We start from the raw sequence: 50,911 nt of genomic DNA, 5'->3' as shown, positions 1-50,911 counted from the left end.
CGAACAATTCAAGAAAAGGCCAACACCGCAAGCCGCCCACACAAGCTGCGCCCCAAATATCCCACTAACAATTAAAAAAAACCAAAACCAACCACAAAAAAAAATTCACTCCCCCGCCGGCCAAGGCAACCCCACCACCGACCAATCCAACTCCACCCCAATAACAGACCGCTCAGCAGCAAACTGCACAGCCAACGTAACCGCCACACACGGCCGCCCACTAGCCAAAGAAAGATAAGGATTACTAGCCACAGCCACCCCAGGCAACAAAACCGCATTACGAAAATAAGGCCGATGATCCCACCGCGCATCCCGCGGATTCGCCACCGGCTGCAGCGAAGCCCCATCACCACGCCACGCCGGCCCCCGCACCTCATGCCCGATCTGCCGCCCCGAATCATCGAGAATAAAACAGCTGATAGCGCGATCAAACGTAGCCAGAAAAGCAAACGCCTCACCCATCGAAACACCGGCCAGCAAAGCATCCGCAGCCAGCCTCAAAGCAGCCCGGTAAGGCTCCACCTCCGACTCGAACAACGCATACTGATGCGCCCTCCCCTGGGCAATCACATCAAACGCATCATCGATCCGCCGATGCACCGACTCAGGCGGCGCAATCTCGGCCGCCGGCCGCCCGAGCAAAAAACCCTGCGCAAAATCCACATTCGATTCCACAGCGAGAATCAGCTCCTCCGTGGTCTCCACACCTTCAACCACCACCAGCATCCCCGCCTGATGCAGCAGCGAAACCAGCTTCGGCAAGATCGGCTGCTCGGTGCCATGACTGGTCGCACGAATCAGCTCGCCGTCGAGTTTCACGAGATCCGGGCGAATCCGGAGCAACCGGTCGAGGTTCGATTGACCCGCGCCGAAATCGTCGACGGCAATCAGAAAACCATGCTCGCGGTACAAAGCCGCCGCCCGCGACATGTCGTCGACGCTGCCGCCATGCGATTCCAGAATCTCGAGAATCACCCGCTCAGGTTCGAGCCCGACCGCCCGCACGGTCATGGCGAGCTGATCCGCGTAACCCTCGGCGATAAACGTGGCCGGCAGAATATTGAGGAACAGCCACGCATCGCCAGGCAGCGATTTGCGCGCATTGCACAAATGCACGGCATGACTCGCGCGATCGAGCGCGCCTTCGTCACTGGAGGGCTTCGGCGCGAACAGCACCACGGGCGGCACCAGCGTGCCGTCGGCCTGCTCGCCGCGCAGCAACGCCTCGAATCCCACCTGCTTCTGATGCGACAAACTGTAGAGCGGCTGGAAGTGCGAGGTCAGGTAGTAGTCCTCCCAGCGGTGCCGCCGCGCCAGCGCCCCGTCTTCCGCCAACCCGTCGCCGGCGAGCATCTGCAGCGGCTCGATCGGCAGCGCGCGTTCAGCGCATACGCGGTTTCTGCCTGAATGTTTGGCGCGCAGCAAGGCTTCGTCGGCGCGATCGAGCAGCACCATGATGCTTTCGCCGCTCCGGTGTTCAGCCACGCCGAAGCTCGCCGTCAGATAGCCGTCCGGCCGTTCGATCGCGGCAATCGCGCCGCGCAGGCGCTCGGCCAGCGCCAGCGCACCCGCCAGCCCGTCGCGCAGCAGCACGGCGAACTCCTCGCCGCCGATCCGGCTCACGCTGTCGTCCGCGGAGGTTTCCTCCATCAGCACCTGAGCGACCTGGTACAGCGCATGATCGCCGATCGCATGGCCGAAGCGGTCGTTCAGCGATTTGAAACTGTCGATGTCGAGAAAAATCGCGCTGACCCGCGCCCCGGGCATCGTCGTCTCAAGGCGGCGCTCGCCCTGCTTCACGAACGCGCGGCGATTTTGCAAGCCGGTCAGCGGATCGGTCGCGGCGAGCTGCGCCAGTTGGCTCTCGAGCAGAAAGTGATTGCGCCGGAACCGGTAGAAGCCGAAGTGAAACACCGCGGAGGTCGGCATGCCAATCGCCACGATCCACATCCACACGACGACATCGACGTCATGCGTGCGCAGATCGCCGAACAGAAAGGCAAGCGCAGTCCCATAGAAGAGCGTACTGCCGACGAAGAAATGCAGCGGCGTGAGCCAGAGCGGCGCGGCGCAGACCGGGATCACCACCATGGCGGGCAGCATCCACAACAACGGTTGTTCGACGCCGGAGACGTTCAGCGCAAGGCCCGCCACCAGCACCAGGGAGTACGCGACGCCGATGGCACCGAAGGTGCTGGTCGAGCCGGCGCGCGGAATCGCCATCACCAGCAGGGCAAGCACCAGCGCACAGGCGAGCCGGTAAGCAAGCGGCGTCGCCGGACCGCTGACCATATTGCGCGCGCCCACCAGACACAGGAACGCGACAACTGTAAACGCCATCGTGACCGTCGACAGTGGACGCTGATGTTCCAGCGAGCGTCGATGAAAACGATCGCGCAAACCGGGATCGGACAGTTGCTTCGTTGAGGTGGAAAGCATATTGATAGCTATCAGGCTGGCTCCGGTTACTCCACCAATGGATAACGGCAACCGTCTGATAAATATTTATGCCCTGCCCGCAAATAGTATTGCGCTCCGCTTCTTAAAGATTACGCCGCCATTACACGATCGCGGCCCGAGGCCTTGGCGGCGTACAACGCGCCGTCGGCCCGCGCCATCAGCTGGGCGAGCGATTCATCCTGCCGATGCTGGTCCACGCCGACGCTGAAGGTGTACTTCAGTTCACGCGGCAACTCGGCTGGCGCAGCCGCCGCGAGCCGGACCCGCAGACGCTCCATCAGGCGCACTGCTTCGGCCGTGGTGGTTGCCGGGCACAGCACGCCGAACTCTTCGCCGCCCAGCCGCCCGAATACGTCGCCGCCCCGCAGATTACGGGTGACAAAGCCCGCGAAGTGGCGCAACACCCGGTCGCCGGCGGCATGGCCATGGCCGTCGTTGACCACCTTGAACGAATCGATATCGATAATCGCCATCGCCACCGGCGAGGCGGTGCGCGACGACGCCTTCAGCAGCGCGTCGCCGACCGCGAGAAACGCCCGGCGCGACAACGCGCCCGTCAGGTCGTCGATATTGGCCAGCCGCTCGAGCCGCTCGGCGAGACGATCGTGCGCCAGCAACACCACGCCGATCGAAATGGAAGGCGGCGCGAGAATACCGAGTGCGAGAAAAGCGACATTGCTCGGCGTCACCTGCATCAAGCCGGTCTGCATCAGCGTGCCGAAGCCGTACATGATGCCGCGCGAGGCATGTCCTGCGCATAACAGCACGGCCGCTACCGCAAGAAAATAGTAGCTATAGCGTGGCCGGTTCGAGGGGCGGTCGCGCAGCATTGTCACGGCGAGCATGGCGTAGAGGCCCGCATGAAACGCCGAGGTCACCGTCACCCGCGCGTTGAAGTCCGGCGTGATGAAGGTCCAGTAGATAACACCGATCAGCACAAGAAGCGCACCGGCATAGGCAGCCCAAGGTCGCGTGCGACGCCCCAGAAAACGGTAGCAGCCTTCCAGGACCAACAGCAGCGAAATGGCCAGCAGTTCGTTGGCCGCCACGAAAGTCAGCCAGCGCGACGCATGTCCTTGCGACGCAAAGGCAAGGAGCGCCACGATCGCGATGGTATTGGCCGAGATCCAGTAGCCGACACCCGGTATCGCCGCCCGCCATAGCGAGCCGAGCACGGCGATTCCCATGGCGCCGGACAGAATCGTGACGGCCAGGATAGTGAGTGGATTGAGCATTGTTGTTTTAAATCAAACGGCATCGTCATAGCGCATCACGCCCCTGCGTGTGCCTGTGCGCGCTTGTGTTCCGCGCCGTGTGGGCCGGTGCGCGCAGAGCCAGGCGGCGCCAATCCATAAGCTTACTGGTCCAGATGACAGTTGGGGGCGCAGCGAGCCGGAAAGATTCAACAAGCGCTTCCGGCTGCGGCAAATGTCCGGCGCAACCCGCGTAACCCGACTCAAATCGTTGCATTTAGCATGAAACCGGAAAGCGAAAACATCGGCGCCATCTGCCGTTAATCAATCAATCGAAAAACACATTCGCGCCGGGCATCCACGATGGAAAAGCGGGCAGCCAATTCATGCGGCAAAAATTACGCCGCGAAAGGCATCTGCCGCAACCGTTTGCGCGTATAAAGCAGACGAATGTAAAGTGGCTAAAAGTTAATGTCTTAAGTAGACTTCTGCGAAGTGTGGCGGATAGAGCAGACCAACTCGGTAAAAATAACCTAGGACGCGTGCAATGCGCGCCTTCCCGTAACACTTTCAATTGTTCGGCCGTCAGCGCCCGTTTTGTTCGCGGTTTGAAGCAGCGGCTATTTCCCGGAAAATATGGTCCCAATTCTCGATTACCTGCTGGAACGCCAAGTCTCGCCACAATGGCGCGGCATGCTGACTGCACTCGCGACCGAGTTCGAAGCGCAGATCGGTCCGGACGAACTGCGTCAACTGATGTATCGCGTCGGCTGCCGGTTTGCCGAGGCGCATCAATTGCCTGCGTGCGGATCGACGGCCGAGCTCGCTCAGGTGTTGAATCTGCGCTGGCATGACATGGATTGGGGCTACGTCGAACTGTCCGACGAGCCGGAGTCTCTGCGCATCGTTCATTACTGCGCGCCGCTGCAGGCATTCGGCAACGCGGCGCTCGCATGGACCCCGGCGTTTCTCGAAGGCGTCTATCAGACGTGGTTGAGCGCGTTGGGTGCAGAGGGCCTGTCGGTGGCGCAAACGAGCGCGTACGGCGCAGACACCGCGATCGAGTTCCGGCTGGGGCGGCACCCTGTATGAGCGGGCCGCGCAAGCGGACTGGCCAGGACAACGCAAGTCTTTAGAAAAGACGGTGGCACTATGACTTCATCGAGCGACATCGAAAAACTATTCGAGCATTTTGGCGGCGACGCCAGCGCGTACCAGGAAATCGGCCGCGAAAACGAAGCGCGTTCGGCGCGCACACGTTGGCCGCTCCTGGTGACACTGGATCTGACCCAGCCGACGATTCCCGCGATCAGGCAACGTCGCGAGGTTGCGGGCGAGACATCGGCGCAAAACCCGGCGCCCGCTGCCGATCGTCAGGACACGGCGCCCAAGGACACCGCTTCGGTCACGCGCGCGAAGGCGCCGCTGTTCACGCGCTCGCATCGGCGGGATATTCCGCCGGTCGTCGTCACCGCTCAGCCGGCTTCGTCGCGCGGCGCTTCGCGTTTCGGCGCGCTCGAAACAAAAAGCGACGCCACGTCAACCGCGCCGGCTGCGCCGGTCGCGACGCAGATCGATGCGGCACCCATCGTGGCCACGCAGGCTGCGGCTGCCGTTGCACCAATCACGCCCGCCGTACCGCAACCCACAGCGAGCATGCCGCCAGTCGCGGTGACGCCGCGCGCCGACATCCCGGCTCTCACACCGCGCGCGCCCGTACCGGCGCCGGTCTTCGCGCCGACGCGGATGCAAGCACCGGCGCCTGTCCCGGCATGGACGCAAGCCCCCGCCCAGACACACACCCTGACATGGGCGCAAGCGCCCGCCCGTCCCTACTCGACGGCGCCCGCGGCACCGAAGCCACCTGCTTCGATCCTCGGCAAACTGTTCGCTCCGCAACCCGAACAGGCGCAACAACACGCCGCCGCCTCGCCAGCCGAATCCGCCCCGCTGCAATCGGTCTTCGATCGCCTGCGCGGCACCCCCGCCCAAACGGCCGCCGCGCCAGCCCGTGCGCCGCGCGCCGCCACGCCCGCCGCCGCTTCCAATTCGTGGCTGGTCAACGGCCCGCGTCGCTCATGAAAGTCATTGCGGTCGTGTCCGCCAAAGGCGGGGTGGGGAAAACCACCCTCGCCGCCAATCTCGCTTCCGTGCTGGCCGCAAGCGGCCGGCGCGTGATTGCCCTCGACCTCGATCCGCAGAACGCGCTGCGTCTGCATTTCGGCGTGCCGCTGGACAGCATCGACGGTTTGTCGCGCGCGACCTTGACAGGCGATCCGTGGCAATCGGTGATGTTCGACGGCGTGGACGGTGTGACCGTGCTGCCCTACGGCGCGGTGCTCGAAGAGGATCGCCGCCGCTTCGAAGCGCATATCGACCAGGATCCGAGGTGGCTCGCGCAGGCGCTGCAAACGCTGCAACTCGACGCGTCCGACATCGTCATCGTCGATACCCCGCCGGGTTCGTCCGTGTATGTACGCGCGGCGTTATGCGCGGCCACCTTCACGCTGAACGTGGTGCTCGCCGACGCGGCTTCATACGCGGCCATTCCGTTAATGGAACGGCTGATTGAAACGTATGCGGCGCCGCGCCCCGAGTTCGGAGGCGAAGCTTATGTGGTCAATCAGATCGACCAGTCACGCCAGTTGACCAAAGACGTTCTCAAAGTCTTGCGCCAGATGCTCGGCGACAAGCTCTTCCCGGGCGTGATCCATCTGGACGAAGGCGTGAGCGAAGCGCTCGCCTGCGACACCACGCTGATTCACTACGATCCACTCAGCCAGGCGGCCGCCGACTTTCGCTCGTGCGGCAACTGGCTGATGGCGGCGGTCGATGCGATCGCCGTCTCGCCGAGGAACGTCGCATGAGTACGTCTCAGTCGCAGGACATCGAGGCCGGCGAACCGTCGCGGCTCGAACGCTTCGTGGACGCGCGCTTCTGGAACAGCCGGATCGTGACGGGTCTGGTCACGCTGTTCGCGCTGATGACGCTGTACTTCGTCTTCACGGTGCCACTCGCGTTCTACGAGCAACTGACGTTCGCGACCTGCTGCTTCGTCACGGCGCTGCTGTTCCGCCGCCTGCCCGGCCGTTACGCGACGATGGTGATGATCATGCTCTCGGTGGTCACGTCGGGCCGCTACATGTACTGGCGGCTCACGTCGACGACATACTGGGAACATCCGCTCGACGCCATATGGGGCTTGCTGCTGGTGTCGGCCGAAGTCTATTCGACCCTCGTGCTGATGCTCGGCTACTTCCAGACCGCCTGGCCGCTCAAGCGCACGCCGATGCCGTTGCCCGCCTCGCGCGACCTGTGGCCGACCGTCGACGTATTCATTCCGACCTACAACGAGCCGCTCTCGGTGGTGAAGCCGACCATCTACGCCGCGCTCGCGCTCGACTATCCGGCCGACAAGATCGCGATCCACGTGCTCGACGACGGCCGCCGTCCCGAGTTCAAGGCGTTCTGCGAGGAAGTCGGCGTCAACTGGACGATCCGCACGCACAACCGCCACGCGAAAGCCGGCAACATCAATGAAGCCCTGAAGATCACCCAGGGCGAGTACCTCGCGATCTTCGACTGCGATCACATCCCCACCCGCTCGTTCCTGCAGATCGGCCTCGGCTGGTTCCTGCGCGACAAGCTGCTGTCGATGCTGCAAACGCCGCACCACTTCTTCTCCGCCGATCCGTTCGAACGCAATCTGGGCACCTTCCGCAAGGTGCCGAACGAAGGCGAGCTGTTTTACGGCCTCGTGCAGGACGGCAACGATCTGTGGAACGCCACCTTCTTCTGCGGCTCGTGCGCGCTGCTGCGCCGGACCATGGTCGAAGAGATCGGCGGCATCGCGGTGGAAACGGTGACCGAAGACGCGCACACCGCGTTGAAGCTGCACCGCCTCGGCTACACCACCGCCTATCTGGCGATCCCGCAGGCGGCCGGTCTCGCCACCGAAAGTCTCTCCGGCCACATCGGCCAGCGGATTCGCTGGGCGCGCGGCATGACGCAGATTTTCCGGATCGACAATCCGCTGACCGGCAAGGGTCTGAAAATCGGCCAGCGGCTGTGTTATCTGAACGCGATGATGCACTTCTTCTACGGCATCCCGCGTCTGGTGTTTCTCACGGCGCCGCTGTCGTATCTGTTCTTTGGCGCGCACGTGATCGAAGCCGCGGCCAGCACGATCGCGATCTACGCATTGCCGCACATGTTCCACGCGAGCATCACCAACTCGCGCATGCAGCGCTCGTTCCGCCATTCGTTCTGGGCCGAAGTGTACGAATCGGTGCTGGCGTCGTACATTACCGCGCCGACCTTGCTCGCACTGATCAACCCTAAGCTCGGCAAGTTCAACGTAACGGCCAAGGGCGGCCAGATCGAGAAGAACTACTTCGACTGGGCGATCTCGCGGCCCTATCTGTTCCTGCTGTTGCTGAACCTGATCGGCTTCGTGGTCGGCATCGTGCATATCTATCTGAACTGGCACATCCGCAGTGTGGTGAACACGACCATCCTGAACCTCGGCTGGACCACCTACAACATGCTGATTCTCGGCGCGAGCGTGGCCGCGGCCAGCGAGCGCCGGCAGATTCGCGCGGTGCACCGCGTGGCGATGACGATGCCGGTGATGCTGAAGTTCTCGACCGGCCGCACGCTCGCCTGCGAGACCATCGACTACTCGGAAGGCGGCGTCGGCGTGGCGCTGCCCGCGAAGATCGAAGTGCCGATGCACGAACGCGTGACCGTGTCGCTGTTTCGCGGCGACGAGGAATACGCCTTCCCCGCCACCGTCGGTTTCACGGAGCCGGGCCGGGTGGGCCTGCGCTTCTCGGCAATGACACGCGAACAGGAGTACGAGTTCGTCAAGACGACCTTTGCGCGCGCCGACGCCTGGACCGGCTGGGCCGAAGGGCGTCAGCAGGACACGCCGTTGCGCGGTCTGTCGCATGTGCTGTCGGTCGGCGCGCGCGGCATCGTGGGGCTCTTCGAGCATCTTTATGCCGACCTTCGAAGCTCGATGAAAAGCCGTCCGGTGGACGTCAAGAAGCTAAAAACCAAAGACTGATCTATGGGCAACAGGATGGCGAAGGGAAACATCGAACGCTCGAATCACGAGCGCAATGGGATGGAAGCACAGGCGCGTCTGCCGGGACGCCCCCGTTCGCAACGGCTGATGCGCGGGATTGCCTGCTGGCTCGCGTTGCAGACCGCGTTGGCGGCGCCGCTGGCCTCGGCGGCCGAAGTGGCTGCGGCGGCCATGAGCGGCGCCAGTGCGTCGCAAGCGTCACCGGCGGCAGGCGCCGCTGGTGCGCCCGCTGTGCGCGTCGCCACTGGCGTCGGCAGCGTGCCCGCGCCGAGCGCCGCCGTCCCCTACGATCCGAACGCGCTCGCACAAGCGCAGTTGGCCACGCCTACGCCGGCGCTCGCCGCGTCGTCGGTGAAAGCCTTGGGTATCAGAACGCCGACCACCGCCGAACCGGGCACGCTGGTGCCGGGCGGCCGTCGTCAAACGCTCACGTTCGCCGACCTCGGCGCGCGCGATCCGCTGCAACTGCGCGGCACCGACGGCCAGAACGGCGTCGCGTTCTCCGTGCGCGGCGACGAAGTGGTGACCGGCGCGGTCCTGCATCTGGTCTATAGCTACTCGCCCGCGCTGCTCGCGAATATTTCCCAGCTGAAGGTGCTGGTGAACGGCGAAGTCGCCGCGACGCTGCCGGTGCCGCACGAACAGGCCGGCATGCTGGTGGCGCGCGACGTTTCGATCGATCCGCGTTTCATCACCGAATTCAACCACCTGAACGTGCAGTTGATCGGTCACTACACGACGAGTTGCGAAGACCCGGCGAATTCGTCGCTGTGGGCTACCGTCAGCAATGCGAGTTCGCTCGACCTGACGTATGCGTCGCTCGCCAGCAAGCCGGATCTCGCCGCCCTGCCGCAGCCGTTCTTCGACCGCCGCGATGTGCGCCGTCTCGAACTGCCGTTCGTGTTCCCGCAAAAACCCGGCGCCGCGACACTCGAAGCGGGCGGCATCGTCGCGTCCTGGTTCGGCGCGCTCGCCGGCTATCGCGGTGCGGTGTTTCCGGCGCAACTGGATAACGCGCCGCTGTCGGGCAACGCGGTCGTGTTCGCGACTACCGACCAACGGCCCGCCGGCGTGACGATTCCGGCGATTTCCGGCCCGACGATCGCGGTGGTGGATCGCGAAGCGCCGGCGCGCGGCAAGCTGCTGCTCGTGCTCGGCCGCACCGAGGCCGAACTGAAAACCGCCGCCAAATCACTCGGCATCGGCCAGAACACGCTCACCGGCCCGAGCGCGACGATCACGCAATTGAACGAACTCATGCCGCGTGCGCCCTACGACGCGCCCAACTGGCTGCCGACCAACCGTCCGGTGCGGTTCGGCGAACTCGCCGACCCGCGCGACCTGACCGTGTCCGGCTACGACGCCGACGCCGTGCGCGTCAATCTGCGCGTGCCGCCCGATCTGTTCATGTGGCACACCTTGGGCGCCCCGATCGATCTGCGCTACCGCTATACGGTGCGTCCGCTGCGGGACCGTTCGTCGCTGAACGTCAGCATCAACGACGGCTTCGTGCAGGCACTGCCGATTCCCGCAGAGTCGGCCTCCGTGTTCGAACTGAGCCATTACTTCGCACGTGTCTTGCCGGACAAGACCGCCGAAGCGCGTCACACGATCCATATTCCGCCGCTGCTGCTGACGCCGCGCGCGCAGGTGCGCCTGCATTTCTTCTACGACATTCCGAACACGGGTGAATGCCACGGCCGTCTGCTGGAAAACGTGGTCGGCGCGATCGATCCGAATTCGACCATCGACCTGTCGTCGTTCCCGCATTACATGGCGCTGCCCGATCTGGCGGCATTCGCCAACAGCGGCTTCCCGTTCACGCGGATGGCCGACCTCTCCGAGACCGCGGTGATCCTGCCGAACGAGGCCGATTCGAGCGACTACAGCCTGTATCTGCTGACCATGGGCCGCATGGGCGCATCGACGGGTTATCCGGTGAATGGCGTCACCGTCGGCACGGCCGACGACGTCGACAAGTATGCCAACAAGGACCTGCTGATTTTCGGCGCACCGGGCAAGCAACCGCTGCTGCAGCGCTGGGCCAAATCGATGCCGTTCTCCAGCGACGGCGATTCGCGCACCTTCGCGCTCTCGGACGTGGTCTTCAAGCTCGAGGACTGGTGGCATGGCGAGCGCGGCGTCGAACGCGCGCCGGCGCGCGCCGACCTGACGCTCGTGAGCGCGAACGGCGATGCACTCCTGACCGGTTTCGAATCGCCGCTGCAGAAGAACCGCAGCGCTGTCGCGCTGGTGAGCGCGGCCGGCCAGTCGGACGCCGATCTGTCCGCCGCCCTGCTCGATGCCGACGTGCTGCCGGAGATTCAAGGCGCGATGGCCGTGATCCACGACCGCACCGTCACCATCACGTCGAACGGCGAAGCGTACTATGTCGGCCATTTGTCGCCGCAGGAGTATCTGCGCTGGGCGCTGTCGTCGCATCCGCTGTTGCTGATGCTGGGCGGCGTGCTTGCCGCGCTGATCATCGCGGGCCTCTTCTACCGGACGCTGCGCTCGATCGCCGCGCGCCGCCTAAAAGACTGACAGGACGGGTATGCGGTATCGAACCAACAAGACACGCGTGGCGCTGACGCTCGGACTCGGCTTTGGCCTGGTCCTCGCGGCGGCCACGAGTTTTGCCAGTATCACCAAGGTGGCGCAGACCACGTCGACGCCCGGCCAAACGGGTCCGTGCAATACGGACTGGCCGGCGTACCGCATTTTCGTCGAGCACTTCGTGCAGGCCGATGGCCGCGTGATCGACTACTCTTCGCCGCAGTTGAAGACCACCTCCGAAGGCCAGTCATACGGCCTGTTCTTCGCGCTGGTCGCGAACGACCGCGCAACCTTTGACCGGCTCCTGAACTGGACCCGCACCAATCTCGCCGGCAATCAGTTCGATCCGCAAAACGTGCGGCTGCCGTCGTGGCTCTGGGGCAAGAAGCCGGACGGCTCGTTCGGGGTGCTCGATCCGAATTCCGCATCCGACTCCGACCTGTGGATCGCCTACGATCTGCTGCAAGCCGGCCGCCTGTGGCATGAAGCGAGTTATACGCAACTCGGCGAGGCGCTCGCCGCACAGATCGCGCGCCAGGAAATGACCACGCTGCCGGGCGTCGGCCCGATGCTGCTGCCCGGTCCGCAGGGCTTCAAAAATGGTGGCGTGACGCGTCTGAATCCGAGCTACCTGCCCTTGCCGGTACTGCGCGCGCTCGCCAAAGACCTGCCGAACGGCCCATGGGCCAAGCTCGCCGACAGCGCCTACAAGCTGATCAAGACCACCGCGCCGCAAGGCTTCGCACCCGACTGGGCGGCATGGCAGAACGGCCAGTTCGTGGTCGATCCGAAAGAAGGCGACACCGGCAGCTATGACGCGATCCGCGTCTATCTGTGGGCCGGACTGACCTCACCCGCCGATCCGCTCGCGAAACCGTGGCTTGCGGCGCTCGGCGGCATGCGCGCGAAGGTGGCGCAGACCGGCATTCCGCCCGAGAAGGTATCGTCGACCACCGGTACGGCGAGCGGCGAAGGACCGTTGAGCTACTGGGGTGCGCTCGCGCCGTACTTCAAGGCGCTCGACGACGAGCGCGGCCTCGGCCTCGCGCGTACGCATCTCGCCGTGCTCGACACCCATGTGCCGGGCCGCGAACCTGTTTACTACGATCGTGTGCTGGGTCTGTTCGGCACCGGATTTATCGACGGCCGCTATCGTTTCGACGAAGCCGGCCGTCTCGTGCCGAGTTGGAGAAATGCATGCGATTGAGCGCCCTCGCGTTTTCATTGCGGTTCGCGCTGAGCCTCACGGCCGTCTGCTGCGTGGCGGCGGCTTCGCCCGACGCGTTGGCGCAGGCATCCAAAGATCCGCTGAACGTGCTGATCGATCAGGGCAAGTACTGGCAATCGCATCACCGCGGCGACCTTGCCGAGCAGGCGTGGCAAAAAGTGTTGCGCATCGATCCGAAGCAGCCTGATGCGCTCTACGGCATGGGCATGGTGCTCGCCGACCGCAAGGACGGCGCAGGCGCGCAGCAATATCTCGCGCGCCTGAAAGCGGTCGCGCCGACTTACCCGAATCTGGATGAACTGGGCCGGCGTCTCGGTGAATCGAGTCTGCGCGACCAGACCGTCAACGACGCGCGGCGGCTCGCGCAAAGCGGTCAGAGCGCGAGCGCGGTACAGGAGTATCAGCGCGCGCTGAACGGCAAGCCCGCCACGCCCGAACTGCAACTCGAGTATTACCAGGCGCTCTCCGCCACGCCGCAAGGCTGGGACCAGGCGCGCCGCGGGCTGGAACAGCTCGCGCGCGACAACCCCGACGACCCGCGCTACGCCCTCGCCTACGCACAGCATCTGACCTATCGCGATACGACGCGCCGTGACGGCATCGCGCGGCTGCAGAAGCTCGCGGGCGACAGCACGGTCGGCGCGTCGGCGAAAAAGAGCTGGCGGCAGGCGCTGTTGTGGCTCGACGCACGGCCCTCCGATGCCGCGACGTACGAAGCCTATCTGCAAGGCGCACCCGACGACGCCGCAGTCAAGGCACGCTTCGATTCGATGGTCGAGCAGGACAAGACGGCCCGCGATCGCGCCCAGGAAAATGCCGCCAGCGACGCGCGCGGCCGCACCATCGCCGACGGTTTCGCCGCGCTCGATCGCGGCGACCTCGGCACGGCGCGATCGAAGTTTTCGTCAGTACTGGCGAATAGTCCGAACGACACCGACGCGCTCGGCGGCATGGGTATCGCCGCCTTGAAGCAGGAAAAATTCGCCGAAGCCCGTAACTATCTGGAACGCGCCTCGCGCAGCGGCAATCCGGCGCGCTGGAAAACCGCGCTCGATAGCGCGACCTACTGGACCTATACCAGCGACGCCATCGGCGCGCGTAGCAACGGTGAATTCGCGAAGGCGAAGTCGCTGTTCGAACGCGCGATCGCGCTGAATCCCTCCGACGTCACCGCGCAGGTGCTGCTCGGTGAAATGCTGCTTTCGAACGGCGACCCGGTCGGCGCGGAACAGGCCTACCGGATGGCGCTGCGCCGCCAGGCCGACAATCCCGATGCGATTCGCGGCCTAGTCGGTTCGCTCGCTGCGCAAGGCCGTGGCGACGAAGCGCTGCAGTTCGCCAATCAGTTGAACAGCGAACAACAATCGAAGGCCGGCGGCATCAACCGTCTGCGCGGCGAAGCACAAGCGGCGCAGGCACGCGCTGCCGAAGCGCGCGGCGATCTCGGCAGCGCGCGCAGCCTGTTCGAAGACGCGCTGCTCAACGATCCCGACGATCCCTGGCTGCGTCTGGACCTCGCGCGCATTTACGTGCGCCAGGGCGCGGTTGCGAATGCGCGCAGCATGATGGACGGATTGCTCGCCGCCCATCCCGACATGACCGACGCGTTGTATGCGAGCGCGTTGCTGTCGGCGGAAACACAGGACTGGGCCGCCGGTCTCGCGCAGCTCGAGCGGATTCCGGCCGCGCAACGCACCGACGCAATGACGACCTTGCAGCACCGCCTGTGGGTGCATCAACAGGCCGACCTCGCAACACGGATGGCGCGCAACGGCCAGTCACAGCAAGCGCAGGCTACGTTGCGCGCGGCCGAACCCGTCGCCGGCACCAGCCCCGAACTGATCGGCGTGATCGCTGCCGCGTATCAGCAGGCGGGCGACCCGAATCGCGCGTTGGGCCTCGTGCGCAGCGCGATGAACGCGGCGCCTGGCAACACCGATTTGCTGCTGCAATACGCGGGCATTCTGTCCGCCACGCAGCAGGAAGCCGAACTCGGCATGGTGATGCGACGCCTCGCGTCGATGCAATTGACGCCCCAGCAGCGCACGGATTTTGGCAATCTGAATCTGGGGATCGTCATCAAGCAATGCGACGCGGTGCGTCAGCGCGGCGATCTCGCCAGCGCCTACGACGTGATCGCGCCGTGGCTCGCGGCGATGCCCGACAATCCCGATCTGCAAGCCGCCCTTGGCCGCCTCTATTCGAGCGCCGGCGACGACCACAATGCGCTCGCCAGTTACCGCGTCGCGCTGCAACGCAAACCCGACGACCTGAACCTGCTGCAAGCGACGATCTCCGCGGCAGCCGGGGCGAAACAGTTCAGCTACGCCGAATCGCTCGCCAATCAGGCGCTTGCCGCAGCGCCGAGCGACCCTGGCGTGCTGGCGACGGTCGGCCGCATGTATCGCGCCGAAGGCAAGCTGTCGCTCGCGTCGACCTATCTGCAACGCTCGCTGGTCGCCGCCAATACGCCGCTGATGGCCAACGCGCCGCGCGCCAATGGGCCGAGTAACGTGCCGCGTGGCTGGGAAGTCGCGATGCGCCGGATCGGCGCGACGCCGCTGCCGGGCACCAATCCCTTCGAAGGCAAAACCGCAACGATCTCGCCAACCGACGCCGACAATGCCGCGTTTGCCGGCGGCGGCTCCAATGCCGCGCGTGCGTCGCTTCCGTACTCGCAGTCCTCCTTGCCGTCACAGACCGTGCCGAACTATCCGCCACCCTCGCAGCCCGCGCCGTACGTCGCGCCTTATACGGCGCCTGCGCAGCAGTATGTGCCCAACGCGGCGCCTACTGCCGTGCCCTATAACGCGCCACGTCCCGGCGCCAGCCCGGGTGGCTACGGCCAGGAGACCAGCGGGTCGAGTCAGTCGGGCGCGCCGTTGCAGCCTTATCCGGGTCAAGGGCAGGCGCAGATGCAAACGCAAATGCCGCCGATGCCGCAGGCGCCGCAACAGCAGTACAACGGTGGGTATTCGCAGCAGCCGGGCTACCCGCAGCAAGGTGGGTATCCTCAGCAGGCCGGTTACCCGCAGCAAGGTGGATATCCTCAACAGGCGCAATACCAGCAACAGCCGGACGGCTATGCAACCACGCCTTGGCCAATGTCGCCCGCGGCACGCGAAGCGCAAGCCAATGCCGGTTCGATGCAACAGCCGCGTTACGCGGGTTCGACCACGGGTACCAAACATTCGACCGGCAAAAAGCAAAGCACGTCGAAGAACAGCCGCAACACACAACAAGCCTATGCGCAGGCGCCGTATGGGCAGCAGCAAGGCTATCCGCAGCAGCAACAGCCTTATTACGGCCAGCAACCGTATCCTCAGCTGCAACAGGGTTACGCGCAGCAGCCTTACCAACCGCTTCCGCCGCAACAGGCCTACGGTCAGCAGCCTTATCAGCCGTATCCGAATCAAGGTTCAGGCTATTACGCGCAGCAACAGCAACCGTACATTCCGCAACCGCCGACCGGTTATGCGCAGCCGTATTACCCGCAACAACCCGGCGCGAATGGCAACGGCGGCAGCTACCCGCAGCCGAACGTGGCTAATACGCAAACACTCGGCGTGGCCGAAGAACTGGCGCAGGTCAATCGCGAGCAGTCGAGCACCGTGTCGGGCGGGATCGTGTTCCGCAATCGTGAGGGCGAAGACGGCCTGTCGACGTTGACGGATATCGAAGCGCCCATTCAAGGGCGCATCAAGGCGGGCAACGGTCACATTGTCGTGACAGCGACCCCGGTTACGCTGGATGCTGGCACGGCATCGGGCAGTCTATCGACGCTCGCGCGATTCGGTGCGGGGCTGTCCAATAGCTCGTCTGCGGCCGCCGCGGTTGCGGGTACCAACAACTATGGCAGCCAGACAGCGAGTGGCGTGGGGCTGTCGCTCGGCTATGAAGGCCGCAGCCTTAATGGTGATATCGGCGTGACGCCGCTCGGTTTCCCCGAGAAGAACATCGTGGGCGGCTTGCAATATAACGGTGGCATTACCGACAAGGTGTCGTACTCGTTGGCCGTCGCCCGTCGCGCGGTGACTGACAGCTTGCTGTCGTATGCCGGCGCGCGTGACTCGGGCTCCGGCCTCGAGTGGGGCGGTGTCACCTCCTTCGGCGGCCTCGCCAGCCTTGCATGGGATGACGGCACCAGCGGCCTGTATGCGAACGCCGCGTACCAGAACTACCATGGCGATCACGTCGCGAACAATAACGCGGTCAAAGGCGGCGGCGGCATCTACACGCGCCTGTTGAAGGATGCCGATCAGACGCTGACCATCGGTGTGAACACGACACTGATGACCTATAACAAAAACCTGTCGTACTTCACGTATGGTCAGGGCGGGTACTTCAGTCCGCAGCAGTACATGATCCTGAATCTGCCGGTGGAGTGGACTGGGCGCAACGGCCAGTTTACTTACGACGTGAAGGGGTCGATCGGCGTGCAGCATTATCGGCAGGATGCGTCGAATTACTTCCCGCTCGACGATAACCTTCAAAATAATGCGGCGGCGCAAGCCAGGACACTCAATAGCCAGGGTTCGAGTGTGGATAGTGGCGCGCAGTACCCGGGCCAAAGCAAGACCGGCGTGTCGTATTCGCTTAGCGCGGTGGGGGAATATCAACTGGCGCCGCAACTGGCGTTTGGGGCGACTGCCTCGCTCGGCAATGCTTATGAATATCGTGAGTGGCTTGCGGCTGTTTATGTGCGGTATAGCTTTAGCAAGCAGACGGGGTTGCAGCCGTTCCCGCCTACGCCTCTCAGCTCGCCTTATTTGTCGTTGTCGAATTGATTGGTTGCGGTCTGCGGGGGTAGCCTCTTCGTGTAGGCAGCCGCTGCAGTCACTGATACGACATCGTGAAGGTCGCAAGCGCCTTGACGGTACCCGCAGAGACAGCGCCCGTGCGCACATAGCGGGCGGTGAGCGGCACCTGCAATGTGCCGTTCGGCGAGTTTCCGATCAGCCATTGGTTCGTGTTGCCGGGCGCCGCCGAATCCGGACCGAAGGACACCGGCGTGCCGCTGCTGTTCAAAATTTGTACGCCGATACCACGCGCGGTCGAATCCGGCGACAGTTGCAGTGCAGTGCTTCGATTCGAAGGATTCACGTTGTCCGTCAACGTGATCGAGACTTTTGCTCCCGTCGCGCAGGAGAATGCCAGGGAAAACGGCTGCGGGGCAGCGACCGCGCCGACTGACGAAAAAACGCGGGTGTCCGCGGTCGGCATCAGCACCGCGACGTTCGTTTGATTGACGGAGCAGGTGGCTCGAGTAAGAACGCCGGTTGCACTTCCCGTGTAGAGCGATCCTTTGTTCCAGTAGCTGCTGCCGCCATCCGAAGTTGAATAGATGATTGTCACGGAAGGCACCGTGGATAGAGTCGACGCCCCTGCCGCTATCGTGTCTGTCACGACGAGACTGGATGTCACTGTGACGTTGGCCGTCATGATGGGTCCATTCAGCGGTCCCGAAAACGGACAGCTAATCCGAACCGTTCCATGGGAAAGAACGAGGTTATTCGCATTGCACTGCGGCGAATTGAACATGTAGCGAACCCCGAGGCCTGGTATTCCTGTCTTGTAGACGTCGGTGAAACCAGGTGCCAACCCTCCTGTCGTTGTGAAGTCGGAGAAAAGCGTTGCCGACGTGTCGGATAGACCGTCTGCGAGGAACTTACAGGTCAGTTGGAAGGCATCAGGTGCAAGCGTGCTAACCGTCGCACCCACGGCGGTATTCATGGGAACCGAGATCACACCGGCGACGAACGCTTTGTTGATGGAAGCGACCTCGCAGGTCAGATTGGCATGCGCTGAAACGGAAATCGCGCCAATGCATAACGCGAGAGCAAGACGCAACAAGACCGTGTTAGCTATGCGATGCACATTTCGAGGGGCGCTTTGAACGCGTCCAAGGATCTGTCGTCCTGCGTCGATAAAACGGCTTTCAGAATAGTTCAGAAAGGCCATTTATTTGCCCCAGTTATTTACCCCAGTTGAAAACCGGTCCGCTGAGCACTTCGGCGTTGCCGACAGCCGTTTAATTGCCTTCGACGCAATGCCCCTCAACAGACGCAAAAGCCGCCTCTTCCTTATCGCCCTTCACCGGCAACGAATACTGAATCCGGCACACGTCCCCTTCCTTCTCGCCGATCTTGACCACGAGCGTACCGTTGTCGTCGATACCACGCGCGAAAATCCGGCTATCCTGCGCGACCACGCCAACGTGATTGCCCTTCGCATCCAGCACGTCCGCGCCGAACGGCAGCGCCTCACCGCCGAGTTGCGGCGCGCGGATCAACGCCGCGCGGCCTGTCACCGTCTTGTACTTGAGCATCACGACGGAGCCGGCGCGCGGCACCGCATGCTCTAACGTCGAGGCAAACTCGACGTCGCTGGACGTCCCCTTAGGATCGATGTCGACGGTGTTCATGCTGTACGGCGTCAAGTATGGCACCACTGCATAGCCGCGGCTATCCAGCTTCACGCCCGTTGCGCTCGATATCGTCGCACCCGCCGCGCCCGGTGCTTCGACTATGCCGAATGTATCGCCAACCGTCTGCGAAAACGTCACACCGCCCGGATGCGCGACGATCGAGCCGCTCACGCCCGCCGATATTTGCGTCGAGTTCGTGCCCGCGCTCGCCGACGCGGTGACCTGCGCATGCGGCGCGCGATAGACGCCGCTCACGCCGGCGTTCGCATTAGCCGCCGACGACGAACCCTGCCCAACCGTGCCGTACGCGTTATACGAATACTGATTCTGGTCACCGGCCGAGCCGCTGATGCTCGCCTGCATCGTCGCCGCGCCGCTACCCGCATTCAGGTTCGTCGACAACGTCGGCGCATGTTGCGTATGACCGAGCGGAATCGTCGTGCTGAGCATGATCTCGTTCGACAGCGTACCGTCCGCGCTACGCGTACGGCCCGCCGTGATGCTATACGTGCCGAACTTGTAACTGTTCGAATAGCCGGCCTGATAAAACACGTCGTTGCCCGGACGATTCCAGTAATGCTGCGACGATGCTGTCAAAAACACCGAGCCGCCGTTCTTCAGACTCTGGTTCACCGTCAGTTGCAGACGGCCGCGCTGACGGTCCGCCGCGTTGACGTCGCCGCCGTGCAGCGCTGCGTCACGCACGGTGGCGGCATCGGCGAAGTTAAGGTAGCCGGCGTCGGAAAAGCGGTAAGCGCCCACGGCAATGTTAGTGCCGGTGGGATCGATAAACTTGCTGTAACCGATATGCAGGCTGTTGCCATGCAGCGATTCGTGACCCGGCACTTCGGTGCGCGCGGTCGTGATGTCGGCTGCGAACGCACCGAACTTCGTGTTCAGCGCCGCGCCGGCATTTGCCGCCACATATCCAGTAGCCGCGATCGCGCCGCCATACATCGTCACGAGATTCGTCAGGCCGCGCTGAACGGTGACCTGCATGAAGCCAGGCTTGGTCTGCAATGAATCGTTGCGCAACTGGCCGGCCGTGACAGCGAAGCGCGTTGTGCCCGGGCGCAGCGATTGCGCCACCGAAGCATACGGCACGGTGAAGCTCTTCGTGCGGCCGTCGGCTTCCGTGATCATCACGTCGAGATTGCCGCCGACACCCGCTGCGTAGAGGTCCTTGATTTCGAAAGGTCCTGGCGACACGCTCGTTTCATAGATCACCTGACCGTTCTGACGCACCGTGACGCGCGCATTCGAATCGGCCGTGCCGCGTACGACGGGCGCATAGCCACGCAGCGATTCGGGCAGCATGCGGTCGTCGGTGGCAATCTGCGCGCCGCGAAATGAAACGCTGTCGAACACGTCGCCCGTGGTCTGCGCGTCGCCGAGCGTGACCTGCGAGCGCAGCTTCGCCACGTCGTGTTGCACGTAGGTGGCGATGTTGTCGAACTGCGTCGCTTGACCCGTCGATGCCGTCACCGACGACTGATGACGGAAATGCCACCCGCCGATGTTCACGCCGGCGTTCAGGCCAAGATACTCCTGCGACGAATGCACACCGCCGCTATCCGAACGATATGCGCTCGCGTTGTAGCTCACGAAGCCGGCATTCACACCGTTGTCCCACAACTCCGGCGGCACATAACCGCGCGCGGAATTGCGCATGAATTTCTGCGGCACAGTGATGACGAGCTTCTGCTCGGAGAAATCGAACTGGACGTTTGCTTCGGGCACCAGGGCGGCCACGTCGATGCAGTCGTCCATAGCGGCCGTCGCCGCGCTTTGCCTGACTTCGGCTTCGACCTTGGCGAAGTCGACACCGAAGCCTTCGAGCATCTTGCGGTCGAAGCAGGCGCGCGCGCTTTCGCCGTCGCGCGTCGCGATGAAGCGGATGCTGTCGCGTGTGACGCGCGCATCGTTGACCCACACGTCGACGGTATAGACACCCGGGGACACGATATTGCCGCGTGCGAAGCGTGCAACGTCCACGGTCTGTTTCGGATCGGTTTGCAGGAAGGTGGTATCGAAGGTGACGGCTTCGGCGGTCTGGCCGGCGTCCGCTGCGCTTGCATTGTCCGGCGTCATGTAACCCAGCATCGCGAATACGGACAGCACGAGCGCCGTAACCGGCTTCAAACCGAAGACAACGGCATCGGTACTGCTGTATGCATCCGACTGTGTTTGGCGTGAGGGTTTCATGATCCAGATAACATCGCTTGTGAAATGTTTCGCTCTTGATGAGGCACAAGTCGATGTTATGGATTTACGAGATAGGAGTACCTAGGACGAGTCTGAATATTGGGATAGCGAACCAGGACGCGCGCGCAAACGCGTATCGCGGCTTATGCGATACGTGCTGAACGAGGTAGAGAAGAAACTGGGAACGAGCGGAAGGCTACCGCCCTGAAATAAGAGACGCTTGGCCTGCTTTATTGAGTCAGCGTTGCATCACCTTCGATCGCGCCGCCGAAGTCGTTGATTGCCGTGTAATGGACCTTGCCGCCAGCCTGCACGCCGGTCATCTGCGAAATCGGAATGATCCCGGTACCGCGAGGCGCCACCATGCCGCCGCTGTCGTTCTTATAGGTGCGGCCGTTGGCCGCGACGTCGATCGCGCTGAACGACACGTGATACGCAGTCGGGTTGGTGACTGCCAACGCCTGACCCTTGCCGTTCGGCGCCGGAACGACTTTCCAGTCGAGTTGACGCGGTGCGTCTTCCGGTCGGCCAGAGAGCTTGGGCGGCCGGACGAACACCTTGATACGTGTGCGAAACGCAAACTGCAGTGTGTTGCTGTCCGTCGTATTGGCCGCTTTTGGCGGGATATCCAGCACGTTCAACCAATATACGGATTCGCGGTCTTGCGGCAGCGCCTCGCCGGTATACATCACGCGCAGCGTCTGTGCTTTTTGTGGATCCATCCGGAAAATCGGCGGCGTAATCACGAACGGCACCTTGCTTGCGCCGGGCTTCGAGTCCGCGTTGCCGTTATCCATCCACACTTGCACGAGCGATGGATTGCGGCTGTCGTTATCGAGCTTGACCGTGACTTCCCGCTGGTCGAGCGGATACACCACTCGCGTTCCGCCCACCGTAACGCTCGCTTGCGCCGCGCCGGCCAACAACGCACCCGCCAGACCCAGCACCGCCATCCATCGACTCATCGGTTTCATCACCCACTCCTTTATTGCCAAGCTTAATCAATTAATCTCGAAACTGCTTGAAGAAAGGTGCTCGCCGGGACGAACACCTTCCACGTCACACCATTATTGATATTGCATGGTGTATTGCACCGAAGTCGCCACCGAACCGGCTTGCGCCTTGCCAGTCGCGTAATACTGCGCAAAGTAATTCACCACCGCATTACCGCCGACAATAGTCGCCGCATTGGTGCTGATGTCGTTATTCGTGCCGGCGACGATGTTGATCGGCTGCATATTAGCGTTCAGAAGACGGACTTCGACGTACTTCGCCGGGGTGCCCGTTGCCTGGTTTTGCAGATAGCCGTTGGCCTGATCGACGGTGGAGCCGTTTTCGAAACGGGCGATGGCCTTTGTCGCCGTGCCGCTACAACCGCTCAGGACCATCTGGATATTGCCTGCGCCCGAGATGCCGGCAACCGAGCCCGAGGTTGCGAGTGCGCCAGCCGGAACAGTTGGCAGCGTCACGGCGATGTCGGCCGGGCTGCCCGAGGTGACGCCATTGATCGAGCAGGTTGTGTCCGACACAGTGCCGGTGAGCGTGATGGTGCCGTCCGCGGCCTGAGCATCAATCGACATGACGGCGACAGAGACCAGTGCAACAGCGACAAGTGCGGGAATCTTGCGTTTCATTTGGACACTCCAGAAATTCAGTTAATTAGAAAAAATAGCTTCAATAAACTTAGCGGTTGATTCGTGTCATCACGTGGGCCGCTCGGGGCGATCGCTGCTTTACCGGTGCTTCGTTTTATTAACCGCTGAAGCGCTGATCACCATGAACACAATCTTAAAAAAAACGGATGCCAACGTCGCTCGGACGATTCTTAAAATAATGAGATGGATTTAGGATCAGCAATTTGGCGCTGTGGCTTGCCTGGAAAGGCTTTGCAGGCAAATTCAAATAATATTGTGATGCAGCACCCGACTCGGACTAAGAAAAATCCTAGTCTTACCGTGCCGCAAATAGAACAATTGCGATACTGCTTCGTCTGCCTGACCATAATATGGATAACTGGGCATAAGACGAAAAGCAATGAACGCGTAGAGGCAGTTTGAGCAGTGCATTGAGCACTTGGGTGGTGGTTGGGTTATCCAGATCCACTCAGCCCGTCAGCGATGCTGACCCGCTGAAATACTATCTCCCCAACCTGCCGGCCCATACTGCGCTTGGCCGCAAAGGCAAAAAAAACACTTAGCTATCCTACCCCCCAGTAGCATACCGCCGACAATGCTCCAAATACCCAGCCGCATGGCTACTAACCAGCTCCACAATACTTTTCCAAAGCCACCCCGGCGCATCGAGGGTCTTCGACCGATTCCTCCGCAATTCAGCAAGCCACGCCCTGCACTCAAGCGCATCCATCTGCCGCGCATGCGCCTTCCCCACCACTAACGCAAGGAAGCGCGCAGCTTTCATCGCTTCGTCCTGAGTCAACTGCTCAATAGTCAGCTTCATATCCTGTGGCAGCAGTTCCCGCATAACAACAGCGCGATCCGACAAGCGCGCCGCCCGCATCCGCTCGCCCAAGGACGGCGACAAATGCCGCGCCCCCTTCACGACCCGCTCGGCGTTATCCCGCGGCATGCGCACGCCGGGATAGCGTGGCGCGGCCGCCTGCGCGGCTTCCTTGATGTCGATCAGGCACAGATCGTCGCCCTCCACCGCGGCGCCGTCGATGTCCAGCAGCACCGCATACCGCAACCGCCCCAGCGAACTGCATCCCTTCACCCAGTAGGCCGCATCGAGCACCTCGACATCGGCGTCGTCGTCGCCGCCGCGCAAAACCGTCGCGAGCCGTGTCAGCGAGCCCTTCTCGAACAGCGCCTCAATCTCGCGCCGCTCGCTCTTCGCCAACGGCCAGAATCGTGGGCCAAGCGGAATGCTCGGTTCGAGATCCTCAATCCGCTCTTCCGCCAGATGACGCCATGAGCGGCGCACCGCTTCCTTCATCACCACTCTCACCGCCTCCGGCTTCTCGGCTCGGATGTCGGCATCGCCAGCCGCCTCGTCAAACGCGCGTTCGTAGCCGTCCGCCAACGCTTCCATCATGTGCACCGTAGTCAGGCCAGGCAGATCCGAACCGCGCGCGGCCGTCGCCAGTGACAACCCAAGACGGATCAGGTCATGCGCGGGATTGCCGATCACCGTCTGGTCGAGATCGCGAATCAGGATCTCGACGCGCCCTTGCGCATCGGCGACCGGTCCGAGATTGCCGGTATGGCAATCGCCGCAAATCCAGATCGCAGGACCTTCCGGCAATGCGTGGCTCTCCATCCCGTCGAGCCATTCGTAGAACTTGCTCGTGTTGCCGCGTACATAAGCATGCGCCGAACGCGCCATTCTGGCGTTGCGGCGAGTGGTGAGCAGCGCCTGCCGTGCGTCCGGTTCGGGCAGCTTGTTTCGTGTGATATTTTTCTTGGGCATCGTGTGATCCGCGTTTATTGAAATCCGAATCCGGCGTGGCGCTTCCTCCACCCTGCGCCTATTGGCGTAAGCGAACAAGAGCGCAGAGCACGAAATACGCCTGAAACTCTCCTGTCGCCCTGCAACACCTTTCAACTCACTAAACGCGGTAGATATGCAGTCAAGACCGGCAGCACTCGCGCTTCTTTCCGATCCCACACCCTGACCTGAACAAAGCAGGTAAAACTTGCGAGCCAATCCCGCCGCTTGCCCGGCTAAACCCGCACAGCCTCTTCTGTTACGTCATCGGGCACCCGTTGTGACCTACAATTACTGCTGCCCCGTGGCCGCTTCGCGCCCGCTGTGCACGGCAGAAGATTCATTCCGCCGCCTGCTGAACATTCGCGCGCGCCATACGCGCCGGCAGAGTGGGGACACACTCATTGACGTGATCTCTGTGGAGCGCAGCAATGCCATTCCCGGCACAAGACCATGGCTGCCCCGGCTGGCGCGGGGACATGGCGCGACGCATCAGCGAATTCGACTGGGCGGCGACCGACCTCGGCGCGATAGAAAACTGGCAGCGCAGTCTAACCGCCACCGTTCAAATGCTGCTCGCCTCGCCCGTACCCCTCGTGCTTCTATGGGGCAAACCGGGCTACATGATCTACAACGACGCCTACGCGATATTCGCGGGCGGACGGCATCCGTATCTGCTCGGCTGTCCGGTCGAACAGGGCTGGCCGGAAGTCGCCGATTTCAACCGTCACGTGATGACGACCTGTCTTGCCGGCGGCACCCTGTCGTATCGCGACAAGGAACTGGTGCTGCTGCGCGACGGCAAGCCCGAAGACGTCTGGATGGACCTCTACTACAGCCCAGTCGCCGACGACAGCGGCGCACCCGCGGGCGTCCTCGCGATGGTCGTCGAAACCACCGCGCGCGTACTAACTGAGCGCTGGCGGCAACGCGCCGAGGCGGAACTGCGCGAAACCAACGAACGGCTGCAACTCGCGCTCAATACCGGCGCGGTGCTCGGCACATGGGTGCTCGACGTACGCACCGGCATCGTCACCGGTGACGAGCGCTTCGCGCGCACCTTTTCGTTTCCACTGGAAGAAGCCACGAAAGGGCTCGAACGCAATGCCGCGACGCAGGTGATCCACCCCGACGACCAGCCGCTCAACGACCGCCTGACGGTCGAAGCGATACGCACCGGCCAGCCGTTTCGCGCCGAGTACCGGATTCGCCGCCCGGATGGCGACTATATATGGGTGCAGGCGAACGGCCAGTGTGAGTTCGACGAACAGGGTGAGCCGACCCGCTTTCCCGGCGTGCTGATCGACATCCACGAACGCAAGATCGCCGAACAATCGCTACGTCAGCTGACGGAAACGCTCGAACAACGCGTCGCCGATGAAGTCGCGGCGCGCGCGCTCGCCGAAGAGCAGTTGCGTCAGGCCCAGAAGATGGAAGCGATCGGCAGCCTCACAGGCGGTGTCGCACACGACTTCAACAATGTACTGCAAGTGATCAACGGCAACCTGCAGATGCTGGCCGCCGATGCCGGCGACAGTCCGACCGCGCTGCGGCGTTTGTCCGCCGCGACGGATGCCGTCAAGCGCGGCGCGAAGCTGGCCGCGCATCTGCTCGCCTTCGCGCGCCGCCAGCCGCTCTCGCCTACCGTGCTGAATCCGCGCCGCCTGCTGGCCGGCATGAGCGAAATGCTGCATCGCGCGCTCGGCGAAACCGTCAAGATCGAAACGGTGTTGAGCGACGACCTGTGGCACGTGCAGGCGGATCGCAATCAACTCGAGAATGCGCTGCTCAATCTTGCGATCAATGCGCGTGACGCGATGCAGACCGACGGCACGCTCACCGTTCGCGCGACCAACCGCGTGCTGGACCCTGCGTTTTGCCGCGGCAAGCCGGAGTTCTCGCCAGGAGAATACGTGGTGTTCTCGGTGGCCGACACGGGCACCGGCATGAAGCCCGAGATCCTGGAGCACGTGTTCGAGCCGTTCTTCACGACCAAGCCCGACGGCCATGGCACCGGATTGGGCCTGAGCATGGTGTTCGGCTTCGTCAGGCAAAGCGGCGGCAATACGGTGATCGACAGCGAAGTGGGACGCGGCACCACCGTTTCGCTGTTTTTCCCGCGCTGCTATGAGCCCGAAACAGTCGAAGCCGCCGATCAGACCTCGGCGCCGGTAGGCGGCGGCGAAACGATTCTGGTCGTCGAAGACGATGCAGATGTGCGTCTCACCGCCGTCGAAATGCTCGCGCAACTCGGCTACAAAGTGTTGACTGCATCGAGTGGCGACGCGGCGCTCGAACTCCTCGAAAGCGACGTGCCGATCGATCTGTTGTTTACCGATGTGGTGATGCCCGGCCAGGTGAAAAGCGTGGAACTGGCGCAGCGTGCGGCAGCGCGCTCGCCCACGGTGCCGACGCTCTTCACCTCGGGCTATACGCGCGACGAAATCGTCCATCACGGCAAGCTCGACGCCGGCATCACGCTGCTGTCCAAGCCTTACCGGCGCGACGATCTCGCGCGCAAGCTGCGCAGTGTACTGCGTGCCGGAGCCGCCAGCGTGGACGGTGAACAGATCGCCCCGTGCGTGCCACGCACGGTCTACGATCCGGCCTATGCATCCGAAGCGTCCGGGCCACGCGAAGGCCTGCCTGAGTCCATCCGTTCGAGTGAACATGCGCACGCGAACGCCCAGGTGAATTCGTCAGCCGACGCCCTCGCAAATCAGCCGTCACGCCAACCCGGCGCGCCGGCTCGCATCCTGCTGGTCGAAGACGATGCCGACTCGCGCGACGCACTGTGCGACCTGCTCGGCGCGCTAGGTCTCGACTGCACCGCCGTCGCGAGCGCCGAAGAAGCGCTGCCGCTCGTGCCCGCGCATCGTTTCGACGTGCTGTTCACGGACCTGACGTTGCCCGGCATGTCCGGCGACAACCTGGCGCGCGCGGTGCTGGGTCTGCAGCCGGACATCCGCGTGCTGCTGGTATCGGGCTATGGCAAGAACGCCGAGATCGGCGATGCTATTCCGGGCGCACGGCTGCTCGGCAAACCGCTCGATATCTCGCAGTTGCGGCGCGAGCTCGCGGAGTGGCTCGATCATACGGAGGCGGCGTCCTAGGCCTGGGCTCGCCTGCGCGCGGCAATCAGCGCGCCCTTGCCGATAAATATCGGCTGCGGCACCTAGCGTGACCGTTGGCCTCGCACTTTTTATGCCACTGCCGATAATGCGGCTTATATTGATGTTAGGGATGTTCCTGCAGCGACTCGACTGCCGCTTCAGCGCAATTGCCGCCGCCCGGGTGCTGGCGATCCGTTCGTCTGCAGCAGCATCACCAGCCGGGGCAGCTCAATGTGCGCGGCACCCACGCCCCCTGGTATGATGCCAATCGCGCGCCGACCGGCGTTCGATTCATCGCCACGTTTTATCACAGCTTTTGTAAGTGCATTTCCAGCCGCGTGTTGTGCGGCACCTTTTCCAGCCACGAGAACCATCATGCCTGCCCAACACGACGAAGTCCCCACTGCCAGCACCACGCCGGGCAAGGCAAAGCGCAAGGATCTGCCCATCGTGGCGCGCAACCTTCTGATGGTGGCGGTCGGCGTCATCGTCTTCGCGATCGTTGCCACGGTCGTGCTCTACGGTCCGATCACTTACGGCGACGAGATTCCCAACTTCGGCATCATTCTCATGCTGACCGTGCCGGTCATCGCGGGCGTGGCCTTCCGGGTGGGACTGGATGCGTGGCTGGACCGGAAGTGAGCGGCAGCACCACCCACACCTCCAACCCGCCCCCCTCGCGCGCATGAAACTGCAGGCTGCCGCCGTGCAGCCGCGCGATCCGTTCGACAATCGCCAGCCCCAACCCCGTGCCGCCGCTATGCGCGCGAGCATTGCGGCCGCGCTGAAACGGCGCTTTTAGCTGCTCCAGCTCCTCCGCCGAAAGCCCTTTGCCGCGATCGCCGATCGCGACATACACGGCTTCGCCCGTGGCCCAACTCCGCACCGCGAGACCAGTGCCGCCGTAGACGATCGCGTTCTGCATGAGGTTCATCAGGAGCCGCATCATGCTGATGGGCCGATACGCAATCGCGGGCAAAACCGCGAGCGACAGCGCAAATTCATGGCCCAGCCCCGCGAAATCGCCGGCGAGCCGCTCGATCAGCGCATTGAGATCGCCGGGCGCCGCCGCTTCACGCTCGCCGCTGCCCGCGTAGTCCATGAATTGCTGCAAGATCGTCTCGATCTGATCCAGATAGGACTCGGCGGCGACCACGAAGCTGCTGTCGCTGCCATCCGGCATCGCCATTGCCATTGAGAGCCGGAGCTTGGTGAGCGGCGTGCGGATATCGTGCGAGATGCCTGCCAGCATCAGCGCGCGCGTCGCCTCGGCTTGCTGCAACGCATGCGTCATCTGATTGAAAGCCGTGCTCACCGCGGCGATTTCGGTAGGACCGTCGGTCGGCAGCGGCGCGGGCGTTTCGCCGGCGCTCACGCGGCGCGCCGCTCGCGTCAACGCCTGGAGGGGCTGGTTGAGGTGGCGCTGGATCACGTAGCCGGTTAGCGCCGCCAGTGCGCCCAAACCGAGCGACAACAGAATTGCGGCGTCGAGCCCCTCGCCTTGCGCGTCTTCGGGAATCGGCAGCGCAATCCAGTACGGCGATTCCGGCGCATTGGCCGGTGCGTTGGCCGGCGCATGCATGCGAATCCACAACCGTTGACCGCCTTCGGACTGCCAGCGCGCGGGCATATCGGCAGGCAGATGCGCACGCAGGCTGTCGAGAAATACGTCGCGCTGATACGTGCGATAGGCGCGCATCAGACTGGGCGGCGGCTCGACGGCCGCTTCGGCTGGAAGTTGCGCGCGAGCGCCGAGACGCGTCGTCAATTCGGCGCGCGCACCCGGCGGCGTGGCCTGAAGCAGGCTATCGAGCGTCGTCACGTAAGTGGCGAACACCGTGGCCGCCCGTTCCACGCGAGGCCGCTGCACGTAGTGCAGCAATACGCCAAGCGCGCATGCCTGGCTCAGCATCACCAGCACGATCAGCAAGGCGATATTGCGCGCCAATAGCGTTTTCGGAAGCGCCCGCTGAAACCACGCGCGCGTCATGAGTCGACGTCCGCGACCAGCATGTAGCCGACGCCCCACACGGTCTTGATGAAACGCGGCTTCGACGGGTCGTCTTCGATGATCTGCCGCAGCCGCAGCACCTGCACGTCGATGCTGCGATCGAGCGCATCGTGGTCACGCCCGCGGGCACGCGCCAGCAGATTGTCACGGCTCACCGGCCGGTTCGGCGACGAAGCCAACGCGACCAGCAGCAGCATCTGCGCCGAATGAATCTCCAGCAGTTCCCCGGCACGCGACAACTGCTGCTTGCCGACATCGAGACTGAAATCGCCGAAACGCACACTCTGCGAGGTCACGGTGACGTCGCCCGAGGCGATCTTCTGGCGGCGCAGCAATGCATTGATCCGCGCCACCAGTTCACGCGGCAGGAAGGGTTTGGCGAGGTAGTCGTCGGCGCCGGTTTCGAGGCCGGCCACCTTGTCGAGCGGATCGCCCTTCGCGGTCAGCATCAGGATCGGCAACGTCTGCCCTTGCGCACGCAACCGGGCGCAAATGGCGAGGCCATCCTCTTCGCCGATCATCAGGTCGAGCACCAGCAGGTCGAACGGTTCGCGCTCCAGATAACGGTCGAGCCGCTTGCCGTCTTCTGCGACGCGGACGTCGAAGCCATGTCCGCGCAGAAACCGCTGCAGCATGTTGCGCAGTTCGGCTTCGTCGTCGAGCACGATGATTTTGGCGGGGCGATCCATACGAAAGCTCCTCGATTCAGGCGTCGGGCGGTGCATGTCGCGCCGCGTGCCGTTCGGCCTCGCGCTACGACAGCACATGGAACGATGAAACTCAGTGCGCTGCCCCGCGTTCCTGCATGAATGCCGCGATCTGCGGCAACGTGATGTACCCCGCTTTCTGCGTGTCGATTTCGTCGAAATGCCTGGCGACCATCGGCATGCCCGCAGCGGCCTGATCCCGGGTGAGCTTGCCGTCGTGCGTGGTGTTGGCATTGGCAAAGCGCGTTTGCAACTGCTGCGCCATGCGTTCCATGCGCTGGGGATTGCCGCCCTGCGGCGCGGTGGTTTGGGCAAACGTGACGGTGGATGCGCAGCACAGCAGCACAACGGCGAACAACTTTTTCATGACTGACTCCTTCGATCGGGTCATCGTGCGTCGCCTGCAAACCGCCGCGATCCGTTCGATGACAGGCCGAATTCTTGAGGAAGCGCGGCCTGAAGGCAATTTGAGAATCATGTCGCCTTATGTCATGGCTTTTCGTGGCAATGGCCTCGCGGAAAACGTGCGTTGCCGACACCGCACAGAAAGCGCTTCCAACCCCTACGCCCGTGTCATCGCTCATTATCGCGCGACATGAAATGAAATAAGTTTGCGCTGCCGTTACAAGGTGATTTGCAAGAACACCTGGTCAATTCCCCTTGGATGGGCTCGATTTTTTTGCGTTCCGCGGCGTATTACAGGGATTAAAACAGAAGAAAAAGCGGTCTTCCTCAGAGGTATCCCCGATTGGGCGGCGCCGATACATCAGGCAAATACCCGACACCTGAAAGCAGGATGTCAGCTCGGCATCGCGGACGCGGGGTACGGCGCTTGCTGCATTCTCCATCACCGTCGGGCGCGCCGATTAGTCGGACCTATCGATCCCGTTACCGGCGTCCCGCTCGCATCCGTTTCATCGCCCATCCACCTCTTCTTCTGGAACGTTAGATGAGCTACTACGACATAGACAAAGAAATCGCCCATCTCGAGTTCGTCTTCGGGAAAATTTCCAGCAACGATCGCATTCCGCTGTCGTATTGGCGCAATCGGCTGAGCATGTTTCCCAAGGCGTCGCTGATGGCGACCCAGCGTGTTCGCCTCGCGCGGCTCGAAGCCGCGCTGCGCTCGCTCGAGCGAGCCGCGCAGACGCTGGCAACCGCGCCGCCCATGCGAGCGACGGGCACCCGGTCCTAATGCGTTGCCCCTAACCGATCAGGATCCGCGCGGCGAGCGCCAGCGCGAGGGCGGGCAGCATCACCACCACGCCTACTTTCAAAAACTTCAGGAAACTCACGTCTTCGCCTTCGCGGCGAATGGCATTCAGCCACAGGATCGTTGCGAGCGAGCCGGTGATCGACAGATTCGGCCCCAGATCGACGCCGATCAGAAGCGCATCGATCACGCGCTCAGGACTATGCGCCTGCATCACGGTCGAACTGGCGATCAGACCCGCCGGCAGGTTGTTCATCAGATTGCTGCCGATCGCGATGATGCTGCCCGCCCAGCCCGCTGTCGTGACTTCGTTGTGCTGCGTCGCGCCTTGCAGCAGATTGACAAAGGTCCTGATGACGCCAGTGTGATCGAGCATTTCGACCAGCACGAACAACGCGGCGACGAGCGGCAGCACGCTCCACGATATTTCCTGGATCATCGGCAGCGGCGATTTGCGCTCCTGGATCAGCACGACGGCGGCGGTCAGCGCGCCGAGTATCGCGGTGGGCAAGCCGAGCGGGACATCGAACGCGGACACCGTCAGCAGCACGACGGCCGTCACTGCGATGCCCGCAAGCGCAACGCGCCCACTCGACGACAATTCGAGCGGCTCGAGGTCGGCCTCGCAGGTGCCGGCGAGTGCTTCACGCTGAGTCCAGCGCAACAACACGTAAGTTGCGACGATCGACAACAGCGAAGGCAGGGTGAAGCGCATCAGCCAGGCGCCGAGCGCGGGCGTGTGATTGCCGTACAGCACGATATTGGCGGGATTCGAGATCGGCAGCACGAAGCTCGCGGCATTCGCAATGAACGCGCAGACGAAGAGCAAGGGCAGCGGAGGCGTCTTCGCTTTTCTGGCGGCGGCAAAGACGGCCGGCGTCAGGACGACCGCGGTGGCGTCGTTGGAAAGAAAGGCGGTAATGACCACGCCGACCAGATAGACCAGTAGAAAGAGTTTTCTCGGCGAGCCTTTGGCGTGATTGACCGCAAAGACGGCGACCCAATCGAACAGACCTTCGCGGCGCCCGACTTCCGATAACAGCATCATGCCGAACAGAAAGAGATAGACGTCCGTGCCTTTGCCGATTGCCTCGATGGCCAGATCGACGGGAAGCAGGCCGAGTGACACGAGTAACAGCGCGCCGGCAACGGCCCACACGGCCTCGGGCCATTTGAACGGGCGCGTGATGACACCAGCCGTGGCGGCTATGGCGATACCCCAAGACAGGAAGACGGAATTCACCAAGTGGATCCTGGATTCTGATTGTGCGCGAGCGCGGAATTGAAACGCAGCATAACTCATGAGCGAGGCGCTGCAGGCGGTCGAAGCGCAAGTTGTGTGCCACGCAGCGCCACGTTTTTTTGTCAATTCAAGCGACCGCGCGGATTTATTCCATCCACATTAGCGTCACGGCCAGAACAATCTGTTCTCTTCTGCCCGCCTATTCAGTTTTCATTGGCATCCCTATTATCCGCATTCACACGCGACATACCGCACGCGGCAAGCGGCACGCAACACGAACAGCGAGCATGAGCCAATGAATCCCCGTCCTTCAGATGTCGAGCACTACAGCGGCCCTGCCGTCGCATTGCACTGGTTAATCGCATTGCTGATCATCTGCGGCTTTTACATCGGCTGGATCATGACCGATATCCCGGGCTTCACGCCCACCAAGCTGAAGTACTTCTCGTGGCACAAATGGATCGGCGTGACGGTCTTCGTGCTGGCCGTGGTGCGCGTGCTGTGGCGCGCCACTCACCGCGCGCCGTCGCTCGACAGTGCGACACCCGCCTGGCAGAAGGCGGCAGCGCATCTCGTGCACGGCGTGCTCTACGTGCTGATGCTGGCGATTCCGCTGTCCGGCTACTTCTATAGTTCGGCCGCGGGCATTCAGGTGGTGTACCTCGGCATCGTGCCGCTGCCCACCTTCATCGGTCCGGATCAGGCGTTAAAGGCAAGCCTGCGCACGGTCCACGTGCTGCTCAATTACACGTTGCTGGCACTCGTTGCGATGCACGTGCTCGCGGCGCTCAAGCATCAATTCGTCGACCGTGACGGATTACTCGCACGGATGATTCCGTTCCTCAAATAACACTCGTATCAAGCGCGTATCAGGCGATTGGCTACGGGTTGTTGGCAATCTAATTCCCAACGGTGCGCAATGAGCGCGCGTGGGTTCGATAGGATGCGTACCACGATGAAATCAAACTTTTACCACTCCGTTCTGGCCGGCGTCGCCGCCCTTTCTTTCTTCGGCTCAGGCCTCGCGCATGCCGACGTCGACACGAGCAAAAGCAGCGTCATCGCCACGACGAAACAGATGAACGTGCCGGTGGACGGCAAATTCAGGAAGTTCTCGGCGCAACTCAATTTCGATCAGGCCAAGCCGACCGCCGGCAGCGCCAATGTATCGATCGACACCGGCAGCTACGACCTCGGCGCGGACGACTACAACAAGCAGGCCCAAGGCAAGGAATGGTTCGATAGCGCGACCTATCCGGCCGCGACGTTCGTCTCGAGCGCGATCGCGCCGGCCGGCGGCAATCAGTACAAGATCACCGGCAAGCTCACCATCAAGGGCAAATCGCAGACCGTCGTGGTGCCGGTCACCATCGCCAGCCAGGGCAATACGCAAACCTTCGACGGCACACTGCCGATCAAGCGTTCGCAGTTCGATGTCGGGACGGGCGAATGGAAAGACACGTCGGTGGTCGCCGACGAAGTCGTCATCAAATTTCACATCGTCGCTTCGAAGAAATAACTGGATACACCGAAGCGTCGCGTCACTTTCTGAAACCTGGAGAATCACTTGAAGAAACAACTTTTGCTCGCCGCAGGCGCGCTGGCTGCAGCCATGTCGTTCAACGCGATGGCCGCCGATACGTATCAACTCGACCCGACGCATACCTACCCGAGCTTCGAAACCGACCACTTCGGCGGCCTGTCGATCTGGCGCGGCAAGTTCAAGAAGAGCAGCGGTACGGTCGTGCTGGATCGCGCAGCGAAGACCGGCACGGTGGACGTGACGATCGATATGAGCTCGGTGGATATCGGTAACGACAAACTCGACGCGGAACTGGTCACGGACAAGTTCTTCGACGCCGCCAAGTACCCGACCGCGACCTACAAGGGCACGCAGATCCGCTTCGACGGCGACAAGCCGGTGGAAGTGATCGGCACGCTGACTCTGCATGGCGTGACCAAGCCGGTCAACCTGAAGATCGAGTCGTTCAAGTGCTTCATCAACCCGATGCTCAAGCGCGAAGTGTGCGGCACCGAATCGACCGCGACGTTCAATCGCGACGATTTCGGCGTCGACTTCGGCAAGACGTATGGCTTCAAGATGCAGACCACGCTGCATATTCAGGCTGAAGGTATCAAGCAATAATAGCGGGTCCCCTGCGGCTTGCGGCAGGTGGCGGAATAACGCGCCGCCTGCCCATTCGACGTCACCGCCATGCTGACTGTCGATTCATCCGAACAATTTGCACGGCGTGGCGCCGAATGCGCCAGACAACAAGGTCGAGCAGGTCGAGCGCTACAAGCTGTATCCGGTGGTGCAGATCGGCGTGAGCCATCGCTTCTAACCGGCACTTTTCCTGATTTCTCTGCAACGAGCCTTTAGCCCTTTGGGTTAAAGGCTTTTTCGTATTGCCGATGCGAGTTCAAAGACTTAAACAGGCTCGCCGCGCAGACGACCTCTTGTTATAATTCTCTCATCAACGCGAACAAAACATAACGCGCCTCTACACTGCGCTCCACACTGCGCGACAGGACCTCCATGCTGAAACCCGACCGCCTCCGCGCCCTCGCCGATGCGCTGGCCAAGCAGAACGTGATGCGCCTGCGCGACGCCGCCAGCCTGCTGGACGTGTCGGAGATGACCGTCCGGCGCGATATCGCAGGCAGTCCGGAACGATTCACGTATCTCGGCGGCTACATCGTCAGCGCGACCGACGTGCCCAACAACGCCGGCTATTCACTCGAAGAAGAGAAGGATCACTTCGCGCAGGCCAAGGCGGAAGCCTCCGCGCTTGCGGCAAAACTCGTCGTCGACCACGAAACGATCTTCATTGACTGCGGTACGACGCTCACCACGCTTGCGCGCCTGATTCCGCTCGACCGTCACGTCACCGTGGTTTGCTATTCGCTGAATGTGGCGGAGATTCTGCGGCGCAAGCCGAATGTACGGATGATTCTGCTGGGCGGCGTCTACGTGCCTTCTTCAGACTCGTTTGCGGGTGAAGAGAGTCTGGAGATGCTGCGCCGCATGGGCATCAACAAGGCGTTCATTTCCGCGGGCGGTGTGGATAGCGCGCGCGGCGTCACGTGCTGGAACTTTCACGAAGTCGCGCTCAAGCAGGCGGCCATGGCAAGTGCCGTCGAACGGCATCTGGTTGTGGATCAGAGCAAGTTCGGCGTCGTCAAGGCGGTACGTTTCTCGCAAATCGACGATTTCGATTCCATCATCACCGAGAAAGGCCAGGAGCACCGCAAGCGCAAATGAATGCGCTAGCGGCGCACGGTGCGCCGTGGCGCGGCCATGCGCCACAAGCGCGGTTCGCGTTCAGTCTTCAGCTTTTGCGTTGCAATGCGAACAGCGTCCCGGCAATCAGAATAAATGCGCCGATGATCACCTTCTGCCAGGTGCTCGGCACGCCGACCAGAATCAGCACGCTGTTGATCAGCGTAACCAGCGCCACGCCGAGCAAGGTGCCGGCCACCGTACCCGTCCCCCCTGTAATGCGCGCGCCGCCCAGAATCACCGCGGCGATCACGTCGAGTTCCGAGCCCACGAGATCGAACGGATTCGCGAGCCGGTTGTTCGATACATGCAGGATGCCCGCTATGCCGGCGAGCATGCCGGTATAGCCGAACACGAACAGATGGATCGCGCGCAGGTTGTAGCCGAGCCGCTCGGCAATGGCGAGGCTGCCGCCCATCGCATAGACGCCGCGCCCCATCATGGTCCGGTTCAACAGCCACCACGTGACACCGGCGGCCGCTACCAGCGCCAGCACCGAAACAGGCAGCACCGCGCGCAGACCGTCGTTGGTGTGATAGAAAAACAGCGGAATCCGGCCGAAGTGATCCATGCTGTGCGGAATGTTCATGAAGAACGTGGTGCCGATGAACGTCAGCAACAGGCCGCGATACAGATACTGCGTGCCGATCGTGACGATCAGCGAAGGCGCTTTCAACCGATGCACCAGCAGGCCGTTGATAAGCCCAAGCAGTACACCGCCCAGCGCGCCGGTGATCAGGATCAGCGCGAATGGCGCGTCCGGCCACCAGGCGAACACTGCCTTCGTGATGCCGTACATCGTCAGCGCGGCGATGGCCGTGAACGAGACGTCGATGCCGCCGGAGGCCAGCACGACGAGCGTGCCCAGCGCGAAAAGCGACATCGTGGTGGCCGAATGCAGCAGATCGAATAGCGTCGCGAGTTGAAAGAAGCGCGGATTGATCGCACCAACAATCAGGCACGTCGCCGCGATCAACGCGACGGTGAACCATTCGGGGTTGCGCGAGAGCCTGGCCCGCAAGGTGGGCGGCTTAACCTCGGGTGCGACTTCGACAACGGTCGGGGTAGTCATGGTCTGGTTCATGCGCGAAGGGATCCGCGAGTTCATGGGTATCGGCGTCCTTTATGCGGCTTCCGAAAGCAGCGCGTGATACAGATCGGCTTCGCTCAACGTGTCGGCCTGATATTCGCTGGCCACACGCCCCTTCTTCATCATCAGGATGCGGTCGCAGTTCTGCAACAGCTCGGGCAGGTCGTCGCTGATCAGAATGATGCCGATGCCGCGTTGCGACAGGCGCTGCATGATGCGGTAGATGATGTCCTTCGATCCGACGTCGACGCCGACCGTCGGTCCATGCAGAATCAGCACGCGCGGATCGATAGCGAGCCAGCGGCCGATCAGCACGCGCTGTTGATTGCCGCCCGAGAGCGACTGCACGGGTTTGTCCACGCCGGGCGTCGCGATCTGCAAATCTTTTACCGTCTGTTCCGCGAGCGCCTGCGCGCGCGTGCGATCGATCTGGCCGAAGCGATCCCGCAGGCTGGAGATCATCGCGGTGATCACGTTGTCGCGGATCGACTTGTCGAGAAACAGCCCTTCGTTGAGGCGATCTTCGGGCACGTAGCCGATACGATGATGTTTCGCGTCCGACGGTGTACGCAACGAAATCGCCTTGCCGTCGAGCAAGACCTGCCCCGCTTGCGCCGCCGCAACGCCCGCGAGCGCGCGCGCGAGTTCGTTGCGCCCCGAATCGAGCAAGCCGGTGACGCCGAGAATTTCGCCTCGATGCAGCATGAACGACACGTCGCTGAACTGGCCCGCGCGCGTGAAGCCCCGCACGTCGAGCACGACTTGCTGGTCAAACGCACCTTCACGATAGCGCTCGTTCGACAGATGGCGTCCCGTCATCAATTCGCTGATCTGCGCTTTGGTGAATTGTGCAATCGGTCCTTGCGCCATCTTCTGGCCGTCGCGCAGCACGATGACTTCGCCGCCGATCGCGTAACACTCGTCGAGCTTGTGGCTGACGAACAGCACCGTCACGCCTTGTGCGCGCAGATTGGCGAGCACGGCGATCAAGTTGTCGACTTCTTTCTGCGTGAGCGACGTGGTGGGCTCGTCCATGATGACGAACTTTGCCTCGCTGGCAATCGCGCGCGCAATGGCAACGAGCTGACGCGTCGCGAGCGGCAATTGCTCGATGAGGGTCGCCTGAAATTCGGCGTCGCCTGGCAGGCCGACCGATTCCAGCGCGCGCGCTGCCGTGCGTGCGAGCGCGCGCCGGTCGAACGTACGCGCTAGCCGGCCTTCGTGCGTGGCCAGTTCGGCGGTAAGCGCGACGTTTTCCGCCACGTTCATGTTTGGCAGCAACGAGAGATCCTGATAGACGGTTTCGATTCCTGCCGCCAGCGATTCCAGTGCGGACAGCCGTGCATGCCGAACGCCTTCGATCACGAGCTCGCCCTCGTCGGGCGGTTGCGCGCCGGAGATGATCTTGATCAGCGTGCTCTTGCCGCAGCCGTTTTCGCCGAGCAGGTGATAGATCTGTCCACGTTCGAACGACAGGCTCACCCCGCGCAATGCATGGACGCCGGTGAAACGCTTATGCACGCCGACCACTTGCAGGAACGGTTGCGAGGCGCCGGACTGAGGCTGCGGAGACGATACGTCTTGATTCATGATGGCGAGTCGCAAGTTAAGGCGTGCCCACACGGGCACGCCTTGAAGGAAGTCCCCCGGGAGGGACGCCGTGACACCTGAAGCAAAAAACCCGATCAGAACGGATACTGCTTGTAGTTCGACTTGTCGACGTTCACCCAGCCCTGGCCGCGCACGATGATCCCTTTACCCGGCCCTTTCGCGACAGTCACTTTCGTGTAACCCGGAATGCCAAGATCCGCGCCGTTCTCGACCGTCTTGCCGTCGATCAGCATCTGCGCAATCTTATTCATGGCGATACCCGCGAGCTTCGGATCCCAGAACGCAATGCCGTTGATCGCGCCGCTCTCGAGGAACTTGCCGGCTTCCGTCGGCAAGCCCGTGCCGTAGACGCAGATCTTGCCCTGCATGCCGGCTTCTTCGACCGCACGGCCAATGCCGATCACGTCGAGCGAGGACGAGCCCTGGAAGCCCTTCAGGTCAGGATGCTTGCGCAGCACTTCCTTGGCGACTTCATAGGCGCGCTCGCCGTCGTTATTGGTTTCGAGTTTCGGTTCGACCAGATCCATCTTCGGATATTTGGCCTTGGCGTTGCCGATCCCGCCGTCGGCCCATTGCACCTGCGAGCGGCTGCCCAGCGAACCGACCAGCGCCACCCACTTGCCGTCGCCGTGCATGCACGAGGCGAGACGCTCGTTCAGGCCGGCGCCATAGGCCGTGTTGTCGAATGCTTCGATATCGACCATCGTGTTCTTCGCGTTGTCGGCCTCATGGGTCACCACCTTGATGCCGCGATCCATGGCCTTCTTCAATGCCGGTTCGAGCGTCGGCGGATCGTAGGGCACCACGGCGATCGCGGTGACCTTTTTCGCAATCAGGTCTTCGATGATCTTCAGTTGCTGCGCCGCGTCCGCGCGGCCCGGACCGGTCTGATACGCGGTCACGCCCGGGTTGTCCTTCGCGAATTGCTTGACGCCGTCGTCCATCCGGTTGAACCAGTTGATGCCGGTCACTTTGACGACCGTGACGATCGTCTCGTTGGTTGCAGCTTGTGCAGCGGCGATCACGCCCACCGTCAGCGCGCCTGCTGCGAGCGCGGCACCCAGTCGAGTCAATTTCATGCGATGTCTCCTTTTCGTTCGATGTAGTTCGATGTAGTTCGATGTCGCCCCACTTCACCATCACGGACAGTCAGGGCCCGTTGTCCGCCGCGTACTGAAACCTGGGTTGCGTCTTTTAAGTCTGAGCGTCGCGCTAACGTTTCGGCGCCGTGCCGGAACTCGCTGCCTGCCCGCCACCACCACCGCCGCTAAAACCAAAGATCGCGCGCACCCGCTCGCCGCCCGCGAACGCGAGCGACAACAGCAACAGAAAACCCCACGCGCAATCGCCGAAAAACTGCGACACGCCCAGCAGATTGAACAGACTCGAGAGAAACTGCAGCACGGTTGCGGCAAAGAAGACGCAGATGATGCGGCCATGCCCGCCGGCGGGATTCACGCCGCCCATCACCGCGATCAGAATGGCGATCAGCAGATAGGAGTTGCCGTAATCCCATTTCGCACTGGAGGTATGCGTCGCGCTGATCAGCCCGGCCAGCGATGCAAGCACGCCGCACATGGCATACGTCGTGATCAGCATCCGCGCGCGCGGAATGCCGGCATAGAAGGCAGCCTTGGGGTTGGTGCCCATCAGATAGAGACGCAGGCCGAACGGGCTGCGTTTGAGCAACCAGCCCAGCACGATCACGGCCGCGATAAAGATGCAGAACGCGATCGGCACCTGAAACACCGTACCGTTGCCGATATTCGACAACGGGTCGACATAGTCGACATGCACCGAGGCGCCGTTGCTCAGCACCACGGCAAAACCCGTGAACAGCAATTGTGTGCCGAGCGTGCAGAGAATCGGCGTGAGGCGCAGACGCGCGATCACCACGCCGTTCAGAAGGCCGCCGAGCAGCCCCATCACCACTACGATCGCGCAGAAGAGCGAGGTATAGAGCGCGGGCGAATCGTCGCCGTTGACAAAGCGCGGCACGACGAGCGCCGCGACCATCCCGGACAGGTTCGCGAGCCCGACGCCGGACAGGTCGATCCCGCCGTTGCCCGACACCATCGACAGCATGATGCCAAGCGCGAGCAGACCGAGTTCGGGCAACTGTCCGCCCATCGATTGCAGGTTGTCGATATCGACGAATTGCCCATGCGAGAGCCACGTCGCGACCAGCACGACGAGGACGTTGACGATCAGCAGAAAATTCAGTTGCCGGTCGCCGAACATCTTTCCAGCGGTGAACGAGGACTTCATGGTAGGCACGATCTCCTTCAGCCTTCGCTAACAGTCAGGACAATGGCGAGGAGGCCTCGGCCGGCTGGTTCAACACGCGATTCACTTCGTCGAGTGTCGGCATGGAAGGCGCCGTGCCCGGACGCGTCACGGAAATGCCCGCGAGCGCGCAGCCGAAACGCAGCGCCGAGACGGGGTCGTCGCCGCGGGCGAGCGCTGCGGCGAAACCGCCCGTGAAGCCGTCGCCGGCGCCGGCGGTCTCCACCACGCGGCCGCAGTGATAGGCCGGTACGAGCACCGATTGGCTTGCCGAGTGCAGCAGCGCGCCGCCCTCTCCCAACGTGACGATGACCGCGCCGACACCTTTGGCGAGCAGCACATCAGCGGCGCGGCGAGCGTCGTCGGCGCTCGCGATCGGCACGCCGGTGAGCGCGGTGGCTTCGGTTTCGTTCGGGGTGAGGTAGTCGCACAACGGAAAGATGTCGTCGTCGAGCGGCAAGGCGGGCGCCGGGTTGAACACGGTGATGACACCGTGCCGGCGCGCCACTTCGAGCCCGCGGCGCGCGGCAGCAAGCGGCTGTTCGAGTTGCGTGACGAAGACGCGCGCAGCGGCGATATCGGCCTCGATTGCGTCGACGTCGGCTGCCTCCATCGTGCCGGCCGCACCGGAGGCGACGATGATCGCGTTCATGCCCGTGTTGTCGTCGACGAAGATATGCGCGGCGCCCGTGGATACGCCTTCGACCACCGAAGCACGCGCCGTGATGCCCTCAGCAGCCCATGTGGCGCGTGCAATCTCGCCGAACGCGTCGCGGCCGATGCGGGTGCAGAACACCACCTCGGCGCCGGCGCGCGCCGCCGCCACGGCCTGATTCGAGCCCTTGCCGCCCGGCCCCATCGCGAACGCCGTGCCCGCAATCGTCTCGCCGATCAGCGGCATACGCCCGGCACGAAACGTCAGGTCGGTGACATAGATGCCGAGAATGACGACACGCCCGTTTCGTTGCAAAGACGTGTTCATTCGCGTTCCCCTCGAAGCGCGTTCGTCGGGAAGCCTGCGTGCGGGGCACACGTTGCGCGCAGCCCCGCCGTATTCAATTGCAGATCCAGATGCTTCAGCACGTTGTCTCCTCCATTTTCTGGTTGGCGTGCAAGATGTTCAGGTGTGAGCGCCGGCGCCCGGTCAGTCTCCGTACGGTATCCAGATGTTCTTGACCTGGACAGCCTGACGCAGAAACGGCCGGCCTTCGCTCGAACGGTCGAACCAGTCGAACTGGCGGCCGTGATCGACGAACGTACGCTTCAGATTGCCGATCGACTCACGCTCGACCAGCGTCGAATCCGCCGCGTTGCCGAAACACCAGACGGCGTCGACGTCGTCGTGTTTGGCGAGCGCGGGAAGCAACGCACCGCGTTCACCCGTGACGATATTCAGCACGCCGGCCGGCACATCCGACGTTTCGGCAACCTGATAAAAATCGGTCACCGTGAGCGGACACGCCTCGCTCGGCAACACCACGACACGATTGCCCATGGCCAGCGCGGGCGCCGCCAGCGACACGAAGCCAAGCAACGGTGCTTCGTCCGGACAGGCGATGCCGATCACGCCGAGCGGCTCGTGCATGGCCAGCGCGACGCCGCGCAACGGCGGCGTATGCACGGCGCCGTCGAACTTGTCGGCCCACGCCGCGTAGGTGAAGAGACGCGCGATCGCGGCCTCGACCTCCGCGTGCGCCGCCGCGTCCGTCACGCCGGTTCTGATCACGAGTTGCCGCGCGAACTCGTCCGCGCGAATGGCCAGATTCTCGGCCAGATAGAACAGCACCTGGGCACGGTTATGCGTACTCGCCTGCGACCATTTCTGCGCCGCGCGCGCCGCTTCGACCGCGTTGCGAATGTCCTTGCGGTTACCCTCGCCGACTTCACCGAGCAACGTCCCATCCGGCGCATGAACCGGCAACGAATAACCGCTGTCCGGCCGCACCTGCTTGCCGCCGATGAAGAGCTTCGCGGTGCGATCGATCAGCGTGACATTCGATAACGGATCATGCTCGCCAGCGCCGTCTGCCGGTTCAGCACGCACGGCCTGACGGACCGCAAGATTGAGCCACGCACGCGGTTTCAGATATTCGTAGATGCCCTCACGGCCGCCTTCGCGGCCATAGCCCGACTCGCGATAACCGCCGAAGCCGACCGCCGCATCGAACAGATTGGTCGCGTTGATCCACACGACGCCGCATGCGAGGCGCGGCGCGATATCGAGCGCACGGCCAATAGTCTCGCTCCACACGCTCGCGGCGAGTCCGTAGCGAGAATTGTTGGCAAGCGCAATCGCCTCATCCTGCGTGCGAAAACTCATCGTGACCAGCACCGGTCCGAAGATTTCTTCCTGCGCCAAAGTGGAAGCCGGCGCCACGCCGGTGACGAGCGTGGGCGGATAGAAACAGCCGCCGGCGGGCATCGTCGTATCGGGCGACTGCCACACCGCACAGCCTTCACGCCGGCCGGTTTCCACCAGCGACTGGATGCGTTCGAGCTGCACCGGATCGACGATCGCGCCGATATCGATACTTTTATCGAGCGAGGTGCCGACGCGCAGCGTTTCCATGCGGCGCTTCAGCTTCGCGATGAAGCGCGCTTCGACGCCCTCCTGCACGAGCAGGCGTGAACCCGCACAGCAAACCTGCCCCTGGTTGAACCAGATCGCGTCGACCACACCTTCGACGGCGCCATCGAGATCCGCGTCGTCGAACACGATGAAGGGCGACTTGCCGCCAAGTTCGAGCGTCAGCGATTTGCCCGAGCCCGCCGTGGCCGCGCGAATCAAACGCCCCACTTCGGTCGAGCCGGTGAACGCGATCTTGTCCACCTGCGGATGCTCGACAAGCGCGGCACCGGTACGGCCGTCACCGGTCACAACGTTCAGCACGCCGACCGGCAAGCCGGCCCGATGCGCGAGTTCGGCGAACAGCAAGGCCGTGAGCGGCGTGTATTCGGCCGGCTTCAACACGACGCAGTTGCCCGTGGCGATCGCCGGTGCGATCTTCCACGCGAGCATCAGCAGCGGAAAATTCCACGGCACGATCTGCCCAACGACACCGAGTGGCGTGTAATCGGCGAATTCGCTCTCCTGCAATTGCGCCCAACCCGCGTGATGCAGGAAATGACGCGCGACCAGCGGCACGTCGATATCGCGTGTCTCGCGGATCGGCTTGCCGTTGTCGAGCGCTTCGAGCACGGCAAAGAGACGGCTATGACGCTGCACCATGCGCGCGAGCGCATACAGATGTCGCGCCCGTCCGGCGCCGCCGAGCGCGAGCCAGCCCGGCTGCGCGGCGCGCGCGGCCGCGACTGCCGCGTCGACGTCGGCCGCATCGCCCTGGGCGATCTCGGCGAGCCGGTCGCCCGTGGCAGGCGCGTGCGAAACGAAGTGCTCACCGGCGGCCGGCGCATGCCACGCCCCGCCGATGAAATGCCCGAAGCTCGCCTCATGTTGCGCGAGCCAGGCGCGCGCGGGCTGATCGTCCTCGGGTGCGGGACCGTACTCCATCGATGAAAAATACTCGGCTACGCTCATGGGATCGGTCTTCTGTTCAGGCTACGGGGTGACGGTTGAAAGCGGAGTAACGGCCGCTCACGTGATGTTCGAGCTGGCGTTCGATATCGGCCAGCAGGCTCGATGCGCCGATACGGAACAGCTCCGGCTCGAGCCACGGGCGGCCGAGCTCTTCCTTCATGAGAATCTGATAGGACAGCACCGACTTCGCGCTCGACACGCCGCCCGCCGGTTTGAAGCCGATCGGCACGCCGGTGCGCTCCTGGTACTCGCGAATCATGCGCACCATCACCAGCGAGACGTCGAGCGTCGCGTTGACGCCTTCCTTGCCGGTCGACGTCTTGATGAAGTCGGCGCCGGCCATCATGCAGACCATCGAGGCGCGCGCCACATTGGAGAGCGTGCGGATATCGCCGGTCGCCAGAATCGCTTTCAGATGCGCCGGGCCGCAGGCTGCGCGGAAGTCGCGCACTTCGTCGTAGAGCGCCTGCCAGTTGCCGGTCAGCACATATTCCCGCGTGACGACAATATCGATTTCCTGCGCGCCGTCCGCCACCGAAGCCTCGATCTCTTTCAGCTTCAGCGGATGAGGGATCAGCCCGGCGGGAAATCCCGTCGACACCGCCGCGACCGGAATGCCGCTGCCCTGCAGCGCATCCACCGCCGCCGCAACGAAACGGTGATAAACGCAGACCGCCCCCGTCGTGATGCCTTGCGGCGCGATGCCGAGCGCTTCGAGCAGATCGGCCCGCACCGGTTGACGCGCCTTCGCGCACAGACGGCGCACGCGGCCTTCGGTGTCGTCGCCGTTGAGCGTGGTGAGGTCGATGCAGGTGACGGCCTTCAGCAGCCAGGCTGCCTGCGCGTCTTTCTTGACGGTACGGCGCGTGGCGAGCGTCGCCGTGCGCCGTTCGACCGCCGACTGGTTGACGCGCAAGCCGTCCAGCCAGGACGCGTCGAACGGCATGCCCGGATTGCGCACCGGGTGAATGAGCGGGCCGCCGCGCAGCGCGACGACCGAAGAAGAAAGCACAGGGGCTTCAGGCATAAGGCATCCGAAAATTTGATGCGACGCACAACAGCCGCCGACAATTTGTTCCCACTTATGCTACAACGATTGATAGAATCATAACAAGCATTACGATTCAATCATCACATAAACAGGGCTTCTAACCCTGTCTGAGCCGCCGATGTTATTGACGCACCATATTCATGATGCGAAGATCACAACGCAGCGTTGGCCGATAGCACCATACAAAGACAAGAATCTCGTCGTATCGACGAAGGAGACATGCCAGATGAGTGAGCCGGTTGCGGTCGCGGCCGCGTCATCGCCTCAGGTTCCATTGATCCGTGTTGCGGGCGTCACCAAGCGATTTGGCGGCGTGCAGGCGCTGCGCGGCGTCAGCCTCGACGTGTTGCCCGGCGAAGTGCACGCCTTGCTCGGCGAAAACGGCGCCGGCAAATCCACGCTGATCAAGATCCTCAGCGGCGTTCACACCTATGACGACGGCGTCGTCGAGATCGATGGCCGGAAAGTGGCGTTCGAATCGCCGGCGCGATCGCGTGAAGCGGGCGTTGCCGTGGTCTACCAGGATCTGAGCCTTGTCGAATCGCTGTCGGTCGGCGCCAATCTGATGCTGGGGCGCGAGCCTCGCACGCGGCTCGGCTTTGTGAAGAACCGCCAGCTCATGGCAACGGTCCGTGAATTTCTCCACTCGCACGGCATCCCGCTCGACCCGCGCACCGCCGTTGGCGCGTTGCCGTTCGCGTACCGGCAAATGACTGAAATCTGCAAGGCGCTGATGGGCGACGTGCGGGTTCTGATCCTCGACGAACCCACCTCGGCGCTGACAGGCGGCGAAGAGCAGATTCTGTTCGACGCGATTCGCGCGGTCACGAACCGTGGCGTGGGCGTGATCTACGTGACGCATCGCTTGAACGAGGTGTTCCGGATTTCGCAGCGCGTCACCGTGTTCCGCGATGGCGCCAATGCCGGCACGTTCTCGACGGCTAAAACCGATATGAAACAACTGGTCGCGGCGATCGTCGGTCCCGGCCATGCCGCGTTGCAGGCGCGGGAGAGGACGGCTGTCGGCGGTAGCGGTGATGAGACTGTTACTGGGCGCTCAGCGACGGCCGCAACGAATGCCGCAGCCGTCCCTATTCTCAAGTTGTCGCATGTGAGCAACGACAGGCTTCATGACGTCGACCTCACGGTTCGTCCTGGCGAGATCCACGGGCTCGCGGGATTGATCGGCAGCGGGCGCACGGAAATTCTGCAAACCATCTTTGGCATTCGCAAAATCGAGGCGGGCGCCATCGAGATCGGTGGTCAGTCCCGTTCGCGTATCACGCCTGCAGAAGCCATCCAGTTCGGCGTAGCGCTAGTGCCGGAGGATCGTCATCTCGAAGGGCTCGTCCTCGATCATTCGATCGAACGCAACCTGACCTTGCCGCGGCTGCCGCAATTTTCTCGCTGGGGATGGCTGCGCAGTCAGGCAGCCGTCAACCAGGCGAAGCGTTCGATGAAAGAACTCGCCGTCAAGGCACCCAGTTCGTCGACCGCGGTCAAGTTTTTATCCGGCGGCAACCAGCAGAAGGTGGTCTTTGCAAAGTGGAATCATCCGCGCCCCACGCTGCTTTTACTCGACGAACCGACTGTCGGCGTCGACGTCGGCGCACGCGAGGAGATTTACGGCGTGGTCCATGACGCCGCGCGAGCGGGCACCGCCGTGCTCGTCGTGTCATCGGATCTCGATGAATTGTTGCGCCTGTGCGGCCGGGTTTCGATCGTCGCGGACGGCTCCATCGTCAAGACCGTCGAGCGCGCCGAACTGGCCAACGCCGAAGCGCTGCATCACCTGATCCAACTGTCCCGTTCTTCCATTGAGTCCCTCGAAGGGACGTCCGCCGGAGCGCACGCAATATGAACGACTCTGTCTCGCCGCTGACGGCTAAACGGCAGGCATCGCCACCGCAGAAAAGCCGTATGCGGCGCCTCGCGCAACTCCTTCTGCAAGGCGACCGGCCCTACGCGCTCTACGGCGCGTTCGCGATCCTGCTGGTGGTGTTCAGCTTCGCTTCGCCGTGGTTTCTGTCCATCGACAATTTCCTGAATATCGGCCGGCAAACCGCCCTCGTGTCGATCGTCGCCATCGGCATGACCTTCGTGATCATTGCGCGGCAGATCGATCTGTCGGTGGGGTCGACCCTGGCGCTGTCGGGGATGTCCGCGGCGCTCGCCATGTCGCACATCGGCGACAACTGGATTATCGGCGCGATGGCCGGCATCGGCACCGGCGCCATCGTCGGCGCGATCAACGGGGTCGTGACCACGCGGCTGAACATTCCCTCGTTCCTGGTGACGCTCGGCACGTTGAGCGCAGCCCGCGGACTCGCCCTGATGGTGACGACAACCCGGCCCGAAATCATCACCAACGACTCGTTCATCGCGATCTTCGGCGAAGGCGATATTGCCGGGGTGCCGGTGCCGATCATCTGGACCGCGCTGACCGTGATTGCCGGCATCCTGCTGCTGCACTACAGCGTGTTCGGCAGGCAGATCTATGCGGCCGGCGGCAATCCGACTGCCGCGCTCTACTCCGGCATCAACACGCGGCGCGTAACCACGCTCGCGTTCATTCTCACCGGCGCGCTGGCCGGGCTCGCGGCGCTCGTGCTCGCCGCGCGCTCGCATGCCGCGCGGCCCGACGTCGTGCAAGGACTCGAACTCGATGTGATTGCTTCCGTGACGCTCGGCGGCTGCAGCCTGTTCGGCGGCCGCGGCTTCGTGCTCGGCACGCTGCTCGGCAGTCTCATCATCGGCACGCTCAATAACGGGCTGGTTCTGCTCGGCGTCAGTTCATCGCTGCAGTTAGTGATCAAGGGCGCCATCATCGTCGCGGCAGTGGCCTTTACCAGGAAGTAACGAAGAAGTACGCCAGGAAGTACGCCAAAAAAGCACACCAAAAAGCACTGAAAGCACATCGGTCACGCGCAATCTCACGTGCCCGCGTTGTTCGTGAATGGCAGGAGACGTAACACAAACATGAAGACCAATGGAGAAGAATCATGAAACATCGTCGTGGCTCAGCAAGTGTTCTACCCACTCTCATGGCGGCGGCCGCCGTCGTGGCGCTGGCGTCGTCAGGCGCCTACGCGCAATGCGTGACCAGCCTGCCGGCCGGTTCGATCGGACCGAAGACGATCGTCGGGCAAGGGCCGAACGGCGAGAAAGCCGCTTCGGTGGATGCCGTGAAGCTGAGCGACGCCGACATCGCCAAAATCAAGGCCGGCAAATTCAAGGTCGGTATTTCGATGCAGACCATGAATCTCGACTGGTCGCAATTGCAGGTGCAAGGCATTACGGACACGCTCAAAAAATACGGCGTGGAAGTGATCGGCACGGCTTCGGCGGAATACCAGGTCGACAAGCAGATCGCGGATATCGAGAACACCATCCAGCGCCATCCGGACGGCATCATCTCCATTCCGGTCGACGGCACGGCAACGGCCGCCACCTACAAGAAAGTATCCGAGGCCGGCATCAAACTCGTGTTCATGGACAACGTGCCGACCGGCCTCAAGCATCCTGAACAATACGCGGCGATGATTTCCGCCGACAGCGAAGGCAATGGCCAGATCGCGGCGAAAGTGCTTGCCTCGTGCGTCCCGCAGGGCGCCACGATCGGGCTCGTGAATTTCGGCGTGGATTACTTCAGCACAACGGAACGCACCAAGGCCGTCAACGACTGGATCAAGAAGAATCGTCCGGACATCAAGGTCAAACAGGTCGCGTTTACGGACCCATCGAAAGTCGGCCAGATCGCGGGCGATTTCCTCACCGGGAATCCGGACGTGAAGGGGCTGTTCGCCGTGTGGGATCAACCGGCGCTCGACACGCTGACGTCGATGCGTGCGCAAGGTGTGAACATTCCTGTCACCACGGTCGATCTGGGCCTTCAGTCCGCGATCGAAATTGCCAAGGGCGGACCGCTCAAGGCAACCGGCTCGCAACGCCCGTACGATCAAGGCGTGGCCGAAGCCATGGCGATGATGAAGGCGCTGATTGGACAAACACCGCCAGCGTGGATCGGCGTGCAGTCTCTGCCGGTGGTTCAGTCGAACGTGCTCGAGTCTTATAAGACGGTGTTCAAGAAGGACCCGCCGCCCCAGCTAGCGGATGCATGCAAGAAGGCCAAGCCGGCTTGTGGGTAAAGCTTGTGGGAGGCGGTTGTAGGTAATGCCCGCAGGTAATGCTTGTGGCTTGCGGGCAATGCTTGTGAGTAACGCCACGCATGAATGATCCGGGCGCCCTTCCAGCGCCCGGATGAACATAGCTACTTGTGACCTCGTTGTGAGCCCCTCCACCGCAGCACCTTGCCCAGCGGAGCAAGGTACTATTACGGTTTGACGTCCGCCGTGCCGCGCACCGGTTGCGCGAATGCGGACGCCCGGCGCAGCAAGCCGCCCTACGACAGGGCAACGGCCATGCGCGTCGACTGTTATGCTCGCTGCCCGCGCCGTCACCCGTTTCCGCCATCCATGAGTTCTGCAAGCCACCACATCGCGCACCTGGACATGGACGCGTTCTACGCGTCCGTTGAGCTCTTGCGCTATCCCGAACTACGCGGCAAGGCGGTGGTGATCGGCGGCGGACGCAACGGTGTGCCACAAACGCTTGAAGACGGCAGCCGCCGCTTTGCGAAGCTGCGCGACTATGCGGGCCGCGGCGTGGTGACCACCTCCACCTACGAAGCCCGCGCGCTCGGCGTCTTCTCGGCGATGGGCATGATGAAAGCCGCCATGCTCGCGCCGGACGCGATTCTGCTGCCCACGGATTTCGAGTCGTATCGCCACTACTCGCGCCTGTTCAAGGCGGCGGTCGCCACCTTCACGGACCGGATCGAAGACCGCGGCATCGACGAAATCTATATCGATCTCACCGACTTGCCGGGCGAGCCGCGCGAGATCGCCGCGCGCATCAAGCAGGCCGTCAATCAGGCGACCGGTCTCACCTGCTCCATCTGCGTGGCGCCCAACAAGCTGCTGGCGAAGATCGGCTCCGAACTCGACAAACCCAACGGCCTCACGATCCTCACACCTGCGGACGTGCCGTTGCGCGTCTGGCCGTTGCCGGTGCGCAAGGTCAATGGAATCGGGCCGAAGGCCGCGGAAAAGCTCACCGCGCTCGGCCTCGCCACGGTCGGCGATCTGGCGGCGGCGGACGCGG

General features: G+C 62.8%; 37 protein-coding genes (1 of these 37 only partly in view). 19 read left to right on the top strand and 18 right to left on the bottom strand.

Annotation, left to right across the window (positions count from 1 at the left end):
* Positions 1–105 precede the first annotated feature (105 nt).
* Positions 106–2,439, bottom strand: a complete 2,334-nt coding sequence (locus PQQ95_RS25940) for an EAL domain-containing protein (RefSeq protein WP_408442339.1) — start codon at positions 2,437–2,439, stop codon at positions 106–108.
* A 110-nt stretch (positions 2,440–2,549) separates the two neighbouring features.
* Positions 2,550–3,695, bottom strand: a complete 1,146-nt coding sequence (locus tag PQQ95_RS25935) for a GGDEF domain-containing protein (RefSeq protein WP_408442336.1) — start codon at positions 3,693–3,695, stop codon at positions 2,550–2,552.
* Between the two features lie 594 nt (positions 3,696–4,289).
* Here PQQ95_RS25935 and bcsD point away from each other — a divergent pair.
* From bcsD to PQQ95_RS25900, 7 genes are read left to right on the top strand one after another with little or no spacing between them, the layout of a single operon-like run.
* Positions 4,290–4,745, top strand: a complete 456-nt coding sequence (gene bcsD, locus PQQ95_RS25930) for a cellulose biosynthesis protein BcsD (protein WP_408442333.1) — start codon at positions 4,290–4,292, stop codon at positions 4,743–4,745.
* 60 nt (positions 4,746–4,805) lie between these two features.
* Positions 4,806–5,735 carry a cellulose biosynthesis protein BcsP gene (gene bcsP / locus PQQ95_RS25925; RefSeq protein ID WP_408442330.1) on the top strand — a complete coding sequence of 310 codons (930 nt, stop codon included), beginning with the start codon at positions 4,806–4,808 and terminating at the stop codon, positions 5,733–5,735.
* Positions 5,732–6,520: a cellulose biosynthesis protein BcsQ gene (gene bcsQ, locus PQQ95_RS25920; RefSeq protein WP_408442327.1), complete on the top strand. Its 789-nt coding sequence runs from the start codon at positions 5,732–5,734 to the stop codon at positions 6,518–6,520. The genes bcsP and bcsQ overlap by 4 nt, the downstream gene beginning before the upstream one ends.
* Entirely contained in the window at positions 6,517–8,721 is a 2,205-nt protein-coding gene (gene bcsA / locus PQQ95_RS25915; RefSeq protein ID WP_408442324.1) for a UDP-forming cellulose synthase catalytic subunit, read from the top strand. The genes bcsQ and bcsA overlap by 4 nt, the downstream gene beginning before the upstream one ends.
* Positions 8,722–8,724: 3 nt before the next feature.
* The gene (bcsB, locus tag PQQ95_RS25910; protein WP_408442321.1) at positions 8,725–11,286 is read left to right on the top strand and encodes a cellulose biosynthesis cyclic di-GMP-binding regulatory protein BcsB; all 2,562 of its coding nucleotides are present in this window, start codon (positions 8,725–8,727) and stop codon (positions 11,284–11,286) included.
* Positions 11,287–11,296: 10 nt separating this feature from the next.
* The gene (gene bcsZ / locus PQQ95_RS25905; protein ID WP_408442318.1) at positions 11,297–12,505 is read left to right on the top strand and encodes a cellulose synthase complex periplasmic endoglucanase BcsZ; all 1,209 of its coding nucleotides are present in this window, start codon (positions 11,297–11,299) and stop codon (positions 12,503–12,505) included.
* Positions 12,496–17,313, top strand: coding sequence for a cellulose synthase subunit BcsC-related outer membrane protein (locus PQQ95_RS25900; protein WP_408442316.1), 4,818 nt, complete (start codon positions 12,496–12,498; stop codon positions 17,311–17,313). Before bcsZ ends, PQQ95_RS25900 begins: the two co-directional genes overlap by 10 nt.
* A gap of 49 nt (positions 17,314–17,362) precedes the next feature.
* On the opposite strand, the gene PQQ95_RS25895 is transcribed toward PQQ95_RS25900, so the two are convergent.
* The 5 genes from PQQ95_RS25895 to PQQ95_RS25875 all read right to left on the bottom strand — a co-directional run bounded on the left by PQQ95_RS25895 (position 17,363) and on the right by PQQ95_RS25875 (position 24,584).
* Positions 17,363–18,487, bottom strand: coding sequence for a fimbrial protein (locus PQQ95_RS25895; RefSeq protein ID WP_408442313.1), 1,125 nt, complete (start codon positions 18,485–18,487; stop codon positions 17,363–17,365).
* 70 nt (positions 18,488–18,557) lie between these two features.
* Entirely contained in the window at positions 18,558–21,158 is a 2,601-nt protein-coding gene (locus PQQ95_RS25890; RefSeq protein WP_408442310.1) for a fimbria/pilus outer membrane usher protein, read from the bottom strand.
* A gap of 230 nt (positions 21,159–21,388) precedes the next feature.
* A complete protein-coding gene (locus tag PQQ95_RS25885; protein WP_408442308.1) occupies positions 21,389–22,132 on the bottom strand; it encodes a fimbria/pilus periplasmic chaperone in 744 nt (247 codons plus the stop codon).
* Between the two features lie 93 nt (positions 22,133–22,225).
* Positions 22,226–22,792, bottom strand: a complete 567-nt coding sequence (locus PQQ95_RS25880; RefSeq protein ID WP_408442305.1) for a fimbrial protein — start codon at positions 22,790–22,792, stop codon at positions 22,226–22,228.
* Positions 22,793–23,360: 568 nt separating this feature from the next.
* A complete protein-coding gene (locus PQQ95_RS25875) occupies positions 23,361–24,584 on the bottom strand; it encodes a DUF2252 domain-containing protein (RefSeq protein ID WP_408442353.1) in 1,224 nt (407 codons plus the stop codon).
* Between the two features lie 449 nt (positions 24,585–25,033).
* Here PQQ95_RS25875 and PQQ95_RS25870 point away from each other — a divergent pair, with 449 nt between their 5' ends.
* Together PQQ95_RS25870 and PQQ95_RS25865 are read left to right on the top strand one after the other, a co-directional pair.
* The gene (locus PQQ95_RS25870; protein ID WP_408442302.1) at positions 25,034–27,715 is read left to right on the top strand and encodes a hybrid sensor histidine kinase/response regulator; all 2,682 of its coding nucleotides are present in this window, start codon (positions 25,034–25,036) and stop codon (positions 27,713–27,715) included.
* Positions 27,716–28,090: 375 nt separating this feature from the next.
* On the top strand, positions 28,091–28,357 hold the full coding sequence (locus PQQ95_RS25865; RefSeq protein ID WP_408442299.1) for a hypothetical protein: 267 nt from the start codon (positions 28,091–28,093) through the stop codon (positions 28,355–28,357).
* On the opposite strand, the gene PQQ95_RS25860 is transcribed toward PQQ95_RS25865, so the two are convergent.
* From PQQ95_RS25860 to PQQ95_RS25850, 3 genes are all read right to left on the bottom strand, one after another.
* The gene (locus PQQ95_RS25860) at positions 28,302–29,705 is read right to left on the bottom strand and encodes an ATP-binding protein (protein ID WP_408442296.1); all 1,404 of its coding nucleotides are present in this window, start codon (positions 29,703–29,705) and stop codon (positions 28,302–28,304) included. The two genes, PQQ95_RS25865 and PQQ95_RS25860, sit on opposite strands and share 56 nt — an antisense overlap.
* A complete protein-coding gene (locus tag PQQ95_RS25855; RefSeq protein ID WP_408442294.1) occupies positions 29,702–30,415 on the bottom strand; it encodes a response regulator in 714 nt (237 codons plus the stop codon). The genes PQQ95_RS25860 and PQQ95_RS25855 overlap by 4 nt, the downstream gene beginning before the upstream one ends.
* Positions 30,416–30,506: 91 nt before the next feature.
* A complete protein-coding gene (locus tag PQQ95_RS25850) occupies positions 30,507–30,800 on the bottom strand; it encodes an EF-hand domain-containing protein (RefSeq protein WP_408442292.1) in 294 nt (97 codons plus the stop codon).
* Between PQQ95_RS25850 and PQQ95_RS25845 the strand changes: the two genes are divergently transcribed.
* The gene (locus PQQ95_RS25845) at positions 30,799–31,032 is read left to right on the top strand and encodes a hypothetical protein (RefSeq protein ID WP_408442290.1); all 234 of its coding nucleotides are present in this window, start codon (positions 30,799–30,801) and stop codon (positions 31,030–31,032) included. The genes PQQ95_RS25850 and PQQ95_RS25845 overlap by 2 nt on opposite strands.
* 350 nt (positions 31,033–31,382) lie before the next feature.
* A complete protein-coding gene (locus tag PQQ95_RS25840; RefSeq protein WP_408442287.1) occupies positions 31,383–31,628 on the top strand; it encodes a hypothetical protein in 246 nt (81 codons plus the stop codon).
* A 10-nt stretch (positions 31,629–31,638) separates the two neighbouring features.
* Here PQQ95_RS25840 and PQQ95_RS25835 read toward each other — a convergent pair whose 3' ends face one another.
* On the bottom strand, positions 31,639–32,889 hold the full coding sequence (locus tag PQQ95_RS25835; protein ID WP_408442285.1) for an arsenic transporter: 1,251 nt from the start codon (positions 32,887–32,889) through the stop codon (positions 31,639–31,641).
* 295 nt (positions 32,890–33,184) lie between these two features.
* On the opposite strand from PQQ95_RS25835, the gene PQQ95_RS25830 reads away from it, so the two are divergent.
* The 4 genes from PQQ95_RS25830 to PQQ95_RS25815 all read left to right on the top strand — a co-directional run bounded on the left by PQQ95_RS25830 (position 33,185) and on the right by PQQ95_RS25815 (position 36,154).
* A complete protein-coding gene (locus PQQ95_RS25830) occupies positions 33,185–33,739 on the top strand; it encodes a cytochrome b (protein ID WP_408442282.1) in 555 nt (184 codons plus the stop codon).
* Positions 33,740–33,844: 105 nt separating this feature from the next.
* The gene (locus tag PQQ95_RS25825) at positions 33,845–34,408 is read left to right on the top strand and encodes a YceI family protein (RefSeq protein WP_408442279.1); all 564 of its coding nucleotides are present in this window, start codon (positions 33,845–33,847) and stop codon (positions 34,406–34,408) included.
* 48 nt (positions 34,409–34,456) lie between these two features.
* Complete coding sequence (locus PQQ95_RS25820) at positions 34,457–35,035, top strand: YceI family protein (RefSeq protein WP_408442278.1); 579 nt, start codon at positions 34,457–34,459, stop codon at positions 35,033–35,035.
* Positions 35,036–35,428: 393 nt separating this feature from the next.
* Positions 35,429–36,154: a DeoR/GlpR family DNA-binding transcription regulator gene (locus PQQ95_RS25815; protein ID WP_408442275.1), complete on the top strand. Its 726-nt coding sequence runs from the start codon at positions 35,429–35,431 to the stop codon at positions 36,152–36,154.
* A 67-nt stretch (positions 36,155–36,221) separates the two neighbouring features.
* Here the strand turns inward: PQQ95_RS25815 and PQQ95_RS25810 are convergent, their stop codons facing one another.
* The 7 genes from PQQ95_RS25810 to deoC form a co-directional block, all read right to left on the bottom strand.
* On the bottom strand, positions 36,222–37,280 hold the full coding sequence (locus PQQ95_RS25810; protein ID WP_408442274.1) for an ABC transporter permease: 1,059 nt from the start codon (positions 37,278–37,280) through the stop codon (positions 36,222–36,224).
* A 15-nt stretch (positions 37,281–37,295) separates the two neighbouring features.
* On the bottom strand, positions 37,296–38,852 hold the full coding sequence (locus PQQ95_RS25805; RefSeq protein WP_408442271.1) for a sugar ABC transporter ATP-binding protein: 1,557 nt from the start codon (positions 38,850–38,852) through the stop codon (positions 37,296–37,298).
* Between the two features lie 95 nt (positions 38,853–38,947).
* Entirely contained in the window at positions 38,948–39,952 is a 1,005-nt protein-coding gene (locus PQQ95_RS25800) for an autoinducer 2 ABC transporter substrate-binding protein (RefSeq protein WP_408442268.1), read from the bottom strand.
* A gap of 133 nt (positions 39,953–40,085) precedes the next feature.
* Positions 40,086–41,141, bottom strand: coding sequence for an ABC transporter permease (locus tag PQQ95_RS25795; protein ID WP_408442265.1), 1,056 nt, complete (start codon positions 41,139–41,141; stop codon positions 40,086–40,088).
* A 34-nt stretch (positions 41,142–41,175) separates the two neighbouring features.
* Positions 41,176–42,141, bottom strand: a complete 966-nt coding sequence (gene rbsK, locus PQQ95_RS25790) for a ribokinase (protein ID WP_408442262.1) — start codon at positions 42,139–42,141, stop codon at positions 41,176–41,178.
* 162 nt (positions 42,142–42,303) lie between these two features.
* Positions 42,304–44,697, bottom strand: a complete 2,394-nt coding sequence (locus PQQ95_RS25785) for an aldehyde dehydrogenase family protein (protein WP_408442260.1) — start codon at positions 44,695–44,697, stop codon at positions 42,304–42,306.
* A 16-nt stretch (positions 44,698–44,713) separates the two neighbouring features.
* Positions 44,714–45,724: a deoxyribose-phosphate aldolase gene (gene deoC / locus PQQ95_RS25780; RefSeq protein ID WP_408442257.1), complete on the bottom strand. Its 1,011-nt coding sequence runs from the start codon at positions 45,722–45,724 to the stop codon at positions 44,714–44,716.
* 250 nt (positions 45,725–45,974) lie between these two features.
* Here deoC and PQQ95_RS25775 point away from each other — a divergent pair, with 250 nt between their 5' ends.
* The 4 genes from PQQ95_RS25775 to dinB all read left to right on the top strand — a co-directional run.
* The gene (locus PQQ95_RS25775) at positions 45,975–47,609 is read left to right on the top strand and encodes a sugar ABC transporter ATP-binding protein (RefSeq protein WP_408442254.1); all 1,635 of its coding nucleotides are present in this window, start codon (positions 45,975–45,977) and stop codon (positions 47,607–47,609) included.
* A complete protein-coding gene (locus PQQ95_RS25770) occupies positions 47,606–48,607 on the top strand; it encodes an ABC transporter permease (RefSeq protein ID WP_408442251.1) in 1,002 nt (333 codons plus the stop codon). Before PQQ95_RS25775 ends, PQQ95_RS25770 begins: the two co-directional genes overlap by 4 nt.
* Before the next feature lie 143 nt (positions 48,608–48,750).
* Positions 48,751–49,896, top strand: a complete 1,146-nt coding sequence (locus PQQ95_RS25765; RefSeq protein ID WP_408442249.1) for a substrate-binding domain-containing protein — start codon at positions 48,751–48,753, stop codon at positions 49,894–49,896.
* A 327-nt stretch (positions 49,897–50,223) separates the two neighbouring features.
* Positions 50,224–50,911: the 5' portion of a DNA polymerase IV gene (dinB, locus tag PQQ95_RS25760; RefSeq protein ID WP_408442247.1), read on the top strand. 479 nt of this gene lie beyond the right edge of the window; 688 of the gene's 1,167 nt are visible here — the first part of the coding sequence; its start codon is at positions 50,224–50,226; its stop codon lies beyond the right edge, outside the window.

Origin of the sequence: Paraburkholderia caffeinilytica (assembly GCF_046030355.1) — a bacterium.
GTDB classification, from domain to species: Bacteria; Pseudomonadota; Gammaproteobacteria; order Burkholderiales; family Burkholderiaceae; genus Paraburkholderia; species Paraburkholderia caffeinilytica_B.
Note: the sequence above shows the minus strand (reverse complement) of the source record. Positions and strands in the feature narration are given on the sequence as shown.

What these genes read in the sequence shown, in the direction of transcription:
- PQQ95_RS25940 (WP_408442339.1), bottom strand. Translation starts at nt 2,439, where the DNA reads ATGCTTTCCACCTCAACGAAGCAACTGTCCGATCCCGGTTTGCGCGAT.
- PQQ95_RS25815 (WP_408442275.1), top strand. Translation starts at nt 35,429, where the DNA reads ATGCTGAAACCCGACCGCCTCCGCGCCCTCGCCGATGCGCTGGCCAAG.
- bcsB (WP_408442321.1), top strand. Translation starts at nt 8,725, where the DNA reads ATGGGCAACAGGATGGCGAAGGGAAACATCGAACGCTCGAATCACGAG.
- PQQ95_RS25785 (WP_408442260.1), bottom strand. Translation starts at nt 44,697, where the DNA reads ATGAGCGTAGCCGAGTATTTTTCATCGATGGAGTACGGTCCCGCACCC.
- PQQ95_RS25810 (WP_408442274.1), bottom strand. Translation starts at nt 37,280, where the DNA reads ATGAACTCGCGGATCCCTTCGCGCATGAACCAGACCATGACTACCCCG.
- PQQ95_RS25895 (WP_408442313.1), bottom strand. Translation starts at nt 18,487, where the DNA reads ATGGCCTTTCTGAACTATTCTGAAAGCCGTTTTATCGACGCAGGACGA.
- rbsK (WP_408442262.1), bottom strand. Translation starts at nt 42,141, where the DNA reads ATGAACACGTCTTTGCAACGAAACGGGCGTGTCGTCATTCTCGGCATC.
- PQQ95_RS25830 (WP_408442282.1), top strand. Translation starts at nt 33,185, where the DNA reads ATGAATCCCCGTCCTTCAGATGTCGAGCACTACAGCGGCCCTGCCGTC.
- PQQ95_RS25805 (WP_408442271.1), bottom strand. Translation starts at nt 38,852, where the DNA reads ATGAATCAAGACGTATCGTCTCCGCAGCCTCAGTCCGGCGCCTCGCAA.
- bcsD (WP_408442333.1), top strand. Translation starts at nt 4,290, where the DNA reads ATGGTCCCAATTCTCGATTACCTGCTGGAACGCCAAGTCTCGCCACAA.
- bcsQ (WP_408442327.1), top strand. Translation starts at nt 5,732, where the DNA reads ATGAAAGTCATTGCGGTCGTGTCCGCCAAAGGCGGGGTGGGGAAAACC.
- PQQ95_RS25775 (WP_408442254.1), top strand. Translation starts at nt 45,975, where the DNA reads ATGAGTGAGCCGGTTGCGGTCGCGGCCGCGTCATCGCCTCAGGTTCCA.
- PQQ95_RS25800 (WP_408442268.1), bottom strand. Translation starts at nt 39,952, where the DNA reads ATGAAATTGACTCGACTGGGTGCCGCGCTCGCAGCAGGCGCGCTGACG.
- PQQ95_RS25880 (WP_408442305.1), bottom strand. Translation starts at nt 22,792, where the DNA reads ATGAAACGCAAGATTCCCGCACTTGTCGCTGTTGCACTGGTCTCTGTC.
- PQQ95_RS25765 (WP_408442249.1), top strand. Translation starts at nt 48,751, where the DNA reads ATGAAACATCGTCGTGGCTCAGCAAGTGTTCTACCCACTCTCATGGCG.
- deoC (WP_408442257.1), bottom strand. Translation starts at nt 45,724, where the DNA reads ATGCCTGAAGCCCCTGTGCTTTCTTCTTCGGTCGTCGCGCTGCGCGGC.
- PQQ95_RS25855 (WP_408442294.1), bottom strand. Translation starts at nt 30,415, where the DNA reads ATGGATCGCCCCGCCAAAATCATCGTGCTCGACGACGAAGCCGAACTG.
- PQQ95_RS25875 (WP_408442353.1), bottom strand. Translation starts at nt 24,584, where the DNA reads ATGCCCAAGAAAAATATCACACGAAACAAGCTGCCCGAACCGGACGCA.
- PQQ95_RS25840 (WP_408442287.1), top strand. Translation starts at nt 31,383, where the DNA reads ATGAGCTACTACGACATAGACAAAGAAATCGCCCATCTCGAGTTCGTC.
- PQQ95_RS25870 (WP_408442302.1), top strand. Translation starts at nt 25,034, where the DNA reads ATGCCATTCCCGGCACAAGACCATGGCTGCCCCGGCTGGCGCGGGGAC.
- PQQ95_RS25860 (WP_408442296.1), bottom strand. Translation starts at nt 29,705, where the DNA reads ATGACGCGCGCGTGGTTTCAGCGGGCGCTTCCGAAAACGCTATTGGCG.
- bcsP (WP_408442330.1), top strand. Translation starts at nt 4,806, where the DNA reads ATGACTTCATCGAGCGACATCGAAAAACTATTCGAGCATTTTGGCGGC.
- PQQ95_RS25890 (WP_408442310.1), bottom strand. Translation starts at nt 21,158, where the DNA reads ATGAAACCCTCACGCCAAACACAGTCGGATGCATACAGCAGTACCGAT.
- bcsA (WP_408442324.1), top strand. Translation starts at nt 6,517, where the DNA reads ATGAGTACGTCTCAGTCGCAGGACATCGAGGCCGGCGAACCGTCGCGG.
- bcsZ (WP_408442318.1), top strand. Translation starts at nt 11,297, where the DNA reads ATGCGGTATCGAACCAACAAGACACGCGTGGCGCTGACGCTCGGACTC.
- PQQ95_RS25770 (WP_408442251.1), top strand. Translation starts at nt 47,606, where the DNA reads ATGAACGACTCTGTCTCGCCGCTGACGGCTAAACGGCAGGCATCGCCA.
- PQQ95_RS25935 (WP_408442336.1), bottom strand. Translation starts at nt 3,695, where the DNA reads ATGCTCAATCCACTCACTATCCTGGCCGTCACGATTCTGTCCGGCGCC.
- PQQ95_RS25865 (WP_408442299.1), top strand. Translation starts at nt 28,091, where the DNA reads ATGCCTGCCCAACACGACGAAGTCCCCACTGCCAGCACCACGCCGGGC.
- PQQ95_RS25795 (WP_408442265.1), bottom strand. Translation starts at nt 41,141, where the DNA reads ATGAAGTCCTCGTTCACCGCTGGAAAGATGTTCGGCGACCGGCAACTG.
- PQQ95_RS25900 (WP_408442316.1), top strand. Translation starts at nt 12,496, where the DNA reads ATGCGATTGAGCGCCCTCGCGTTTTCATTGCGGTTCGCGCTGAGCCTC.
- PQQ95_RS25825 (WP_408442279.1), top strand. Translation starts at nt 33,845, where the DNA reads ATGAAATCAAACTTTTACCACTCCGTTCTGGCCGGCGTCGCCGCCCTT.
- PQQ95_RS25845 (WP_408442290.1), top strand. Translation starts at nt 30,799, where the DNA reads ATGACTGACTCCTTCGATCGGGTCATCGTGCGTCGCCTGCAAACCGCC.
- PQQ95_RS25850 (WP_408442292.1), bottom strand. Translation starts at nt 30,800, where the DNA reads ATGAAAAAGTTGTTCGCCGTTGTGCTGCTGTGCTGCGCATCCACCGTC.
- PQQ95_RS25885 (WP_408442308.1), bottom strand. Translation starts at nt 22,132, where the DNA reads ATGAAACCGATGAGTCGATGGATGGCGGTGCTGGGTCTGGCGGGTGCG.